Source organism: Kitasatospora sp. NPDC032757 (assembly GCF_055579305.1).
In genome coordinates, this window is the sequence record NZ_JBVINN010000005.1 from 57573 (window position 1) to 112806 (window position 55234).

Consider the following 55234-nt stretch of genomic DNA (forward strand, 5'->3'; position numbering starts at 1 on the left):
GTCGAGGAGCTGTCGGTGCTGGAGGTCGGCGACGCCGCCGCCCTGCCGGAGATGGGTGCCTCCAGCGGCGGCACCATGTGCTGCTCCTCCTCCTCCTCCACCTGCTGCTGCTGACCGAGCGGCACGCACACCGGCGCGCGGCCGCGACCGCGGAGCGGCGCGCCAGGCACTGTCCCGCGGGTGTTCCGGACCACCGGGCACCCGCGGGGCCCCGCACCACCCCGAGCAACCCCGAGCCGCCTCGGACCCCACCCCCACACCCCCAGTCGCCGAACCTTCGCGAGGAGCCATGACCGAGCACCACCGGGCCGGACGTACCGAATCGCCGGCCGATCCCACCGAGCTGGAGATCGAGGAGCTGTCCGTGCTGGAACTGGGCGACGCGATCGCCCTGCCCGAGATGGGCGCCTCCAACTGGGGCGGCTGGTTCTGCTGCTCCTCGTCCTCCTCCGCCACCTGCTGCTGCTGACACCGGACCATCCGCCGTGCCGAACCCGACGCCCGCCAAGGAGATCCGCATGACCACCGCCACCGACCCGCTGGTGATCCGGATCCACGGCCGCCCCGAGCAACCCCGTGCCTACGTCGCCGACGTCCTGGGCCCGCTCGCCACCGGACTGCGCCGCGACCACCGGCTGCGCGCCGTCCACCTGCGCCGCGGCTGGCGTGGCGGGCCCCACTACGAGGTCGTCGTGCGGCCCGAGAACGGCCGCCCGCTGGACGTCTCCGGATGGTCCGCCCGGGCCGACTCCGCCCTGGCCGGCACCGCGCTCGACGGCCCCACCGAGGCGGACTACCTCAGCCAGGCCCGCCGGATGGAGCAGTGGGAGCAGACCGGCCGCTCCGCGCCGCCACTCCGTTCCCCCGGCACCGTGCTGATCGCCTCCGACGAGGCCGGCGCCGACTGGCTGCCCGACCTGCGCGAGGCCCGCACCGCCGTCCAGGCCGCCCTGCTCGACCCGCTGCTCGCCGCCCTGCGCGAGCACCGCGACGAGGACGCGCTGCTCGCCCACCTCGCCGACGTGATGGCGACCCTGGCCGGCACCCACCCCGGCCGGCTGCCCTTCGGCACCATGTCCTTCCGCTCGCACGCCGAGGCCTTCCTCGCCTCGCCGCTCGCCGGGCAGGACCACCGCCCCGACTTCCGGCGCCGCTTCGAGCGGGACGCCGACCGCCTCACCGCCCTGGTGCGCCGCCACCTCGCCGACGGGCCCGGCCCGGACACCGCCGGCTGGCACGCCGCCTTCCGCTACGGCTGGGGCTACCTGGACTCGCTGGTCCGCTCCGGCCGCCTCGGCAACACCTACCTGGACGGCTTCGCGCCCGCCGCCCCCGACGGCAGCACCCGGCCGCCGACCCGCTTCCACGCGCTGACCGAGCAGTACGGGATCACCACCGACCCCGACGACTCCTTCGCCTCCTACCGCAGCCTCCTCAACTTCTTCTACGAGCTGCTGCCGCTGCTGGACGTCACCCCGCTGCACCGCTACTACCTCTGCTTCGCCCTCGCCGAGGCCACCGACCTGGCCCTGGGCGAGACCTGGGAGGAGCGCATCCGCCGCGCCGCACCCGCCCCGACCACCGCCACCACGACCACGGAGTGAAAACCATGGACTTCGGAATCTCGCTGCTCCCCGACGCCGGCCCGGACACCAAGTCGCCGACCGCCTACTTCGACGACGTCCTCGCGCTGGCCCGGATCGCCGACGAGGCCGGGATGAGCCACGTCAAGATGACGGAGCACTACCTGCACCCGTACGGCGGTTACTGTCCCAGCCCGCTCGGCTTCCTGGCCGCCGTCGCCGCGCAGACCACCAACATCCGGCTGATGACCGGCTGCGTCCTGCCGGCCTTCCACCACCCGGTCAAGCTGGCCTCGTACGCCGCGATGGTGGACGCGATCAGCCACGGCCGGCTCGACATCGGCTTCGCCCGCGCCTACCTGCCGTACGAGTTCGAGACCTTCGGCGTCGACATGGACAGCAGCCGGGAGCGCTTCGAGGCGACCATCAAGGCCGTGCTCCGCCTGTGGACCGAGGAGAACGTCACCGAGGACACCCCGTTCTTCTCCTACCGGGACGCCACCATCCTGCCCCGGCCCACCCAGACCCCGCACCCGCCCGTCTGGGCCGCCGCGGTGCGTTCGGCGGAGAGCTTCACCCGGATCGGCGAGCTCGGCCTCGGGCTGCTGATCACCCCGTCGCTGACACCGCTGGAGGCCGTCCGCGAGCAGGTCGCGCTCTACCGCGACGCGTTCGAGCGCACCCACGGCGAGAGCGGGCAGCAGCCCCGGGTGGCCGCCAGCCTGCCGGTGTTCACCGCCGAGACCGACGCGGAGGCGCAGCGCCTCGGCGACCCGCTGCTCGCCGAGTACCTGCGGGTCTGGGGCGGGGCCACCTCCTCCTGGAACAGCGCCACCTCCAAGGCGTACCCCGGCTACGACCAGGTCGGGAAGTACGTCGGGATGATCACGCCGGAGCGGCTGCGCACCGAGGGCGGCGCGGTCGTCGGTTCCGCGGCGACCGTCGCGGAGAAGCTCGCCGCGTTCCAGGACGTCGTGCAGGCCGACCACATCCTGCTCCAGGCCGACTTCGGTGCGATGCCCGGCGACGTCGCGGAGCGCAGCCTGCAGCTGTTCCTGGAGGACGTCCGGCCCAAGTTCCCGGCGGTCTGACCGGCCGCCACCCCGGCGGCGGCCCGAGCGGCCGCCACCCCGGCCTCATCGGCCGCCAACCGGCGGACAGCACCGCCGCACCACGCCGCCCGGTCGCCCGGAGCGGGAACACGAGGAGATGAGATGAGCCACGACGCACCCGCGATCGTGCTGAGGGGCCTTCAGGTCAGCTACGGCTCCCACCGGGCCGTCGACGGCGTCGACCTGGAGATCCCGCGCGGCGAGGTGTTCGCCCTGCTCGGCCCGAACGGCGCGGGAAAGACCACCACCGTCGAGGTCCTGGAGGGCCTGCGCCCCCGCTCCGGCGGCGAGGTGCTGGTGCTGGGGCAGGACCCGGCCCGCGCCGACCGCCGCTGGCGGTCCCGGATCGGCGTCGTCCTGCAGACCGCGCAGGACCAGCCGGACGCCCGGGTGCGGGAGATGCTCGCCCAGTTCGCGTCGTACTACCCGGACCCCCGCGACGTCGACGAGGTGCTGGCGGTCGTCGGCCTCACCGAGAAGAAGGACGCGGCCCTGCGCGACCTCTCCGGCGGCCAGCGCCGCCGGATGGACGTCGCCCTGGGCATCGTCGGCCGTCCCGAACTGCTCTTCCTGGACGAGCCGACCACCGGCTTCGACCCGGAGGCACGCCGTCAGTTCTGGCAGCTGATCCGCGACCTCGCCGCCGACGGCACCACGATCCTGCTGACCACCCACTACCTGGACGAGGCCGAGCAGCTCGCCGACCGCATCGGCGTGCTGGCCGACGGCCGGCTGGTGGAGGTCGACACCCCGGAACGGTTCGGCGGCCGCGCCGAGGCCGGCACCGTCGTCACCTGGAAGGGCCCGAACGGCCGCGAGCGCCGCGAGACCACCAACCCCGCGCAGCTGATCGAGGAGCTGTCGCGGGAGTTCGCCGGCGCCGTACCCGACCTGCAGGTGCACCGCCCGAGCCTCGAGGAGACCTACCTCGCCATGATCGGAGAAGCCCGATGACCATCGCCGCCCCCGCCGCCCCCGCCGCCCCCGCCGCCCCCGCCGCCCCCGCACCCGCCGCCCCTCGCGCGGCGGCGGCCGCGGCCGCCGGGCCCGCGCCGCTCCCGTCCCCGATCCGCCTGGGTCTGGCCCGCGGCCTGTTCGAGGTGCGGCTGCTGATCCGCAACCGCGAGGCCATGGTCTTCAGCATCCTGATGCCGATCATGCTGCTGGTCATCTTCGGCAGCCTCTTCGACCAGGTCGTGCCCGGGACCGGCATCAAGATGCGCGAGGTCACCGTGGCGGGCATGATCGGCTCGACCATCATGTCCTCCGCCCTCGGCACCATGGGCATCGGCATCGCGGTGGACCGCCACGAGGGCACCCTGCGCCGGCTCGCCGGTACGCCGTTCCCGCTGGTGTCGTACTTCATCGGCAAGGTCGTGCTGATCCTCGCCCAGGCCCTCGTCCAGGTCGGCGTCATCCTGGCCCTGGGCGTCGCCCTGTTCGGCTTCCAGCTGCCGAAGGACGCCGCGCACTGGTTCACCTTCCTGTGGGTCTTCCTGCTCGGCACCGTCTCCACCGCGCTGATCGGCATCACCATCGGCTCCCTGGCCCGGTCCGCCCGCAACGCCCCCGCGCTGGTCAACTTCCCCTACATCGGCCTGCAGTTCATATCCGGAGTGTTCTGGGTGATCACCGCTCTGCCCAAGCCGGTCCAGATCGTCGCCTCGCTCTTCCCGCTCAAGTGGATGACCCAGGGAATCCGTTCCGCCTTCCTGCCCGAGTCCTTCGCCGCCGCCGAACCGGCCGGGGCCTGGGAGCACGGGCGGATCGCGCTGGTCCTCACCGCCTGGCTGATCGGCGGCCTGGCCCTGTGCTGGGTCACCTTCCGCCGCAACGCCCGCCGCTTCTAGCGGCGGCGGCCTCCGGGCCGCGCCCGGCGTACCGGCCCCACCACTGGTCCCCCCAGAGAGGATGGCCATGAACCACCCCGACCACCCCGCCGATCCGCCCCGCGTGGACGGCGGCATCGCCGACACCGTCCAGCTCCGGGTCAACCCGCTGCCCGCCCACCGGCTCTCCACCGAGGACCTGCGCAGGTCGCTCGCCCACCTCGCGCTGATCAAGCAGCAGCGGGACTCCTGGCAGCCGCTGGCCTGCGACGAGCTCTACGCCCTCGCCGGCACCGTCGAGGACCCGGAGCGCCGGCGCGGGGTGGTCGCGCTGCGCCGGGCGATCTTCAACGGCCGCGACCCGGGCGCGGCGGCGGCGGCGGACGGACTCCCGGAGGCGACCAGCGCCTGGCTCGCACTCCACCGGGAGCACACCGCCGTCGCCGGCCGGATCCGCGAACGCTACAGCGAGGCCATCGAGCTGGAACGGCGCAACCTGGCCGGCCTGCTCGACAGCCCCACCTTCGGCAAGGCCGTGTCGCTGCTCGCCCCGACCGTGCACGACACGGCCGTCCGGTACGGCGCGGCCGGCGGCGCCACCGACCGCAAGCTGCGCAAGTCCGAGCGCGGACTGATCCAGTACGTCACCCGGGCGCTGCTGCGGACGAGCCCGCTCTCCCAGTTCACCGCCGTCGGCCTGGCCCACTGGGACGAGGACGGCCCGCAGCTCGACGAGGTCGACTTCGACGGCGACACGGCACGGGCCTTCGCCGAGATCGACCGCTCCGTGCTCAACCACGTGCTCGGCGGCCTGCCGGTCGTCGGCGGCCCGGCCGGCTGGGTCACCGTTTCACCGACCCTCCGGGCCGAGGCCGACCGGGTCTACTTCCCGCGCGTGGACGGCGACCGGGTGCGGATGCTCTCCGCCCCGCTCACCCGTCACCTGCGGCTGCTGCTCGCCATGGCCGGGATGGGCCCGTACCACGTCGACCACCTGGCCGAGGACCTCGCTGTCAGGACCGGCGGCAGCCGGCAGGCCGGCGCCGACTACGTCGCCAAGGTCGTCTCCGCCGGCATGCTCACCGCCGTGCCCGGCCCGGACGAGCAGGACCGCACCGGCCTGCGCGCCCTCGGCCGCCGCCTGTTGGACGACCACCCGGCGGCGGGCCTGCTGCTAGAAGAACTCGCCGACGTGGTCGAAGGCATCGAGACCGCACCCGCCGGCCAGCGCCCCGCCCTGGTCGGCCGGCTGCCGCACCTGGAGGAGCGGCTCCTGGAGGTCAGCGGACGTCCGGCCCGGCTGCACGTCAACGAGGACCTCGTCTTCCCGCCCACCGCCCCGAGCCCCGCCGGTCACACCGAGGCCCTCGGAGACCTCGCCCACGTCCTGGAGTTCCAGTCCGCCTACGACCGCTTCCACGAGGTCCGGGCCATGCTCACCGCCGCCTTCGTCGAGCGCTTCGGCGCCGGCGCCTCGGCGGGGCTGATCGAGCACGCCGAGGAGCTGGTGAACGAGGTCTACCGGCGTGAGGACCTGCTGCGCACCGCCGGACCCGACGGTCTCGGCCCCGACGACGGCAGCCTCGGGCAGCTCCACGCCCTGCGCCGCCGCGCCGTCGAGGCCCTGGCCCGGGAGGTGCACGCCGGCCGGCACCGCGACGAGGTGATCTGGGACGCCGGCTACCTCGCCGAGCTCACCGCCGGGCTGCCCGACCGCTTCCGGGCCGTTCCGCTCTCGTACGGGGTGCTCATCCAGCCCGCCGACGACCTGCTCGTCGTCAACGACGCCTACGCGGGCCACGCCTCGCTGAACTCCCGTTTCCTGCACGCCGCGAGCAGCACCGGCGGCCCCGCCGTCGACCGGCTCGCCGAGCGCCTGCTCGGCCTGTACGGTGCCGACGGCGCCCGGGTGCTCGAGGACCGCGGCCTGTACCGCACCAACATCAACCTCCACCCTCAGGTGCTTCCCGAGACCGTCACCCCGCGCGAGTGGGCCACCCTGACGCTCCGCCACGACCCGTCGGCGGACCGCCTGGAGCTGCTCGACCGCGACGGCCGGCCGGTCCGGGTGCTCCCGCTCGGCTCGCAGTACAGCGAGATGTACCCCTTCCCGCTGCGGCTCGCCTACTGGTTGGTCGGTTCCGGCCGTCTGGTGCTCGACCTGCAGGAGAAGGCCCGCGAACGGCTGGCCGAGCGCGACCGCGGCGGCGTCCTCGGCCTGCCCCGGCTGCGGGCCGGCCGGGTGCTGCTCCACCGCCGCCGCTGGTTCCTGGCCGAGGGGGAACTTCCGCAGCCCGAGGCGGCCGAGGAGGAGGTCTCCTACCTGCTCCGCCTCACCGACTGGCGGGCCGGGCACCGGGTCTGCGACGAGGTCTTCGTCAAGACCTCGCTCTTCCAGCAGGACCCGTCCGACTACGTCGGCAGCGCCTCGGAGTGGCGTTCCTTCATCGACCAGCGCCGGCGCGGAAAGCCGCAGTACGTCGACTTCTCCAGCGCCCTGATGGCCCGTGTCCTGCCCAAGCTCCTGGAACGCCGCGGCGGTGGATACCTGGAGGAGGCCCTGCCGAGGCTGGGGGAGAGCCCCAACACCTTCGAGTGGATCGTGGAGTTCGACCGCCCTTCCGGCGGCCGCTTCAGCGCCCTCCGCAGGGACGTGGCCCGCGCCGGCCTGGTCGGCGTCTGACCCGACCGGCGACAGGCGTCCGTCCGGTGGGCGGCGACCGACGACGGACGGGCGGCCGGTGCGGGCAGGAACCTGCCGCACCGGCCGCCCGTGCCGGTCACCACCTCAGGAGGCGGGGATGGTCCCCAGGCGGCCGGCCTGGAAGTCCTCCATCGCCTGCTGGAGCTCGCGGTGGCTGTTCATCACGAACGGGCCGTAGTGGGCGACGGGCTCCCGGATCGGCTGACCGCCGAGGAGGACGACCTCGAAGTTGGCGCTGCGGGTGTCCTGGGTGTCGTCCGCCCGGATGGTGAGTGAGTCGCCCTCGCCGAAGACGACCGCCTGCCCCATGTGGAACGGGCGCCGCTCCGCACCGGCGGTGCCGCTGCCGGCGAGGCCGTACGCCAGGCCGTTGAAGTCGGCCCGCCAGGGCAGGGTGACCTGGGCGCCGGGGTTCACGGACACGTGGATCATGGTGATCGGCGTGTGCGTGGCGCCGGGGCCCTGGTGGCCCGCGATGTCGCCGGCGATCAGCCGGACGAGCGCGCCGCCGTCCTGCGAGGCGAGCAGCTTCACGTTGCCGCCCCGGATGTCCTGGTACTTCGGCGCGATCATCTTGTCCGCGGCGGGCAGGTTCACCCACAGCTGCAGGCCGTGGAACAGACCGCCGGACATGACCAGCGACTCCGGCGGAGTCTCGATGTGCAGCAGGCCGGAGCCGGCCGTCATCCACTGGGTGTCGCCGTCGGTGATGACGCCACCGCCACCGTGCGAGTCCTGGTGCACGAAGGTGCCGTCGATGATGTAGGTGACCGTCTCGAAGCCCCGGTGCGGGTGCCACGGGGTTCCCTTCGGCTCCCCGGCCGCGTAGTCCACCTCGCCCATCTGGTCCATCATGATGAACGGGTCCAGGTACTTCTGGTTGATCTTGGCGAAGGCGCGGCGGACCGGGAAGCCCTCGCCCTCGAAGCCTTCCGGGGCGGTCGCGACGGCCAGCACCGGGCGCGGCCGGGCGCCTTCGGCCGGAGCCGCGACACGCGGCAGAACGAGCGGGTTTTCGACGGTCACGGCGGGCATGTCGGCCTCCTTCGGGGGGTTCCTCTGGCCTACGTCCACGAGGTTAGTTCAACTCTCAACAAGAAGCAAGTTGAATTTTGAACCACATGGTCCCAACCCGGCCCTGCGGCCCCCTCCAGGATGGATCGGACCCGAAGCGCCCGCCAGTCGTCGGCCGTGCCCGAAGCGGGCGGGCGGTCGCGGAGCGGCTGCTAGCCGTACATGCGGCGCATGGTGAAGTCGACCATCTGCTCGACCGCCTTCGCGTCGAACACCATCCGGTGCTCGCCCTCCATGTCCAGGGCGAAGCCGTACCCGGTCGGCAGCAGGTCGAGGACCTCGGCGCCGGTGACGGTGAAGTGCTTGGAGTCCTTGCCGGCGTACCGGCGCAGCTCCTTCAGCGAGCTGAACATCGGGATCACCGGCGTCGGCGTGTTGTGCAGCGCCAGGAATCCGGGGCGGTCGCCGCGCGGGCAGTGCACCTTGGACGTGATGAAGATGGCCTGGAAGTCCTCCACCGCCATCGACCCGGTGGTGAAGGCCCGGACGGCGTCCGCCAGCGAGGGCGGCGACGGCTCGGGGTAGAGCGACTGCTGCGACGCCTGCGGCTGCTCGCCGTACGGGCCGGGGCCGGGCATGCCGTTCATTCCCGGCTGCGGTCCCGCCTGCTGCTGGTAGGGATCGCCCGGGTATGCGTTCTGGTCATAGCCGTACACACGGACAGGCTATCGGGAGCGCGGCCGCTCGTGCGGGCGTCGATCCTGACAAGGAGTGGGCGTCCCGGCTTGTGGGACGTGACCACGTTCATAGCGGATTCGCCTCCAGGGGCTTGAAACAAGTTACCGCTGGGTAGCATCATGATGCCTACTGGTGGGTACGGGGCGCCCGAACGCGGCGGTCTCCCGGAAGCGACGAACCGGAGAAAACGGCCATGGGTCACTACAAGTCCAACCTGCGGGACGTGGAGTTCAACCTCTTCGAGGTGTTCGGCCGCGACCAGGTGTACGGCACCGGACCGTTCGCGGACATGGACGTCGAGACCGCGAAGAGCATCCTGAGCGAGATCGCTCGCCTCGCCGAGAACGACCTCGCCGAGTCCTTCGCCGACACCGACCGCAACCCGCCGGTCTTCGACCCGGAGACCAACACCGCCCCGATCCCGGCCTCGTTCAAGAAGAGCTACCAGGCCTTCATGGACGCCGAGTGGTGGCGCCTGGGCATCCCGGAGTCCATCGGCGGCCAGGTCACCCCGTCCTCGCTGATCTGGGGCTTCGCCGAGCAGATCCTCGGCTCGAACCCGGCCATCTGGATGTACTCCTCGGGCCCGGCCTTCGCCGGTGTCATCGCCGACGAGGGCACCCCGGAGCAGCTGGAGGTCGCCAAGCGGATGACCGACCGCCTCTGGGGCTCCACCATGGTGCTGACCGAGCCCGACGCCGGTTCGGACGTCGGCGCCGGCCGCACCAAGGCGATCAAGCAGGAGGACGGCTCCTGGCACATCGAGGGTGTGAAGCGCTTCATCACCTCGGGCGAGCACGACATGTCCGAGAACATCATCCACATGGTGCTGGCCCGCCCCGAGGGCGGTAAGCCGGGCACCAAGGGCCTCGGCCTCTACATCGTGCCGAAGTACGACTTCGACTGGGAGACCGGCGAGCTCGGCGAGCGCAACGGCGTCTACGCCACCAACGTCGAGCACAAGATGGGCCTCAAGGCCTCCAACACCTGCGAGATGACCTTCGGTGCCAAGCACCCGGCCAAGGGCTGGCTGCTGGGCGAGAAGGTCGACGGCATCCGCCAGATGTTCAAGATCATCGAGTTCGCCCGCATGATGGTCGGCACGAAGGCCATCGCCACCCTCTCCACCGGCTACCTCAACGCGCTGGAGTACGCCAAGGAGCGCGTGCAGGGCGCGGACATCTCGCAGTTCCTGGACAAGACCGCCCCGCGCGTCACCATCACGCACCACCCGGACGTGCGCCGCTCGCTGCTCACCCAGAAGGCGTACGCCGAGGGCATGCGCGCCCTCGTCCTGCTCACCGCCTCCACCCAGGACGACGTGCTGGCCGCCCGCCTGCGCGGCGAGACCGACGAGGCCGCCGAGCGCCTGAACGACCTGCTGCTGCCGATCGTCAAGGGCTACGGCTCCGAGAAGTCCTACGAGCAGCTCGCCCAGTCCCTGCAGACCTTCGGTGGCTCCGGCTACCTGCAGGAGTACCCGATCGAGCAGTACATCCGGGACGCCAAGATCGACACCCTCTACGAGGGCACCACCGCGATCCAGGGCCAGGACTTCTTCTTCCGCAAGATCGTCAAGGACGGCGGCCAGGCGCTCACCGCGCTGTCCGAGCAGATCCAGAAGTTCCTCGGCTCGGCCGCGGGCGGCGACGCCCTGGCCACCGAGCGCGAGCTGCTCGCCAAGGCCGCCGGCGACCTGGAGGCCATCGTCGGCAAGCTGCTGGCCGACCTCTCCTCGGTCGAGCAGGACGTCAAGAACATGTACAAGGTGGGCCTCAACACCACCCGCCTGCTGATGGTCTCCGGCGACGTCGTGGTCGGCTGGCTGCTGCTGCGCCAGGCCGCGGTGGCCCTGGCCAAGCTGGAGGCCGGCGCCTCCGAGAAGGACGTCCCCTTCTACCAGGGCAAGGTCGCGGCGGCCCGCTTCTTCGCCAAGAACATCCTGCCGACCGTCGCCTCGCAGCGCCTGATCGCCGAGGGCATCGACAACGAGATCATGGAGCTGGCGGAGGAGGCGTTCTAGCCTCCGCCCCACCCGTCGCCCGCCGTCACCCCTCGTGGGCCCGGCTGCGCGTGACACCTCTCTGACCGCCTGACCCAACCCTCACGCCGAAGGGCCCGGTTCCGACCGGGCCCTTCGGTGTTTGACCGTCAGGGGGCCGCCGCCCGCGGCCCGGTCCCCTCCCGACGTCCCGCCATGACCGTCCGCGACCGGGCGCAACCGCAGGGTCGCGGCACCCGCCGCGGCGTCAGTTCACGGTTCTGTCTGCGTTGTGCATCCGTTGGGAGGATCCGAGTGTCATGTCCGTGTACGGGCATATGCTCAAGGTGCGAAGCCGACCCCCCATCCGGCTTCGGCCCTCCCTCGACTCAGGAGCAGCATGTCGACCGCCGCCCGCCAGGCCTTCTTCGACCGGACGCACACCGATGATCTGATCGCCTTTCTCGGTACCTCACCGTCGCCGTACCACGCGGTCGCCAGCGCCGCGGAGCGGCTGGAGAAGGCGGGCTTCCGGCAGGTCTCCGAGACGGACTCCTGGGACGCGGTGGCCGGCGGCCGGTACCTGGTCCGGGGCGGCGCGCTGATCGCCTGGTACGTGCCGGAGGGCGCCGGGCCCCAGACGCCGTTCCGGGTGGTCGGCACCCACACCGACTCGCCGAACCTGCGCGTCAAGCCGCTGCCGGACACCGGCTCGGCGGGCTGGCGGCAGGTCGCCGTCGAGATCTACGGCGGCGTGCCGCTGAACACCTGGCTCGACCGGGACCTCGGCCTCTCCGGACGGCTCGCGCTGCGCGACGGCAGCTCGCGGCTGGTGCAGCTGGACGAGCCGCTGCTGCGCGTGCCGCAGCTGGCGATCCACCTGGACCGCCAGGTCAACGAGGGCATGAAGCTCGACAAGCAGCGCCACCTCACCCCGATCTGGGGGCTCGGCCCGGTCGACGAGGGCTCGCTGATCGCGTACGTCGCGCAGCGGGCCGGTGTCGAGGCCGCCGACGTGGCCGGCTGGGACCTCATGACGCACGACGTCCAGCCCGCCTCCTACCTGGGCCGGGACCGCGAGCTGCTGGCCGGCCCGCGGCTGGACAACCTGCTCTCGGTGCACGCCGCCGCCGCCGCGCTGGCCGCCGTGGCCACCGCGGCCGCCACGGACGGCGCCGAGCTGCCGTACATCCCGGTGCTGGCCGCCTTCGACCACGAGGAGACCGGCAGCGAGTCGGACACCGGCGCGCAGAGCCCGCTGCTCGGCAACGTGCTGGAGCGCACCGTCTACGCGCGCGGCGGCAGCCCCGAGGACCGCGCCCGGGCACTGGCCGGCACCATCTGCCTCTCCTCCGACATGGGCCACGCCGTCCACCCGAACTACAGCGAGCGGCACGAGCCCGGGCACCACCCGATGCCGAACGGCGGGCCGATCCTCAAGGTCAACGTCAACAACCGGTACGCCACCGACGGCGTCGGCCGGGCGGTGTTCGCGGCGGCCTGCGAGAAGGCCGGCGTGCCGTGGCAGACCTTCGTCTCCAACAACGCCATGCCCTGCGGGACGACGATCGGCCCGATCACCGCGGCCCGCCTCGGCATCCAGACGGTGGACTGCGGCATCGCCGCGCTCTCCATGCACTCGGCGCGCGAGCTGTGCGGGGCGGACGACCCGTACCTGCTGGCGAGCGCGATCAAGGCCTTCCTGGAGGGCTGACCAGCGGCATGGCGAAGGGCCCGGCGCACGCGCCGGGCCCTTCGCCGTACGGGGCCCGTCGCCGGGCCCTTCGCCGTATACCGGGCGTCGCCTACTCCATGCCCGCCAGCACCAGCGGCAGCCGGCGTGCGCCGTCCGCGGCCAGCTTCACCGGGACGCCCCAGTCCTGCTGGTGGACGTGGCAGGCCGGGAACTCGATCTCCGGGTCGTCGTCGCAGGACGCGGCGATCGCCGAGACGTGCAGCACGCCCTCGGTCACCTCGTCGGAGAGCACCAGCTCGCGGGAGAGCGCGGAGTCGGCGCCCGCGCCGGAGACCAGCAGCTCCGGCGGGGTGGAGCTGACCAGCAGCCGGGTGGACGGGCCGTAGCGCTCGTCCAGCTTCTGGCCGGTCGGCGCCGAGAAGACGACGTCCAGCCGGAACGCGCCCGGCGCGACCTCGGTGGCGGCCCGCTGCGTGCGGTGCGCGACCGACTCGACCCGGACGGCCTCCTCGGGCAGCCGCAGCCTGGTCAGCCGGTGGCGGGCCGACTCGACCACCACGATGTCGCCGTCGACCAGCACCGCACCCGAGGGCTCGCGCAGGTCGGTGGCCAGCGTGGTGACCTCGCCGGTCGCCGGGTCGAAGCGGCGCAGCGCGTGGTTGTAGGTGTCGCTGACGGCCACCGAGCCGTCGGGCAGCACGGTGACGCCGAGCGGGTGCTGGAGCAGCGCCTGGTCGGCCGCGCCGTCGCGGTGGCCGAAGTCGAACAGGCCCGTGCCGACGGCGGATTGCACCGTCTTGGTTTCACGTGAAACCCAGCGCAGCGCCGAGGTCTCCGAGTCGGCGACCCAGAGCTTCCCGCCGTCCGCCGAGACGGCCAGGCCGGACGGCTGGGCGAACCAGGCCTCGGCGGCCGGTCCGTCGACCAGGCCCTCGTTGGTGGTGCCCGCCGCGACGCCGACGGTGCCGGCCGCCGGGTCGTACGCCCACAGCTGGTGGACGCCGGCCATCGCGATCCACACCTTGCCGTCGAACCAGGCGACGTCCCACGGCGAGGAGAGGTCCACCTCACGGGCCGGGCCCTCGGTGGCGGAGCCCTGCCACCACTGCCGGCCGGTGCCGGCCAGCGTGGTGACGCTGCCGTCGGCCAGCCGGACGCCGCGCAGGGCGTGGTTGACGGTGTCGGCGACGATCACGTCGTAGGCGCCCCCCTCCGGCAGCAGCGCCAGGCCCTGCGGCTCGCTGAACCGGGGCTCGGTGCCGTCCACCAGGCCGCGCACGCCGTCGCCGATCCTGCGGACCAGGGTCTCGCCGTCCTCGGCCAGCTCGACCAGCGAGTGGTGCCCGGAGTCGGCGACCAGGAAGTGGCCGTTCGGCAGCCGGACGGCCTTCCCCGGGAACCTGAGGTCCCCCGCGGTGGGCTCCGGCGCCACGTACGGGCCGTCGCCGCGGCGCAGCGTGCCCTTGGCGGCGTGCTCCGCCTCCAGCTCCTCGACCAGCCGGGCGATGGCGTGCGCGTGTCCCTCGCCGGCGTGCTGGGCGACCACGTACCCCTCCGGGTCGATCACCACCAGCGTCGGCCACGCCCGCACCGCGTACTGCTTCCACGTCGCGAGCGCCGGGTCGTCCAGCACCGGGTGGTGCACCTCGTACCGCGCCACGGCGTCCACCACGGCCTGGTGGTCGGCCTCGTGCACGAACTTCGGAGAGTGCACGCCGACGATCACCACCGTGTCGCGGTGCTTCTCCTCCAGCTCGCGCAGCTCGTCCAGGACGTGCAGGCAGTTGATGCAGCAGAAGGTCCAGAAGTCCAGGATGGTGATCTTGCCGCGGAAGTCGGCGAGCGCCAGCTCCTTGCCGCCGGTGTTCAGCCAACCGCCTGCCCCGACCAGCTCGGGGGCGCGTACACGTGCACGAGATGCCATGAGGCAATCAAACCTCACCCGGCGGGAGGGTATTCCAGCCGCCAGCGGGTCTCGCCGTCCTGGTGTTCGTCGGTGGGGGTGAGGCCGAGGGCGCGGGCGACGGCTGCGGAGGCGTGGTGGCCGGGGTGGATGTGCGCGAGGACGGCGGTGGTGTCGGTGGTGTCGGGATCCATGGGGGCATTCAACGCCGGGGCGCGCAGTGCTTCGCGCCGGGTCACGGATCGGGTCGAATGGCGGGCGGGCGCACGTCCACACAGAGCCTGGCCCTTCGCGCGTCAGCGGCTCACTGCCGCGGACTTCACCGTGCCGCCGGGGAGCTTTGAGGCGTCGGCCATGATCAGCGTGCACATCACGTACCGGAACCCTTGATTCCATTCGCTTTCGTCGCTCGTCGTCCAGGCCTTGAGATCGTGGCCGCCGTTCCTGTAGGCCCCGTATTCCTGCGTGCAGAGTTTGGGCGCGTCCGTCTCGCTCACCGACTTGTAGGTCACGCCGGCGGGTGGCAGGACGAAGCCCAGCACCTGCTCTTGGTGCGGCACGTTGCAGTCCGCGAGGGTGATCGGAACGGTGTTGTCCTGCTCCTTCTGCGTGTCGATGCAGTCGCCGACCGACGTGTCGGCCAGGTAGAGCTCCAGGCCGATCTGGCGGAACGCGCCCACTGGCCCCACGATTCCGATGGACTTGCCGAAGACCAGGCAGGGCATGGCGCGCACGCCGCTGTCCCAGCCCTGTTTGCTCGGCGGAACGGCATACGACTGTGCGTCCGCCAGCGACTGGACGGTGCTCCGCAGCCGTGCATCGCAGATGGCATTGCCGTTTTGCATCGCATCGTCCAGGGAGTTCACGTCGGCCATATCGACCACCTGACCGTCCGGGGTCTCCTTGATGCAGTCCAGGACGCCGAGCTTGGGCAGCCCTTGGAACTTCGCGCCGTTCCACACGGCGGTGACGCAGTCGCCCCGCTTCAGTTCCTGCTGCAGACCCACGGCGTCCCCGTAGGGCGGTACCGGGCCGACAGAAGCCGGGGGCGAGGATGCGCCCGGGCTGGTAGCCGGGGCTGAGGACGTGCCCGAGCCGCCGAGCAGGGTTGCCCCTGCCCACAGAGCGCCGCCCAGGACCAGTGCCGCGGCCACGACGACGGCCACGGTACGGCCGGCCGGGATCTTACGACGGGGTTTGGGCTCCGGTGTGCCCGGTGTGCCCGATGTGCCCGGCTGGGGAGGCCGCTGCTGGACCGTCGGAGGTGGCGGCGGTGGTGGAGGCGGGCCCGTGGGGGTCACGATCGTCGGGGTGGGTTCGGGCGTCGGGGCGGGCTCGGGCGCAGCGGAGGCCCCGGCGAGCTTCTCGGCTGCCTCCTCACCCGTCATCCGCTCCGCCGGGTCCTTGGCCAACAGGCCCTTGATGACAGGCACCAGGGGCCCCGTGATGTAGGCCGGCAGCGCGGGTTCCCCGAACAGGAGCGCGGTCAGGGAGGCGGCGTCGCTGTCCGCGTCGAAGGGGCCTCTCCCCGCGACCGCGAAGTACAGCGTGGCGCCGAGGGAGAACAGGTCGGACTCCGGGCTCGGCTCCCCGCCGCGCGCCCGTTCCGGGGCCAGGTAGCCGGGAGTCCCCACGATCCCGGAAGCCGAGGTGAGCCGTGGCTCTCCCGAGGCCGGCTCCAGCGCGATGCCGTAGTCGGCCAGCAGCACCCCTCCGCTTTCCCCGGGGCGCGACGTCCGCGGTGCGGGGCTCGTCAGCAGGATGTTGGCCGGCTTGACGTCCCGGTGCAGGATGCCGAGCCGGTGGCCCTCCGTCAGGGCATCGAGGACGGCCAGACCGATGCGCGCGACCTCCGCGGGCGGCAGCGGCCCGTGCTCGCGCACGAGGGCCTCCAGGTCCGTCGCGCCGGGCACGTACTCCATGACGATCCACGGCAGACCGTTCTCCTCGACGATGTCGTGCACCGTGGCGACATGCGGGTGGTTCCGCAGCCTGGCGGCATGCCGCGCCTCACCGCGGGCCCTGGCGATACGGGCGCTCATCTCCTGCTCCGGCAGGCCCGGCGGGACGTCGATCTCCTTGAGCGCGACATCGCAGGCCAACACCTCGTCATGGGCGAGCCAGACCCGGCCCATGCCCCCGGCGCCGAGCCGCCGCACCAGGGTGTAGCGCCCTGCGACCACCCGTCCGGTATCGTCCTCGGCCCCTGTCATGGTCACCAACGTAGGGTGCTCGAAAAACCAGGGCAATCGGCGCATGTCAATCAGGTGACGGCCCTGAGTGCCCGATGAGGGCCCATGAGTTCGGACGCTGTCGGTCAGTGAAGCGTAGTCAGTGATTCGGGGTCGGCTGGTTTGGCTCCACGATGACGTGCGGCAGGAAGCGGGCGCCCTGGTGGGTGATCGGGCTGTCGTCCGTCTCGCGGATGCCGAGGCCCGCCGCCTCGCCGTCGACCACCCAGGTGCCGAGCACCGGGCGGTTGCCGTCGAAGTCGGGCAGCGGGTGGTACTGCTGGTAGCAGTGGCCCTCGGCGCCGTAGCGGTCCGGGTCGCCGGCCCAGTCGGCGAGCCGGGTCTCGCGGCCGTCCGGCTCGACGATCCGGACGCCGGCGCCCTCGCGGCCGAGCAACGGCTTGGCCGCGTAGCCGGGGCCGTCCGGGTCGGCGAGCTCGCGCGGGCCGTCCAGGTAGGCGGGCAGCAGGTTGGGGTGGCCGGGGTAGAGCTCCCAGAGCACCGCCAGCAGCGCCTTGTTGGAGAGCAGCATCTTCCAGGCCGGCTCGATCCAGAGGGTGGAGCCGGTGCCGCCGCCGTGGTCGATGACGTCCAGCAGCCGGCCGCCGAACTCGTCCTCGACCAGCCACTCCCACGGGTAGAGCTTGAACGCGGCCCGGACGAAGCGGTGCTCGAGGTCGACGAAGCGGCCGGAGAGGCCGTCCCAGCCGATGTCCTCCATCGCGATGCCGACCGTCTCCAGACCGGCCTGCTCGGCGCACTCCTGGAGATAGAGGGTGGTCATCCAGTCCTCGCCCTCGGTGTCTCCGCGCGAGTGCGCGAAGTGCACCGGGCCGGGCGGCAGCAGGTGCTTCTGCCGGGCCCAGGCGGCGACCAGCCGCTCGTGCAGCGAGTTCCACTGGTCGGCCTGCGGGAACCGCTCCTCCACCCAGAACCACTGCGGGCCGGCCGCCTCGATCAGCGAGGTCGGAGTGTCGGCGTTGTACTCGAACAGCTTGGCCGGGCCGGTGCCGTCGTACGCGAGGTCGAACCGCCCGTAGACGGCGGGCTGTTCGTCACGCCGCCGCCAGGACTCGGCGACGGTGGCGGCCAGCCGCGGATCGGTGATGCCGTAGTCGGCGAACCGGCCGGTGCGCACCACGTGGCCGGCGGCGGCCAGGCACATTGCGTGCAGCTCCTCGACCACCTCCTCCAGCGCCTCCACCTCGGGCAGCGAGAACTCGTAGTACGCGCTCTCGTCCCAGTAGGCGTGCGGGCCGCCCTGGTTGCACGGGTCGGAGCACATGGCGTAGATCAGGCCCTGGGACTCGACCGTGGCCAGCCAGTCGGGGCGCGGGGTGATGGTGCGTCGGCGCAACGCGGTCAGCCCCCGCCCGAGCCGCTGGAGCCGGAGGGGCACCCGAAGCCGCCGCGCTTGGTGGCGGCCTTGTCGAAGGTGCCGCCGGCCGCGGTGGTGCCGCCGGAGCCGCAGTAGTACCAGCGGCCGGCGGTGGCGCCGACGCTCGTGCAGGAGTGGGTGTCCAGCACCTTGAGCGTGGACGGGTCGACGCAGCGGCTCGGCGGGTTGCTGCCGCCGGAGGAGGAGCAGCCGGACAGGGCCAGCGCCAGGGTGCCGACCATGCCGAGGGTGACGAAGCCCGATCGGCGTCGGGCGTCCCGTCCCGGGGTACCGGATCCGGTGACTGCGGAGGAGGGCGTCGGCGGCGTCATGGCGCCCGATGGTACGCGTGGGGCCGAAGAGTACGGGAGGGGCCCCGGATCCCGGGGGGTGCCGCGGCCCGATGGGATATGTTTTGCCGATCCTTGACCGTGGGACCCGGCCGGACGGGCCGGCCCAGTGAGTGGACGCGGGGGACAGACCTGTGAACGACATCCTGCACGGCCTCGGTGCGGCCGCCGCCTTCGGCGGCGTCGGCGTGGTGCTGCTGCTCCTCGGCGTCTGCCTGGTGGACGTGCTGACGCCCGGAAGGCTCGGCCACCAGATCTGGGTCGAGCGCAACCGCAACGCCGCCGTGCTGCTCAGCTCGGCGCTGCTCGGCATCGGCGGCATCGTCTTCACGGCGATCCTCTACACGTACGAGGACTTCGGGAAGGGCCTGGTCTCCACGGCCTGCTTCGGCCTGCTCGGCCTGGTGCTGATGGCCGTCGCGTTCTGGGTGGTGGACGTGCTGACGCCGGGCAAGCTCGGCGCGATCCTGGTCGACCCCGAGCCGCACCCGGCGGTGTGGGTCTCGGCCAGCTGCAACCTCGCGGTGGCGGCGATCGTGGCGGCGTCGATCGCCTGAGCCCGTCCCGCCCTCCCGCTCAGGCGGGGCTGCTCGGTCGGGCGGGGCCGTCTGACCGGGCGGGGTGCGCCACTCCGCCGAGGACGTGCTCGCGGCCCCAGGCGCCCAGCGGTGCCAGCGCCGCGTTCAGCCGCGCGCCGACCGGCGTCAGCGCGTACTCCACCCGCGGCGGCACCTCGTCGTACGCCTCGCGGTGCACGATGCCGTCCGCCTCCAGCTCGCGGAGGTGGGCGGCGAGCACCTTCTCGGTGATGCCCGGCACCAGGCGGCGCAGCTCGCCGAACCGGCAGCCCGGGCGCTCGTCCAGCGCCCAGAGGATCAGCACCTTCCACTTGCCGCCGATCACGTCCATCGCGGCGTCGATCCCGCAGACGTACGCGCCCGGCCTCGGCACCGTCGCCATGCCCCACCCCTCACCCCGGCCCGACCTGCTCGCTCACCTCAGGGTAACCACCCACTTCGAAGTGCGTACTTGATCATGCCCGGGGCCTGCGACGAGCCTGATCGGCATGACACAGAACACCGTCGACCCCGCGTCGAAGACCCCCGTCACCCTGCTCGGACTCGGCGCGATGGGCACCGCGCTCGCCCGTGCCTGGCTCGCCGCCGGGCACCCGCTGACCGTCTGGAACCGCACCCCCGCCCGGGCCGAACCGCTCGCCGCCCGGGGCGCCGTCGTCGCGGCCACCGCCGCCGAGGCGGTCGCCGCCAACCGGCTGCTGGTCGTCTGCCTGCTGGACGACGCCTCCGTCGACGAGGCACTGGACGGCGTCGACCTGGCCGGCAAGGACCTGGTCAACCTGATCACCAGCACGCCCGGTCAGGCCCGCGCCCGGGCCGAGTGGGCCCGCGAGCGCGGCGCCCGCTACCTGGACGGCGGGATCATGGCCGTACCGCCGATGATCGGCACCCCGGCGGCCGGCCCGTACGTCTTCTACAGCGGCTCGCGCGAGCTGTTCGAGGAGCACCGGGACACCCTCGCCGTCCCGGCCGGAACCACCTACGTCGGAGCGGACGCCGGCTTCGCCGCACTGCACGACGTGGCGCTGCTGAGCGCGATGTACGGCATGTTCGCCGGGGTCGCGCACGCCTTCGCGCTGGTCCGCAAGGAGTCCGTCGCCCCGGCAGACCTGGCCCCGCTGCTCACCTCCTGGATCGGCGCGATGGCCGGATCGGCGGCCAGGACCGCCGAGCAGCTGGAGAGCGGCGACTACACCCAGGGCGTCGTCTCCAACCTCGCCATGCAGGTCGCCGGGACGTCCACCCTGCTGCGCACCGCCGAGGAGCAGGGCGTGAGCGCCGAACTGCTCACGCCCTACCTGGCCCTGATGGAGCGGCGGCTCGCGGAGGGCGGCGGCGCGGAGGACCTCACCGGGGTGATCGACCTGCTGCGGCGGTAGGCCGGTGCCCGCCCGCTACCCCGCCGGGCGGTCGGTGAGGGGGCGGCGGCGCAGCGCCGGGTCGGTGAGGGCGGGGGGCTGCCAGACGCCGTCGGGGTGGTAGAGGTTGGTGCCGGGCGGGATGATCGCGTCGACGCGGTCGAGGGCGGCGTCGTCCAGGACGAGGTCGGCACCCTTGAGGGCCGCCGCCAGCTGCTCCCCGGTGCGCGGGCCGATGATCACCGAGGTGACGGCCGGGTGCGCCAGCGGGAAGGCGAGGGCCAGCTCGGGCAGGGTGCGGCCGAGGTCGTCGGCGAGCGCGGTCAGCTGCTCGACGGCGTCGAGCTTGGCCGCGGTGACCGGCAGCGCCGGGTCGAAGCGGGCCGGGGTGAGGGCGGCCCGGCCGGTGGTGAGGTCGATCGGGCGGTCCTTGCGGTAGCGGCCGGTGAGGAAGCCGGAGGCGAGCGGGCTCCAGGTCAGCGCGCCCATGCCGAGCCGCTGGACCGTCGGGAGTACGTCCCGCTCGATGCCGCGGGCGAGCAGCGAGTACGGCGGCTGCTCGGTGCGGAAGCGCGGCAGGCCGCGGCGGTCGGCGACGTGGTACGCCTCGACGATCTGTTCGGCGGGGAAGGTCGAGCAGCCGAAGGTGCGGATCTTGCCGGCCCGGACGAGGTCGCCGAGCGCGGAGAGGGTCTCCTCGATGTCGGTGGTGTGGTCGGGCCGGTGGACCTGGTAGAGGTCGATCCAGTCGGTCCGCAGCCGCCGCAGGCTCTCCTCCACCTCGCGGACGATCCAGCGGCGGGAGTTGCCGCGCCGGTTGCGGCCCTCGCCCATCGGGAAGTGCACCTTGGTGGCGAGGACGACGTCGTCGCGGTTGCCGCGGCTCTGCAGGGCCTTTCCGACGATCTCCTCCGACTCGCCCGCCGAGTACATGTCGGCGGTGTCGACGAAGTTGACGCCCTGGTCGAGGGCGGTGTGGATGATCCGGGCGCAGTCGTCGTGGTCGGGGTTGCCGACCGCGCCGAACATCATGGTGCCGAGGCAGTAGGCGCTCACCTCGATGCCGGTGCCGCCGAGGACGCGGTAGCGCATGGTTCTGGTCCCCCTGGTGGTGAGTGGGTGGCCGTCCCTGTTCGGGAGCCGTGTTTCCGCTCCCGACGGTAGGGCCTGGAGTGCGCTCCAGCGCAAGGGGCGGCGGGGGCCGGCGCTCCGCCGGAATCCGGCCGGGCTTCTCGGACCGCGGCCGGGATTTCCGGGACTCCGGCCGGGGTTCCCGGGACTCCGGCCCTCCCTCCGGAGGGGGAGGGGGTCCCCTGGGAGGGGGAGGCCGGGGCGGGGCGGCCGGTGGGAGCTTGGGGGCATGACAGCTGCGAGCGGTTGGGCGACGGTGCGGGGGGCGGGCGAGCGGGGCGTGCCCGGGCGGGGTGCGGCTGGGCCGGGTGCGTCCGGGTGGGGCAGGGACGGCCGGGGGGTGGCCGTCTGGGGCGTCGCGTACACGGGCTTCGGGGTCGGCTGCGCGGCGACCGGGACGGCCCTGTTCGGGGTGACCTGGCTGGGGTGGGCGGTCGCGGCGGTGGGTGTTGCCGCCGCCCTGGCCGGGGCCGCGACGGCGTGGTGCGGACTGCGCCCGGCGCTGCGGGCGGTGCTCGGGACGCTCTGCGTCCTGTCCGGCGTGGCGGCGTTCAGTCTGCTGATGGACGTCATCACGCTGGTCTTCAACCAGAACGTGGACAGTTGGCCGGCTGCGGCCCAGCGTGCGCTGTCGGCGCTCGGCGCCGTCCTGCTGGCGGCCACCGCGCGCACCGGCCGTTCGCCCGCGCGGGCGGGCGGAGCGGACGCACTCCCGGCGCCGTCGGCAGCCTCGGGGCAGGTCCAACTGGCGGCCCTGGCCGGGACGGTGGCCTTCGTGCCGTACGTCGTGATGAAGGTGATCTGGGCCCTCGGCGGCACCTTCGCCGGCCTGAGCGGGGCCGCGATGCGGGCCGATGCCGAACGCAACGGCGCCTCCGGGCTCTGGCTCACCCTGGCGTCCTGGGGCGTGGACGCGACGGCGCTGCTGGCGGTGCTCGGCGTGTTCCTGCTCTGGGGTCTGGTCCGCCCGTGGGGCCAGGTGTTCCCGCGCTGGACGCTGCTGCTGCGCGGCCGCCGCGTGCCCCGCTGGCTGCCGCTCACCCCCGCGCTGCTCGGCGCCGCCACCCTCGCTCCGTACGGGATCTTCGGCATCGGGTACGCGGCGCTCGCCACCATGGGCGTGGTGGGCGTGTCGCGCGGGGAGTTCCCCACCGAGGCGGACGTGCTGCTGGTCTGCTGGATCGGTCTCGGCGCCTTCGCCGTCTACGGCGTGGCCCTCGCGGCCGCCGCGCGCTCGTACTGGCGCCGCACCGGGTGACGGGCGGGGTGGCGCACCGGGTGGCCGACGGGCGCCGCACCTGCTGCCGGGCGGGGTGGCGTGCCGGGTGACCGGCGGGGGTGACCGGCGTGCGGCGCACCGGGCGGACGGGGTGAGCGGCGGCGCCGTTTGCGGAACCGGCAACAAAGCTTGCCGGAGACGCGGGGCCCGTCGCAGCCTGGCGGTGGAGGTGATCGCCGTGGGCGACAGGCAGAATGACACGCCGCCGCGCACTGGACCCGCCGCCGCCCCCGAATCCGCCGCCGATCCCGAACCGGCCACCGATCCGAACGGAGCAGGTCATGCACCAACCGCACCAGCACGCCCCCGCCCCCACCCCGGCAGACCACGACCACCACGGTCACCACGCGCCCGCGACCGACACGGACTGGTCGGCGCTGGCCGCCTTCCTGGAGCGCGAGGGCGAACTCAACACCCCGGCGTTCGCCCAGGCCGCCCAGTGGCTGCGCGAGTTGGTGGACGGCGCCCTCGTCGGGCGGGTGCTGGATGTCGGCAGTGGCCCGGGCGTCGTCGCGGGCCTGCTCGCCGACGTGTTCCCGGTCGCCGAGGTGGTCGCCGTGGATCAGTCGGCCGCCCTGCTGGCCCGGGCCGAGGCCCGCTCGTCCGGCCGTGTCGCCACCCAACAGGCAGATCTTCCCGCCGAGTTCGGCCTGCTCGGCGCGGCCGACCTGATCTGGTCGTCCCAGGCGGTCCACCATCTCGGCGACCAGCAGGCGGCGTTGACCGCCCTGGCCGGCTCGCTGCGTCCGGGTGGCCTGCTCGCCGTCGCCGAACGCGGGCTGCCGCTGCGGTTCCTGCCGCGGGACTTCGGCCTCGGCCGCCCCGGGCTCCAGGCCCGGCTGGACGCCGCCCACGAGGACGGCTTCGCTGCGATGCGTGCCCAACTCCCGGGCGTCATCGAGGAGGTGGAGGACTGGCCGGCCATGCTGTCCCGGGCCGGTCTCACCCCCGCCGGCTCGCGCACCTTCCTCGTCGAGTGGCCGGCTCCGCTCGCCGCCCCGGCCCGCGAGCACCTGTACGGCCATCTCGACCGCCGCCGTGCCCAGTTGGAGGAGAGCCTGGACGCCGTGGACCTCGCCACGCTGGACGCCCTGCTCGACCGCGACGCCCCCACCGGCATCCTCGCCCGCCCCGACGCCTTCTACCTCGCCGCCATCACCGTCCACACCGCCCGGGCGGAGGGCTGAGAAAGCCCCGCTGCGGCGGTGATCCGCCGGCCGGGGCGGGAGCGGGCGCCGCCGGTCAGCCGGCCTGGTCCGGCTTCCGGTGCCGCCCGGTGCCCTTGCGCAGCAGCGGCGCCGGGGTCTCGGCCTGCGGGAACGCCTAGGCCGGCCCGGTGCGGACGATCTGCGGGTACGCCTGCGCGTAGTTGCCGGCCACGCCGATCGGCTGCCAGGCGAAGCCGTCCCACTCGATGACCGGCCGTGGCACGTCGCGGAGTACGTGGGCGCCGCGGCGCGGTCCCGCGGCCGGCGTGATCGCGTCCCGCGTGCCGGGGGCGCGGCGCCGGTTGGCCCGTCGCGCGTACCACTCGGCCAGGGGCTCGTCCTCGGCGCTCACCGCCACCTCCCTCACGTCGGCCGGAGCCGGTCCTGCCGGTCCGGCCGACGGAGGAGGGCGGGTCGAGTCCACGATCGGGTGAAGGTGACTGATCGTCAGAGGCCGGACGCCAGCTTCAGGGTGACGGCACCGGCGATGATCGAGGCGAAGGAGAGCAGCTTGGGCAGGGTGATCCGCTCCTTGTAGATCAGGGCGCCGAAGACGACGGTGCCGATCGAGCCGAGCCCGGTCCAGATGGTGTAGCCGACGCTGACGTCCAGCGTCCTGAGTGCGAGGCTGAGGGTGAAGATGCCCCCCGCGGCCGCGGCCAGGGTCAGTACGGACGGCCAGAGCTTGGTGAAGCCGTGGGTGGCGTTGGTGCCGAGGGCGAAGACGATCTCGAAGGCGACGGCGATCGCGAGGAAGATCCAGGCCATGACGGTGTGCTCCTTGGTCGGTCGGGGTCGGTGGCTGCGCGGGATCAGGCGGTGGCGGGCTGCTCGGAGCCGCTGAGCCTGTCGGCGAGCTTGAGGCCGAGCACGCCGCCGATGATCAGGACGAAGGCCGCCGCCTTCCCGAGGTTCATCGACTCGTGGAAGATCACCGAGCCGAGGACGACGGTGCCGATCGAGCCGATCCCGGTCCACACCGTGTAGCCGACACCGACGTCGAGGGTCTTCAGGGCGAGGCTGAGGAAGAAGATCCCGCCCGCGGCAGCCGCGGCGGTCAGCAGGGACGGGCCCAGCACGGTGAAGCCGTGGGTGGCGTTGGTCGCGAGGGCGAAGACGACCTCGAAGACCGAGGCGATGAGCAGGTAGATCCAGGCCATGGGAACCCCCCGGGTTCGTCGTGACGTTACTTGTTGCATGTATGTGCAAATTGATGTCGACTGGGCAAGAGCATGCATGTACAAGTAATCTGTGTCAACCGCCCCGCCTGTGCCAGGAGCAGCCATGGACTCGGAACCCAGCCCCACCAGCGGCGACTCGGACGCCGGGACGCCGGAGGACCAGGCGTCGGACTCCCGGATGTGGAGCCGGCTCACCGCCCTGCACGCGCACGTCGAGAGCCGCCTCACCACCGCCCTCCAGCGCCGGCACGGCCTCGGCCTCTCCGAGTACCGCGCCCTCGGCTTCCTCGCCGAGGCCCCCAAGGGCGAGCTGCGCATGCAGGACCTCGCCGGCAGCCTCGGCCTCAACCAGAGCTCGGTCACCCGCCTGGTCGCCCGGCTGCACGCCGCGGACTTCACCTACCGGGACCTCTGTCCGGACGACAAGCGCGGCGTCTACACCGTGATCACCGCCACCGGGCGCGCCCGCCACCAGGAGGCCCGGGCCACCTACGAGGAGACCCTCACCACCACCCTGGACGAGGAGACCGCCGCCACCCCCGACCTCGCCCCGCTCCTCACCACGGCCCGCCGCTCCCTCGGCTGAGCGCCTCCCTGCCGCGCGCACAGGAAGTCGACCTGGCCGACTTCCTGTGCGGCCCGGTGCCGGGCAGCCGGGCGGTACGGTCGCCGCATGGCAGTTTCGACCCCCGATGTCGTCGTGGTGACCACGACCCACGACGCCGAGTCCAAGGCCCGCGCCCTGGCCGCCGCCGTGGTGCGCGAACGCCTGGCCGCGTGCGCGCAGGTCTACCCGGTCCAGTCGGTCTACTGGTGGGACGGCGAGGTGCAGGAGAGCCCCGAGTGGCGCGTCGACCTCAAGACCCGCGCCGACCTCGCCGACCGCCTCACCGCCTTCATCACCGGGCACCACGACTACGACACCCCCGAGGTCGTCGCCGTCCCGGTGATCGCCGGCAGCAGCGACTACCTCGCCTGGGTGGCCGCCGAAACGGCCCCCTGACCCGTGCGAGTGGCCCCCGTCGCGCCGTCGCAACGGGGGCCACTTGGCCTACTGCTGTCCCTGCTCGGCTGCTCGCCTGCCCGCCCACTCGCCTGTGCGACGACCCGGGCTGCTCGCCTGCTCGCCCGCTCGCCTACTCGCCGCCGAACCGGGCGGACCAGGCCGCCAGGTCCTCGTCGGTGATCTTCGCGAACAGCACGGGCGGCACGGTGAACGCCGTACCCGCCGGCACGAAGTCCAGCGCGCGCGCCTCCTCCGCGCTCACCCACGCCTGCGTACACGCCGGCGCCTCGGCGGGCAGCACGAACGCCTCGCGCATCGCCCGGGCCGCCGCCGGGATGAACGGCTCGGACACCACCGCGTAGAGGTGGATCAGGTTCATCGCCGTCCGCAGGGTCAGCGCGGCCGCCTCCGGGTCCGTCTTCACCTGGAGCCACGGAGCCTTCTCGTCCAGGTACGCGTTGCCCGCGCTCCACAGCGTGCGCAGGCTCTGCGCCGCCTTGCGGAAGTTCAGCGCGTCCAGCTGGGTCTCGTACTCGGCCAGCAGCTCGGCGATCTGCGCGCCCAGCCGCTCCTCCGCCTCGCCCGCCGCGTGCCCGGCCGGGACGTCGTCGCCGAACCGCTTGCGGCTGAAGGAGAGCACCCGGTTGACGAAGTTGCCGAGGGTGTCGGCGAGGTCCTTGTTGACCACCGAGGCGAAGAGGTCCCAGGTGAAGCTGGAGTCGTCCGACTCGGGGGCGTGCGCCATCAGGAAGTAGCGCCAGTAGTCGGCCGGCAGCAGCTCCAGCGCGACATCGGTGAAGATGCCCCGCTTCTGGCTGGTCGAGAACTTGCCGCCGTAGTACGTCAGCCAGTTGAAGGCCTTGACGTAGTCGACCTTCTTCCACGGCTGCCGCGAGCCGAGGATGGTCGCGGGGAACATCACCGTGTGGAACGGGACGTTGTCCTTGGCCATGAACTCGGTGTACCGGACGGTCTCGTCGGCCTCGTACCACCAGGACTTCCAGTCCCGGAGCTCGCCGTCCGCCGCCGCGTCCGCCCACTCCTTGGTGGCGCCGATGTACTCGATCGGGGCGTCGAACCAGACGTAGAAGACCTTGCCCTCCGCCGCCAGCTCCGGCCACACGTCGGCCGGCACCGGCACGCCCCACTCCAGGTCACGCGTGATCGCGCGGTCCTGCAGGCCCTCGGTCAGCCACTTGCGGGCGATCGAGGAGGCCAGCACCGGCCACTGGTCGCCGTGCGCGGCCACCCACTCCTCGACCTGGTCGGTCAGCTTCGACTGGAGCAGGAACAGGTGCTTGGTCTCGCGCACCTCCAGGTCGGAGCTGCCGCTGATCGCCGAACGCGGCTCCAGCAGGTCCGTCGGGTCCAGCACCCGGGTGCAGTTCTCGCACTGGTCGCCGCGCGCCTTGTCGTAGCCGCAGTGCGGGCAGGTGCCGACGATGTACCGGTCCGGCAGGAACCGCCCGTCCGTCACCGAGTACACCTGGCGGATCGCCCGCTCCTCGATGAACCCGTTCGCGTGCAGCTCGCGCGCGATCTCCTGGGTGATCTCCCGGTTCTGCGGCGACGAGCTGCGCCCGAAGTGGTCGAACGAGAGGCGGAACCCGTCGTAGACCGCCTTCTGCTGGTCGTGCGCCTGTGCGCAGAAGTCGGCGACCGGCAGCCCCGCCTCCTGTGCGGCCAGCTCGGCCGGCGTCCCGTGCTCGTCCGTCGCGCAGATGTAGAGCACCTCGTGCCCGCGCTGCCGCAGATACCGCGAGTAGACGTCCGCCGGGAGCATCGACCCGACCATGTTGCCCAGGTGCTTGATCCCGTTGATGTACGGAAGGGCGCTGGTGATCAGGTGCCGAGCCATCCTCGGATGCTCCAATTTCTCCCGCACGCACCCCTACCCGGAGTGCCGTGACAGGCGCAGGGTCTGGGGGCCGCAACGGAAGCCCGACGCGTTCGCCGGCTCCCGGGCTGCCACACAGAGCGAAGTTCCACTGTGGGCGCCCCAATCCTAGCGAGTCCACCCTTTCGCCCGCCGCTCATTTCACCAGGTGAACGGCCCCCGTCCGACCGCCGGTGATCACCGAGTGTTCCCGAGGCCGCCCGTGCGACCCCGCTCGGCCTGCCCGGCACGTCGTCGCGGACGAGGATGCCTGATCCCCCTCGGGGCTCACCCGCAGACGTGCACCTGGACGACGGCGTGCCGGCCGCTGGTGCGCCAGGGCGTCCCCGTGTCGTCGAGCCGGGCCACGGTGTCGGCGTCGACGCCGACGATCACGTCCGACCCGAGCGTCCGCAGGGCGGCGACGGGGAGGGGAGGTGGCCGGCCGCCTCGGCGAACGGAGCGGTGGGCGGCCAGAGTCGGTCGCCGACCAGACGGCGGTAGTCGAGGGCGCCTTTCAGGATCGTCATCGTCGCACCACCGAGCTCCGCCCGGAGGCCGGCGGCCAGGTCGCGGTACGGCAGCGGCGCGCCGACCGCGACTATGCTCATCCGGGCTCGTCCGAGCACGGATGAGCGGTGGGCTCCATGGGGGGAGACGAACGGATGGCAGAGCAACCGGGCTGGTACACGGTCCAACCGGACGTGCTGGACGGAGTGGCGGGGGCGCTCGGCAGCGTGGCGACGGACCTCTCGTCGGCTAACCAGTCCTACACCTCGCAAGTGAGCTACGTGTCCACGGCCTTCGGGGAGTTCGGGGTGGACCAGGCGTGGGCCACGTTCGACAGTAACTGGTCACAGGAACTGCACGTCACTCAGAAAGCCGTGGACGAGCTGGTGCAGAAGGTGTCCGCCACCAGCGCCAACTACCGTGCCGCAGACGCCAGGGTCGCCGCATCGATGACCCCCGGGCGAGTCTGATGAGCAAGCTCACAGACCTCCAGCAGGCCCAACAGGCCATCAACGCGGTCTCTCCGTCCGCCGGCCCCGCCGAGTTGATCCGCGCCATCGACAAGGCACTGGACGTGCCCGGGCCGGTCGGCGACCCCGGCACGATCCGAGAGCGGGCCAAGGCGTACAGGGACACCGCCAAGGCCTACGCGAAGGGGTCCACCGATCTCGGCAGGGTCGCCACCGCCTCGTTGCCGAGCGCCTGGACCGGCTCGGTCGCCGAGCACGCCACCCAGGCCGTACAAGCGCTGGCGAACGAGCTGACCGTCTCACAACAGACCTTGGAAGCGGCCGCCGCCTGGCTGGACTTCTGGGCGACCGACCTGGGTTCCGCCCGGACCAACGACACCATCGGTGTGGACATGCTGAAGGAGGCGCTGAAGTCGGTCACCTTCAGCCCCTTCGCCGTTAGCGGCCTCGCGGACGCCCGATACGGTGTCGACTGCCGGGTCAAGGCCGCCCAGAGCGCGGAGACCAGCGGTACCCGCACCGCGAGCATGCTCAATCAGTTCGCCGCTCGGGCCCGCGCGGAGCGCGCGGGGCAAGGGGGGATCGATCCACTCGCCGCTCTTGTCCTGGCCAACGAGAAGGGACCCGGCGGCACGGCCGACGGCGACTACATCCTCACGGACAACCAACTCACGCGTGCGAACCAGTTCCTGAGCGGTCTGAACGACTCCGACCAGGCCGCGTTCCGGGGCCTGCTGTCCGGCGCCAAGTCGCCCGAGGAGGCCGCCTACCTCTGGAAGGCGCTGGCCGCGGGCCACTCGGTGGCCGAGGTCCAGCAGTTCTCCGCCCTGATCCACCCCCACGGCGACGACCCCGCCTGGCTCGCCCAGCACCTGGTTCCGGCCCTCAGCACCGACAGCGCCCGCGAGGAGTCCACTACCCAGACCCAAAGCCTCGTCTACCAGGGCACGTCGATCCCCGGCCCGGGCAGCAGGCTCGGCGGCAACGGCGAGATCTACGGCCAGGGCAGCGTCGGCGACTGCGTCGCCGCCTCCACGGTGGTCGCCAGCCTCAAGCTGGACCCGGTGACGATGCTCCGGATCACGACCGGCAACACGCCCGACACCCCGGGAGCCGACTCGACGGAGAACGTCCAAGACCGGCTCCAGCAGCTCTACATCCAGCAGTACCAGCAGGGCCAACAGGCCAACGGCGACAAGCAGATCTACCCGCAATCGGGCGCGGGGGTCGGCCCGAAGGGCAACACCTTCCTCGCCAACCAGAACCTCGGCAAGGCCACCGGCGAGACGTACGAATACGTCAGCCTGAACACCGACGACGACCGGCGTGCGGCGGTCGCCCGGATCGAGAAGGCCCTGGACGAGGGCAACCCGGTGCCGTTCTGCGCCCACGGCAAGGGCGGCGCGAACGCCCACCAGATGGTGATCATGGCTCGGGACGGCAACAGGCTCCAGGTCTACAACCCGTGGGGACAGTCGGAGTGGATCACGGAGGACCAGTTCATCCACAGCCACCTGAACGACGGCCACCTCACCGATGACACGGACATCAACACCCCCTACGGTGCGGAGCTGCCGAAATGACCACCGCCCGTCCGGACGCCGAGCTGATGACCGGCTACGACGTCGAGGCCGCCATCACGCGCGGGCTGCTGCTCAACGGCACCCCCCGCCGTGTGCTCTTCACCGAGGCCGTGATCGCCGCCTCCTACCAGGCCGAGGCCCTGTTCATCGGCCCCTACCCGCTGGGCTACCTGGCCCAGTACGTCCGCGCCGGCGGCTTCACCGCCGCGCTCGACCTGCCCGAACCTGTGATCGGCCGCGAGCCGGGCGAGTTGGTCCGAGGCTGGCTGCGCGCGGCCGCCGCCACTGGAGCCGGTGTCCAGCGCGAAGCCCTGTTCGCCAGCTGGCTGGCCTCCGTCGCGCTGCTCATCACCTTGCGTCGCCAGTTCCGGGAGGCCGCGAGCTGATGCGCCGTACCTTCGCAACCATGACGGCACTCCTGGCTGCCCTTCCCCTGCTCGCCGCCTGCACCAGCGGACCCTCGTCGTCCGCCGACAAGCCGACGGAGACGAGCGCCGCGCCCACGGATCCGGCGACCAGCCGGCCCCAGACGGAGATTGCCCTCCCCGCCGACGACGAGGCCGGGAACGCGGCCACCTCCTACCCACCCAGCACGGTGACCCTGACGGTCGGACAACGATTCGGTGTCAAGGGAAGCGTGAGCGCCCGGCAATGGACCTGGTCCCTGTCCGAGGCGGGAAACGACACCGTGCTGCGGCGCGGCCCGGATGTCACCGTCGCCCGCTGCGCCGACCCCGTGCCCGGCTGCGCCTGGACGGTCGACCAGACCTTCGTCGCCCTCGCCCCCGGCATCACCACGCTGACCTGGGAGTTCCACGACCGGGTCACCTGCGAGCGCGCGGTGCCGGCCTCGCGCCCGGCCTCGGACTGCGGCCGCGTCTCCAAGAGCATCCAGGTGACCGTTCGCTGACCCGGCGCGGCACCGAACGAAGCGGGGCCGAGGCAGGGAATCCAGTGATCGAACGGATAGTCCACGTTCGTGCGGGAGTTCGCATGTCCGGTGGCCCCTTGCGCGGAGCAAGGGGCCACCGGGTGGGGTCTCAGGCGACGAAGTGGTCGAACTCGCCGGCCTTCACTCCGAGGAGGAAGGCCTCCCACTTGCGGGGGGTGGTGCGGACGATGATGTCGCCGGTGTCGGGGTCGCGGATCTCGACCATGCCGTCGGCGGTGCGGACTTCGAGGGACTCCTCGGGTCCGCCGCCGGGCGAGGACTTCTGCCAGTCGTTCATGCTTACGAGCCCTTCGGGTCGGTGTACTTGGCTCGGCGGGCCCTCGCAGGTTGCGAGGGCCCGCCGGAACGATGCCGCTAGGCGCCGAAGTGGTCGAACTCGCCGCGCTTGACGCCTTCGAGCCAGAGGGCGAACTTGATCGGGGTAGTGGCGATGATGGCGTCGGGGGCGTCGGACTCGCGGATCTCGATCAGGCCGCCGGCTGTGCGGACTTCGATGCACTGGTTGCTGTTCCCGCTCATCGATGACTTCTGCCAGTTACTCATGCCTCGCTAGCCTTTCAGATCCTTCATGATGAGACGGATGAAGTCACGGGATTCTTCTGGGCTGAGCGCAGTGGTCTCGGACTCCGCAACGATGGCGCGGTACGAGTCAAGCTCGGCCTCTGCGTGGATGAATTGCGGACTCTGCGAAAGGTCGATCTGCACGGTGTCAAGCTCGGGGACATGACCCTGAGCGAAGAACAGATCCTCGCCGGAGCCGGGGTAGGTGTCGATACTGAAGGGGATCGCTCGGACAGTGATCCAGGGCCGGCCGGCATCGTCGAGCAGGCTTCTGAGCTGGTCCCGGAGAACTGCAGGCCCTCCGAACTGCATCCGTAGGGCGGCCTCGTGGATGAAGGCGACGAAGGGCTTGTGGCCGTCGCTGAGGATCTGCTGACGTTGGATGCGAAAGGCCGTCCGCACGTCGGCGTCGTGACGGGGAAGGGGCGGGCGGAGCCTGGCGAAGACGGCGGAGGCGTATTGGCTGGTTTGAAGCAGACCGGGAATCGACACGGTGTTCAGCACGAGCACGGATTCCGCGTGATGTTCCAACTCGGCGATGTCGAGCATGCCGCTCGGGATTCGGCCTCGGAAGCTGTGCCACCAATGCTTGCCGCGATCGTGCGTCATGAGGGTGAGTGCCTCGACGAGCGCCGTATTGGTGCACTTGCAGCTCGCTGCCCATGACTTGAGGCGGTCGGTGCTGATGCCGGACTTCCCGTTCTCCATCTGGGAAATCTTGGGCACGTCAGTCCCCAGCGCTGCTGCGATCGCCTTGGGGGTCATGCCCGCATGCTCACGCATCTTGCGTAGCTCGATGCCGAGTCGCTGCTGGCGCACGGTTGGCGACAGGCGGGGTGGCATGCATCTCTCCTCGGTCGGTGCTTCCGGTGCAGTCTGCCGCCCCGCTGGCAATGGGTCTACCCGCGGGGATGCTCGGCCGAGGAGGGTAGCTCGATGGGGTGAATCGACACCAGTTCAGTAGCAAGTCTTGCCCTATTGGCCCTAGCGTCGGCGGCGAAGGATCTGACGGATCCCCATAAAGCCCGAAGTGCACCCCGGATGGGTAGGTGCAGGCTGCCGACGCCTGCGCTCGTCTCATCGTCGGCGGGGGCAGGCCACGGGTGGATGGCCCTTCATCAACACCCTCACCTCAACTGGACTGGAGACAGTCGATGTTGCTTCCCCTCATGCGCCCGCTCGAATCCGACCCCGTCCGCGAGTTCCGGCCCGACCTCTTCCCGCCGGCCGTCCCGGAGATGGTCGGGGCGCTCCGCCGGCTCCTCCGGGACACCCTCCGCACCATCGGCCTGGACCCCGACGCCCCCTGCCTCATCCTCTCCGAGCTGGTCACCAACGCCCTGGTGCACGGCGACGGCCCCCCGACCGTCATTCTCGAACTCCGTTGCGGGAGGCTCTACATCACCGTTTCCGACGCCTCCGTCGATCCGATCATCCGGCGTACGTCGGATGGCGCCCGAACGAGCGGGCGGGGGCTTGACCTCGTGGACGCGCTTGCCGATGAGTGGGGTGTGGAACTCATCGGGTCGTACGGCAAGGCAGTCTGGGCAGTTGCGGCGGTCGGTGGCTGATGGATGTCGTGGCGTTGGCGGGTCTCTTCGTCTCCGTGGTCTATGTCGGAGTCCTCGCACAGATCACCGCGAGCCATCAGCCGCGCGAAAGGCGCACTGTCACAAGGGACTTGGCCTCGGACGGCTCGTCCGTCAGTGCTGAGCAGCAGGTGTGCGGCTATCCGGCGGTCAGCCGCTCGGTCAGGCGCTCGCGTGCGGCCGGCCACTCGTCGGCGAGCATCGAGAAGTAGGCGGTGTCCCGCCACACCCCGTTGGCCCGCAGCTTCTCCCGCCGGTGGGTGCCCTCGTACTGCGCGCCCAGCCGCTGGATGGCGTTGCGCGAGCGGTCGTTGAGCGCGTCCGTCTTCCACATCACCCGGCCCATGCCCAGCTCCTCGAAGGCGTGGACGAGCAGCAGCAGCTTGGACTCGGTGTTGATCGCCGTCCGCCACACCGACTGCGCGTACCAGGTGCCGCCGATCTCGACCAGCTCGTCGACGGCGTTGAAGTCGTAGTAGCCGGTGATGCCGACGGCGCGACCGCTCGAGAGGTCGATCACCGCGAACTTCACGGCGTTCCCCGCCGCCACCTCGTCGAGCCGGACGTCGAGGATCGCGCCGAGCTCCTCCTCGGTGGCCGGCGGGAGGAACGGGATCCAGCGCCAGACGTCCGGGTCCGGCCCCACGGTGGCCCAGAGGTCGGGGAGGTGGTCCCGGCTCAGCGGCTCCAGGCGGACGTGGCGGCCGGTCAGGGTCACAGGTGCAGGCAGCTTCGCAGTCATGATCCCGAAAGTAGCGCCACTCTGCACTAGATGCAATGGTTTATTGCACTAGTGCAGAACTTTCCGAGCGTGAAGAAGGCCCTGCGGGACGCCGAGTCCCGCAGGGCCTTTCTCAGGCAGCTCAGATGAACGAGTTGATCTCGATCGTCTCGGTCCGGCCCGGGCCGACGCCGATCGCCGAGATCGGCGCGCCGGACATCTCCTCCAGGGCCTTCACGTACGCCTGCGCGTTCTTCGGCAGGTCGGCGAAGGTCTTCGCCTTGCTGATGTCCTCGGTCCAGCCCGGCAGCGTCTCGTAGATCGGCTTGGCGTGGTGGAAGTCGGACTGGTTGTACGGGAGCTCCTCGACGCGCTTGCCGTCGATCTCGTACGCGACGCAGACCGGGATCTGCTCCCAGCCGGTCAGCACGTCCAGCTTGGTGAGGAAGAAGTCGGTGAGGCCGTTGACCCGGGTCGCGTAGCGCGCGATCACCGCGTCGAACCAGCCGCAGCGGCGGTCGCGGCCGGTGGTGACACCGCGCTCGCCGCCGATCCGGCGCAGGGCCTCGCCGTCGGCGTCCAGCAGCTCGGTCGGGAACGGGCCCGAGCCGACGCGGGTGGTGTACGCCTTCAGGATGCCGATGACCCGGTCGATCTTGGTCGGGCCGATGCCGGCGCCGGTGCAGGCGCCGCCCGCGGTCGGGTTCGACGAGGTCACGAAGGGGTACGTGCCGTGGTCGACGTCGAGCAGGGTGCCCTGGCCGCCCTCCAGCAGGACGACCTTGCCGGCCTTCAGCGCCTCGTCCAGGACGAGCGTGGTGTCGGCCAGGAACGGCTTGATCTTGTCCGCGTAGCCGAGGTACTCCTCCAGCACCAGCTCGGCCGGGATGGCGCGGCGGTTGTAGAGCTTGACCAGCAGCTGGTTCTTGTCGTGCAGCGCGGCTTCGATCTTCTGCTGCAGGATCGACTCGTCGAAGAGGTCCTGCACGCGGATGCCGACGCGGTTGATCTTGTCCGCGTAGGTCGGGCCGATGCCGCGGCCGGTGGTGCCGATCCGGCGCTTGCCGAGGAAGCGCTCGGTGACCTTGTCCAGGGTGCGGTGGTACGGCGTGATCAGGTGGGCGTTGCCCGAGATCAGCAGCTTGGAGGTGTCGATGCCGCGCTCGTTCAGGCCGCCCAGCTCGGAGAGCAGCACGCCCGGGTCGATGACGACGCCGTTGCCGATCACCGGCGTCACATTCGGGCTGAGGATGCCGGAAGGGAGCAGATGCAGGGCATACTTCTGGTCGCCGATGACCACCGTGTGACCGGCGTTGTTGCCGCCCTGGTAGCGGACGACGTAGTCGACGGAGCCACCGAGGAGGTCGGTCGCCTTCCCCTTGCCCTCGTCCCCCCACTGAGCGCCAACGAGCACGAGTGCCGGCACAGGCGTACACCCCTTCCGGTTGGGGCATCCTGCGTAGGCCGCAGTCTGCCCCGAGATAGACGAAGCCCCTGGCGCAATAGCGCAAGGGGCTCTTGCACCGAGAGATTACCTGAGGAAGGACCGGTCGTGTCGTCCCTGTCCACGCCTGCAACCGGCGGCCCCGAGCCGCTCCTGCTGCTCCTCGACCCGGCGGCCCGGCAGACCGACGGCGAGTCGGTGCGGATCGCGAAGGACGTCCTCTGCGGAGGTGCGGACGTCAAGGTGGCGTATCCGGAGAGCCCGTCCGAGCTCGACCGGGTGCTTTCGCACCGGGGTCGGCGGCGACCGGTGGTGATCGGTTCCGATCTTGCACTGCAACGGGTGCTCCAGGCCCTGTACCGCCAGCGTGAGCTGGGAGCGGACCCGGTGGGCATGGTTCCGGTGGGCCGGGCGAACGAGCTGGTGGCGGCCCGTGCGCTGGGCGTTCCGGGGGAGCCGGTGCCGGCGGCGCGGGCGGTGCTCTCGGGCGTGCCGCGCAAGCTCGACCTGCTGGTGGACGACGGCGGCGGGGTGGCGCTCGGCGGGGTGCGGATCTCCGGGAGCGGCGCCCGCCGGGTGGTGGGCCGAACGGGTGGCTGGCGTTCGCTATGGGCGAAACTGGCTGCGGCCGAGCAGGGGACCTCGCTCACCTCCGAAGCCGGAGCGACCGGAGCGACCGGAGTGGCCGGAGGTGCCGGGGGCACCGGCAGGGCCGAGCACAGCTCCCGGCTCCGCATCGAGGCCGACGGAAAGCTCCTCGCCGACGTCCACCGCCCGGTCCGGGTGGTCCAGGTGACCCTGCCGGCCGGAGACGCGGTCGGCGCCGGCGTGATGGAGATCGTCGTCCGCGCGCCGGGCGCACTGGTGCGCGCCCGGGCGGCGAGCGTCTCGGTGGTCGGGCGCGGGTTCGGCTACGAGGCCGACGGCCACCCGGTGGGCCCGGTCCGCGCCCGCACCTGGACGGTCCACCCGGGCGCCTGGGGGCTGCTGCTGCCCGCGGTCTGAGCCTGGACGGAGGCCGGGTGAGCAGGCTCACGTTCCCGGCTGTTCACCTGCGCGCCGTCCGCACACGGAACGCGCCGGAGACGCACCGGCAGCGCACCAACGGGCGCGAACCGCAAGGCCAAGCGCCCCTCGGCCGAATTCCGCCCTCCCGAAATCCGCACCGGGTAAGGGGTTTTGTCTACGCGCGTTGCCAAAGGATCGCCCAACAATCCCGGCCGCCCGGGTTCCGGAAGCCCGTGCCAACTGCCCTAGACTCGAAGGCGTGCCACGTGGTGACGGAAGACTCAACCACGATCTTCTTCCCGGTGAGAAAGGCCCCCAGGACGCTTGCGGCGTCTTCGGTGTCTGGGCTCCCGGCGAGGAGGTCGCCAAGCTCACGTTCTTCGGCCTTTACGCCCTGCAGCACCGCGGTCAGGAATCCGCGGGCATCGCAGTGAGCAACGGCTCCCAGATTCTCGTCTTCAAGGACATGGGACTTGTCTCCCAGGTCTTCGACGAGGCCTCCCTGGGGTCGTTGCACGGGCATATCGCCGTCGGACACGCCCGCTACTCGACCACCGGTTCCTCGGTCTGGGAGAACGCCCAGCCGACCTTCCGGGCGACCGTTCACGGTTCGCTGGCCCTCGGGCACAACGGAAACCTGGTGAACACCGCCGAACTGGCGGCCATGGTCGCCGAACTCCCCGGCGAGGAGCACGTCTCCCGCTCGGGCCGGACGGCCGCGACCAACGACACCGACCTGGTGACCGCCCTGCTCGCAGGCCACCCGGACCTCTCCATCGAGGAGACGGCCAAGCTGGTCCTGCCCAAGGTCAAGGGCGCGTTCTCACTCGTCTTCATGGACGAGCACACGCTCTACGCCGCCCGTGACCCGCAGGGCATCCGCCCGCTGGTGCTCGGCCGGCTGGAGCGCGGCTGGGTCGTCGCCTCCGAGACGGCGGCGCTCGACATCTGCGGCGCCTCCTTCATCCGAGAGGTCGAGCCCGGCGAGCTCATCGCCATCGACGAGAACGGCATGCGGACCTCCCGCTTCGCCGAGGCCAAGCCCAAGGGCTGCGTCTTCGAGTACGTCTACCTGGCCCGCCCCGACACCTCCATCGCCGGCCGCAACGTGCACCTCTCCCGCGTGGAGATGGGCCGCAGGCTGGCCGCCGAGGCGCCCGTCGAGGCCGACCTGGTGATAGCCACTCCGGAGTCCGGCACGCCGGCCGCCATCGGCTACGCCGAGGCCAGCGGGATCCCGTACGGCTCCGGCCTGGTGAAGAACGCCTACGTGGGCCGCACCTTCATCCAGCCCAGCCAGACCATTCGCCAGCTGGGCATCCGGCTCAAGCTCAACCCGCTGCGCGAGGTCATCCAGGGCAAGCGCCTGGTGGTCGTGGACGACTCGATCGTCCGCGGCAACACCCAGCGCGCGCTGGTGAAGATGCTGCGCGAGGCCGGCGCGGCCGAGGTTCACATCCGGATCTCCTCGCCGCCGGTGAAGTGGCCCTGCTTCTTCGGCATCGACTTCGCCACCCGCGCGGAGCTGATCGCCAACGGCATGACCATCGAGGAGATCGGCCGCACCCTCGGTGCGGACTCCCTCTCCTACATCTCGATCGACGGCATGATCGAGGCCACCAAGCAGCCGAAGGACCGGCTCTGCCGGGCCTGCTTCGACGGGGAGTACCCGATGGAGCTGCCCGACCCGGCGCTGCTCGGCAAGCTCCTCCTGGAGGCCGAGATCAAGGGCAGCCAGCAGCCCCCGGCGGTCCGCGGCAAGCCGACCAGCGGCAGCGACCTGGACGGCGTCCAGTCCCTGCTCGGCGGAGCGGGCGCGGCCGACGCCCTGCGCCGCCCGTAACGACCCGACGGTGGGGTCCCGGAACCCGGGGCCCCACCGCTGTTCCATCCCCCTGACCCACGAGGGCACCAAGACCCGCGGGGGCACAGACCCGAAAGGGCCGCACCGCAGTGACCACGAACCAGAACGGCGCCACCTACGCCGCCGCCGGCGTCGACATCGAGGCGGGCGACCGCGCCGTCGAGCTCATGAAGCAGTGGGTGAAGAAGGCGAGCCGCCCCGAGGTGGTCGGCGGCCTCGGCGGCTTCGCCGGGCTCTTCGACGCGTCCGCCTTCAAGCGCTACGAGCGGCCGCTGCTGGCCTCGGCCACCGACGGTGTGGGCACCAAGGTCGCCATCGCCGCCGCCATGGACAAGCACGACACCATCGGCCACGACCTGGTCGGCATGGTCGTGGACGACCTGGTCGTGTGCGGCGCCGAGCCGCTGTTCATGACCGACTACATCTGCGTCGGCAAGGTCGTGCCGGAGCGGGTCGCCGCGATCGTCAAGGGCATCGCCGAGGGCTGCGCGCTGGCCGGCTGCGCCCTCGTCGGCGGCGAGACCGCCGAGCACCCGGGCCTGCTCGGCCCGGACGAGTACGACGTCGCGGGCGCCGGTACCGGTGTGGTCGAGGCCGACGCGCTGCTGGGCGCGGAGCGCGTCCGGGCCGGCGACGTGGTGATCGCGATGGCCGCCTCCGGCCTGCACTCCAACGGCTACTCGCTGGTCCGCCACGTGCTGCTGAACGAGGCCGGCTGGAAGCTGGACCGCAAGGTCGAGGAGTTCGGCCGCACCCTCGGCGAGGAGCTGCTGGAGCCGACCCGGATCTACTCGCTGGACTGCCTGGCCCTCACCCGGGCCACCGAGGTCCACGCCTTCTCGCACGTCACCGGCGGCGGCCTGGCGGCCAACCTGGCCCGGGTCATCCCGGACGGCCTGCACGCCCGCCTGGACCGCGGCACCTGGACCCCGCTGCCGGTCTTCCAGACCGTCGCCGAGGTCGGCAAGGTGGCCACCCTGGAGATCGAGAAGACGCTCAACATGGGCGTCGGCATGGTCGCGGTCGTCCCGCCGCACTCGGTGGACGTCGTGCTGTCGATCCTGGAGGACCGCGGCGTCGAGGCCTGGCTGCTCGGCGACATCGTCGACCGTGCCGACGAGCACGACGGCGGTGCGGCGCTCTACAACGCGTACGAGGGCTTCACGGCGGGCTGAGCGGACCGCTGAGAGCACGGCAAGAGGGCCCCTCCGTCGGAGGGGCCCTCTTGCGCTGCCGGTACGTCGCCCTCGGGCGGACCACCCGCCGGGAACGCCGAAAACCGGCCCCGGCGCCCATGGCGCCCGGGCCGGTCAGGCCAGACTGGGACTACGCGCGGCGGCGGGCCTGGGAGGGCCCGGTGCCCGAATCGGTGTCGTCGTCCTCGTCGTCGTCGGCGTAGCGAGCCGCGTACTCCGCGTAGGGGTCGTCGTCCTCTTCTTCCTCGATCGGCTCAGGCTCGATCGAGGCGGTGGAGGGCGATACGCCCAGCTCGCTGGACAGACGGTTGGCGTCGAACCCGCCGCTGTTGTACTTCAGCTCGCGGGCGACCTTCGTCTGCTTGGCCTTGGCCCGGCCGCGCCCCATGGGTCGACCCCCTCAACGATGGGGCTCACGGCCCCGAGTCTGACACGTGTTCATGATCAAGAGCGGTCTGCCCGAATGGGGAGAACCGTCCCTTGGAGCATTAACGGTACCTGTTTCTGCCGCTGGACGGTACGTCGTCGGTGTGACGTGGCGCGCACCGGCTGCACCCGCGACCGGGTCGTCCCAGGTCAGGGGAGGTTTTGCGGCGTTTTGCACGCTGTCCGTAGGTGTCTCAGGTCCGTCGTTCCGGGATCGATTATCCCCCCTAGGGGGGCTTTGGATCACCCGATCGGGCGCAGAAGTGAGAATCCGGTTCCACATTGTGATGCGCGGGGGACGACGCCCCTCCTGCCCGACGGCGGGCCGGAAGGGGGACCGCCCCCCGCGCATCACCGGACGGCTCTGCCGGATCAGGCGCGGCGGGCGCCGGGCAGCAGCACCGAGCGGAGCGCACTGATCTCGCGCATCCGCTTCTCGGCCAGGCGGTCGGCGGCGACGGCCGGCGGGACGCCGTCGGCGGCGGCCCGGGTGAAGATCTCCAGGGTGGTGTCGAAGATCCTGGTCGCCTTGTTCTTGGCCCGCTCGAAGTTGAAGCCCTCGATCTCGTCGGCGACCTGGATCACGCCGCCCGAGTTCACCAGGTAGTCCGGGGCGTAGAGGATGCCGCGGTCGGCGAGGTCCTTCTCGACGCCCGGGTGGGCCAGCTGGTTGTTGGCCGCACCGCAGACCACGGAGGTGCCGAGCTCGCCGAGCGCGGCCACCGAGCTGTCGGTGAGGGCGCCGCCGAGGGCGCAGGGGGCGTAGACGTCCAGCTTGGCCTGGAGCAGGGCGGCGGTGTCGGCGACCACCTCCACCTCCGGGTGAGCGGCGCGCACGCGGTTGACGGCGGCCTCGGAGACGTCGGTGACGACGACGGTGGCGCCGTCCGCGACCAGGTGGCCGACCAGGTAGTGGCCGACCTTGCCGACGCCCGCGACGCCGACCCGCTTGCCGCGCAGGGTCGGCTGGCCCCAGCGGGCCTGGGCGGAGGCGCGCATGCCCTGGAACACGCCGAAGGCGGTCAGGATCGACGAGTCGCCGGCGCCGCCGTTCTCGGGCGAGCGGCCGGTGACGAACTCGGTCTCGCGGGCGATGACGTCCATGTCCTGCACGTAGGTGCCGACGTCGCAGGCCGTGATGTAGCGGCCGCGCAGGGACTCGACGAAGCGGCCGTAGGCGCGGAGCATCGCCTCGTTCTTGTCCTTGTTCGGGTCGCCGATGATGACGGCCTTGCCGCCGCCGAGGTCGAGCCCGGCGAGCGCGTTCTTGTAGGACATGCCGCGGGAGAGGTTCAGCGCGTCCTCCAGCGCCGCCTCCTCGGAGGCGTACGGGAAGAAGCGGGTGCCGCCGAGGGCCGGGCCCAGTGCGGTGGAGTGGATGGCGATGATCGCCTTGAGTCCGGAGCTGCGGTCGTGGCAGAGGACGACCTGCTCGTGGCCGTCGCCGGGGGCGCCGTCCTGCTCGGTACGGAAGATCCTGCTGAGCACACCGGGTGCGGGGTGCGTGGCGGATGCGGTCTGTACGTCGGTCACTGTGGTGACTCCAGTATCCGAGGCCCGCTGCTGTGGTGCGGGCGCCTAAGGCGAAGCGTAGTCGCGAGGGGGCCGGGGATCTGCCCCTTCTGTCCGAGCCCGGGGCGGTTGTCCGTGTGGTGAGACGGCGGTGCGCGGCGTGCGTCCGCGAACAGCTCCCGGCCGGAGGCCTCCCGGGGGAGGGCCCGTGCGTGCGACGATGCAGAACGTGACCGTCGTACGCACCTCCGTACTTCCGCCCTACGCCGCCCACCTGCGGGTCTACGAGCCGCTGGCCGCCTACCCGGAGCCGGACCGGGCACGCTGGCAGGCCTACGCGGCGGAGCACGGCCCGGACGCGGCGGAGGCCGGGCAGCCGGTGGCCGCGGCGGTGCTGGAGGAGCAGCGGGCCGCGCTGGCGGAGCTGGTCGGCCGGACGCCGCGGCCGCTGCCGGAGCGGGAGAGCGACCGGGCCTTCGTACGCTCGCTGGACGGGGTGCTGTACGTCTGCCCGTGGGCGACGCGGCTGCGCAGCTGGCAGGCGCTGGAGGAGCTGCGGACGGGGGCGCCGGTGGCGCTGGTCGACACCGCGCTGCCGCCGGCGACCCGGGCGGCCGCGGAGGCGGACCGGGAGCGCTGGCGGGCCGAGCACCCGGACGCCCGGCCGTGGATCCTGACCAACCGCTGGGAGGTGCCGGTGCGGTGGTTCCTGCCGTTCGGGGAGGAGGACCGCTGCTTCGTGCCGGCGGGCGCGGCGGAGGAGGGGAGCGGGGAGGAGGGGGAGAAGGCGGCGCTGTTCTACCTGACGCCGATGGCGCAGGCGCGCCGGCGGGTGGCCCGGGCGTACCGGGCGCTGCGCGAGGCGGTGCCGGACGGGGAGCTGGTGCGCGGGGCGGAGCAGGTCGGGCGGTGGCTGGAGGAGTTCCACCCGCGCTCGCTGGTGGAGCTGGACTACGGGGGTCTGGTGCATCTGCTGGGGCCGGAGCGGTTGCTGGCGGACCGTTCGGCGGGGGAGCTGGAGGACGGGCTGCGGGCGCTGCGGGCGGGGGACGCGGCGGAGGCGCTGCGGGCGTACGAGGAGCTGACGGGGCGCTGGCGGCGGGTGCTGGCGCTGCGGTACGCGAACTGACCGAGCCCGGGGGCCGGAGCCCGGGCCGGTGCCGGTGCCGGTGCCGGTGGTGCCTGCTGTGCTGCGGGTTGCGGTGCCGGTTGCGGGGCTTGCTGCGGTGCCGGTTGCGGTGCCTGCTGAGGGGGCGTCATCGCTGGCCGGGCCGGGTGTCGGTGGTACTTGTAAGACTGGAAGGGTCCTACGGCCCACCCCGCATGACCAAGGTCCTGGTTCGGGTCAATACCTGTCGAACGTGACACTACTCACCGTTGACGCGAACTAACCCCTATGTGCAAAAATGGGACAACCAGCCCAACTTCACGTGAGCGTGCCCACTTTTGGGTGGTTCTGGAACCGATGCGTGCCTTGCGGGGATACGGAGGGTCTGGTCCCCTCGTAACCGGATGTCACTATAAGGTGACTGCCCGTTATGGGGTGGTCCATCGCCATCCGTCGGCCTTGAGCCCGTGAGGGGTCAATTTTGGCGGTTTGGTCGATAGGGCTGGACGGATGGTGTAGTTGTAGACACCAGGACAAGCCGTTCGTCCTATAACCGACTCGGCCCGTCTATGCCATTTCGGGCATCGCGGGCCAAGGTGCAGAATTTGAAGGATAGAACCGCCCTGGTTCGGTTCTCCCGAGGAGGCCGCTCATGACCGCTCGTACCCCTGATGCTGAACCCCTGCTGACGCCGGCAGAGGTCGCCACCATGTTCCGCGTGGACCCCAAGACGGTTACCCGTTGGGCCAAGGCGGGCAAGCTCACGTCCATTCGCACCCTCGGCGGTCACCGCCGTTACCGCGAGGCGGAGGTGCGCGCTCTGCTGGCCGGTATTCCCGCTCAGCGCACCGAGGCCTGATAGGCCGAAGGCTCTTTCAAAGGGGCCGCTTACCGGACTCCGCCGGGTCCGGTAAGCGGCCCCTTTGTCGTGCCCGGAGTCCGCGTCCCGTGTGTGCGCCGGGAGTGCGTGCCGGGGTGGCGCCGCCCGTTCCCGTCCGGCCGTCCGGAATGTTGAACTCCGGATAACGATTCGATGCTTCTGGGGTGGGGGGGATTTACAGTTAATAGCAGTACAATTTTACATATTAAATTAGTGACCCCTTGGAGAGGGGTCCGCTCGGCCGGTCTCGGGAAAAGATAAGTGACGACGGTCACACGGCCTGTCACTTGTGGTCTAGACCTAGTCCGGGGTAGTGCACGGCCCCCGGCCAAAACGCGAAAGGCCCGGAACCAAACGGTTCCGGGCCTCTCGGCTACGGCGATCCCGACGGGACTTGAACCCGCGACCTCCACCTTGACAGGGTGGCGAGCTAACCAACTGCTCCACGGGACCAGAGTTTTCTGATCCGTTCGCTTTGCTTGCTGCGCTGCGAACAAGACAGATCGTAGCCCATGGTGGGCCCCCAGGTCGAACTGGCTCCTGAGGGCCCCCGCCCAGCTCAGGGACCGGCTCGGGGACCGGCACGGCCGCCGGTCCCCGAGGGTGGCTCAGAGCGTGGCCCTGGCGGCCTCCATCGCCTTGGTGATCCGCTTCTCCGAGACCGGCGTCGGCGTACCGAGCGACTGCGCGAAGAAACTGACCCGCAGCTCCTCGATCATCCAGCGGATCGCCTTCACCTCCGGGGACGGCTCCTGCCCGGCCGGCACGGCCGCCAGGAGCTCCCCGTACTCCTGCTGCACCTGCTGGACCTTCAGCAGCTGCTGGGCGTCCCGCTGCGGGTGGTTGGGCAGCGCCTCCAGCCGGCGGTCCACCGCCAGCAGGTAGCGCTTGAGGTCCGTCAGCCGCTGCCAGCCGGTCTCGGTGACGAAGCCGGAGTGCACCAGCGAGGCCAGGTGCAGCCGGATGTCGTTCACCGCCGTCAGCAGCACCGGGCTGCTCACCGACTTCAGCCGGGTCGACGCCTTGTGGAAGGCGATCAGCGCGGTCGCCGTCTTCAGCGTGGTGTCCGCCGAGAGGTCGTAGAGGTCGGCCCGCACCTTGTCGTGCAGCTTGCCGAAGGCCGCCTCGTCCCAGGCCGGGCCGCCGGCCAGGGTCATCAGCCGGTCGGTGGCGCAGGCCACCACGTCCTCGAACATCGCCGGGATCGAGCCGTGCGGGTTGTACGACAGGGCGAGCTTGGCCTGGTTGCCCAGCCGGCCCTGGATCGACTTGGCGGGCGAGGTGGTGGTCAGCATCAGCAGCCGCCGGGTGCCCTCCCACATCGCCCTGCTCTGGGCCTCGGGGGTGTCGAACAGCTTGATGCCGACCGCGTCCCGCTCGTCCACCAGCGCCGGGTAGGCGCGCAGCGAGTGACCGCGCGAGCGCTGCTCGAAGGTGCGCTGGAGGACGGGGAGCGAGGCGGGCCAGGCGGTCAGCCCGGACTGCTCGATGCCCTGGCCGGAGGCGGCCGAGGAGAGCGTCTCCTTCAGCTTGGGCTTCAGCCGCAGCCGCAGCTCCTCCAGGTCCTTGGACTCGGCGAGGTTCTTGCGGCCGTCCACCACCCGGAAGGTCACCTTGAGGTGGTCCGGCACCCGCTCGTCGTCCCAGGCCTCCGGCGGGACGGTAACCGCCGTCAGCCGCTTGAGGATGTGCTCCAGGGTCGGCAGCAGCGGCTCCTGGCGGTCCTTCACCTGGCGCAGCGCCGCCTTGGCGAAGTCCGGTGCCGGCACGAAGTTGCGCCGCACCGCCTTGGGGAGGGACTTGATCCAGGCGGTGACCAGTTCCTCGCGCAGGCCCGGGATCTGCCAGTCGAAGCCCTCCGCGGTGACCTGGTTGAGCACCGGCAGCGGGATGTGGACGGTCACGCCGTCCGCGTCACTGCCCGGCTCGAACTGGTAGGTCAGCTTGAAGCGGTGCTTGCCCTGCTGCCAGTGGTCCGGGTAGTCCGCCTCGGTGACGCCGTCGGCGGCGTCGTTGATCAGCATCGACTTCTCGAAGTTGAGCAGGTCCGGCTGGTCGTGCCGGGCCTTCTTCCACCAGGAGTCGAAGTGCCGGGTGGAGACGATGTCGTCCGGCAGCCGGCCGTCGTAGAACTCGAACAGGGTCTGGTCGTCCACCAGGATGTCCCGGCGGCGGGCCCGGTTCTCCAGCTCCTCGACCTCGCTGAGCAGCTTGCGGTTCTCGCCGAAGAACTTGTGATGGGTCTCCCAGTCGCCCTCGACCAGCGCGTTGCGGATGAACAGCTCGCGGCAGAGCTCCGGGTCGATCCGGCCGTAGTTGACCTTGCGCTGGGCGACGACCGGCATCCCGTAGAGGGTCACCTTCTCGTACGCCAGCACCGCGCCGGCCTTCTTCTCCCAGTGCGGCTCGCTGTAGCTGCGCTTGATCAGGTGGCCGGCCAGCGGCTCCACCCACTCGGGCTCGATCTTGGCGTTGATCCGGGCCCAGAGCCGGGACGTCTCGACCAGCTCGGCCGACATCACCCAGCGCGGTGGCTTCTTGAACAGGCCGGACCCGGGGAAGACCGCGAACCGCGCGCCGCGCGCGCCGCCGTACTCGCGCTTCTCCACGTCGAACAGGCCGATGTGGGAGAGCAGGCCGGCCAGCAGCGACTGGTGGATCCGGTCGGCGTCGGGCTCGGCGTCCGGATGGGGCTCCTCGATCGTGACGCCGAGCTGCTTGGCGACCGTCCGCAGCTGGGAGTAGATGTCCTGCCACTCCCGTATCCGCAGGTAGTTGAGGAACTCGGCCTTGCACATCCGGCGGAAGGCCGAGGAGGAGAGCTCCTTCTGCTGCTCCCGCACGTAGCGCCACATGGCCAGGTAGGAGAGGAAGTCGGAGGTCTCGGACTGGAAGCGGCGGTGCCGGTCGTCGGCGGCCTGGCGCTTCTCGGTGGGGCGCTCGCGCGGGTCCTGGATGGAGAGCGCGGCGGCGATCACCATGACGTCGCGGACGCAGCCGTTCTTGTCGGCCTCCAGCACCATGCGGGCCATCCGCGGGTCCACCGGGAGCTGGGCCAGCTGCCGGCCGAGCGGGGTGAGGCGCTTGCGGACGTCCTTCTCGTCCGGGTCGAGGGCGCCGAGCTCGTGCAGGAGGCTGACGCCGTCCTTGATGTTGCGGGAGTCCGGCGGGTCCAGGAACGGGAAGGCGGCGATGTCGCCGAGGCCGGCGGCCGTCATCTGGAGGATGACCGAGGCCAGGTTGGTGCGCAGGATCTCGGCGTCGGTGAACTCGGGGCGGGAGAGGAAGTCCTCCTCCGAGTACAGCCGGATGCAGATGCCGTCCGAGGTGCGGCCGCAGCGGCCCTTGCGCTGGTTGGCGCTGGCCTGGCTGATGGCCTCGATCGGGAGCCGCTGGACCTTGGTGCGGTGGCTGTAGCGGGAGATGCGGGCGGTGCCCGGGTCGATCACGTACTTGATGCCCGGGACGGTGAGGCTGGTCTCGGCGACGTTGGTCGCCAGCACGATCCGGCGGGAGCTGGAGCGCTGGAAGACCTTGTGCTGCTCGGCCGAGCTCAGCCGGGCGTAGAGCGGGAGGACCTCGGTGAACTTCAGTTTCAGTTTGTTGAGCGCGTCGGCGGTGTCACGGATCTCGCGCTCGCCGGAGAGGAAGACCAGGATGTCGCCCGGGCCCTCGGCCTGGAGCTCCTCGGCGGCCTCGCAGATCGCCTGGATCTGGTCGCGGTCGCGGTCGGCGTCGGTGGAGTCGTCCTCGATGTCGGCGTCGTCGACGATCGGGCGGTAGCGGACCTCGACCGGATAGGTACGGCCGGAGACCTCGATGATCGGGGCGTCGTCGAAGTGGCGGGCGAACCGCTCGGGGTCGATGGTCGCCGAGGTGATGACGACCTTGAGGTCCGGGCGGCGGGGCAGCAGCTGCTTGACGTAGCCGAGGATGAAGTCGATGTTGAGGCTGCGCTCGTGCGCCTCGTCGATGATCAGGGTGTCGTACTGGCGCAGCTCGCGGTCGGTCTGGATCTCCGCGAGCAGGATGCCGTCCGTCATCAGCTTGACCAGGGTGTCCGGGCCGACCTGGTCGGTGAACCGGACCTTCCAGCCGACCGCCTCGCCGAGCGGGGTGTTCATCTCCTCGGCGACGCGCTCGGCCACCGTGCGGGCGGCGATCCGGCGGGGCTGGGTGTGGCCGACCAGACCGCGGACACCGCGGCCCAGCTCCAGGCAGATCTTCGGGATCTGGGTGGTCTTGCCGGAGCCGGTCTCGCCCGCCACGATCACCACCTGGTGGTCGCGGATCGCGGCGAGGATGTCGTCCTTCTTCTGGCTGACCGGCAGCTCGGCGGGGTACGTGATCTTCGGAACGGCGGCCCGGCGCTGCTCGACCAGCAGCTCGGCGCGGTCGATGTCGCCGGCGATCTCGGCGGCGATCTTCTGGCGCGCGTCGGGCTTGCGGACCCGGCGGGCGCCCTCCAGCCGGCGTCCGATCCGCACCTCGTCGCGCAGGGTCAGCTCGGGGAGACGGGCGGCCAGCTCGCCGATGCTGGGCCCCTGGGCGGGGGCGTCGGCGGACTGGACTGCGGGAGAACTCACGGCGGGCATCCCTCTAGGTTCGCAAGGAGATGCGGCGGCGCGCACCTCGGTTTTCGAGCCCCTCCAGTGTCACAGCCGCCGCGGGGGATGTGCGAACCCCGTCCGGGGGGGCGCGCGGGGGCCGGTGGGGCGGGCGCGCGGGGGCCGGTGGGGTGGGGGACGGGCGCGCGGGGCCGGTGGGGCACGGTGGCCGTCGGGGGCTCGCCCGTCAGCCGCCCCTCGGGTCGCCGTGCCGGCCTCCCGTGCCACTCCCGGTGGCCCTCCGCCTACGCGTCCAGGGCTTCCTGGTCGGGGCCGGGCAGCCAGTCGCGGGCCGGGTCGTACTCCAGCCAGCGGCTGCGCCGCGCCTCCTCGCCGAACGCCCTCAGCAGCGGCTCCAGTTGGGGGTGCTGCTGCCCGCCGCCGCCGGTGCCGTCGCCGTCGCGCCAGACCAGTGACCAGGCGTACAGCGGGGTGGGGCCGGCGAGCGGGACGGTCCGTACACCGGGGCGGCCGGGCGCGGAGGGCAGGTCCGGGAGCGGGCAGTCGGCGGGGAGGAGGGAGAAGCAGGTCGGGTCGGTGCGGACCCGCTCCACGAAGTTCTCCAGGCCGAGATTGGTGGAACCGGTCCGCCCGGCGATGCCGAACTGGTCGGCGAACCGGGTCAGGAAGTCCAGCCGGTCCACCGCGGCCGGGTAGCGCAGCACGCTGTCCCGCAGGTCGGCCGGGCACAGCACGTCACGGCCGGCCAGCGGGTGATCGGTGCTCAGCAGCGCGTCCACCGGCTCCAGCCGCACCAGACGGTGCGCCAGCCCCGCGTCCCGGCCGTCCGGCAGCGGGTGCACCCGGCCGAACCCCGCGTCCGACTCGCCCCGCAGCAGGGCCGCCGCCACCGACGGCAGGTCCCGCGCCGGCACCGGCTCCACCTCCAGCCCCGACACCTCCTCGACGGCCTGCGCGACCGTCCGCATCGGCGCGTACAGGTGCCCCCAGACGTCGATGCGCAACGGGCGCCGCGTGCAGGCCACCGCTGCCACCGCGTGGTCCCCGTGGACGAGCAGCCGTCGGGCCGGCTCCAGGAACCGCCGGCCCGCCCCGGTCAGGGCGACACCGCGGGCATCCCGGTCCAGCAGCCGGGCGCCGAGAACCGCCTCCAGCCGGGCCACCCGCTTCGACAACGCCTGCTGGCTGATCGCCAACCGCGCGGCGGCACGCCCGAAATGCAGCTCCTCGGCCGCCACGGCGAAGGCCCGGACCTGGGCGAGATCGAGATCCATGGCTGCCCAGCGTACGGGGCCGGGTTGCGCGCACCACCGGCCTCCCCGGCCATTGCGGACTCTGCGGCCCGGCGGCCGGTGTCACCCGCACGTGCCGGGCCCGGGGCGACAACGGCCGGTTGTCGTCGCACCCCGGCGGTTGTTGGACCGGGTCCGGGCGCCCGCGGTCTGCTGGGGGCACCGCCTCGGCCGGACCGGCCGGCGAGGCGGCCGAGGGAGGGCGGGGCCATGAAGGCGCTGACAGCGACCGGGCGGGCGGATGAGGTGGTCGGGTTCGCGGAGGTGGAGCAGCCGCGGCCCGGGCCGGGCGAAGCGCTGGTGAAGGTGGAGGCGTTCTCGGTGAACCGCGGTGAGACCTTCCAGCTGGAGGCACCCCGGCCGGGCTGGCGCCCGGGCAAGGACATCGCCGGCCTGGTCGTGCAGGCCGCCGCCGACGGCTCCGGCCCGGCCGCCTGCCGCCGGGTGGTCGGTCACCCGCCCGCCGGCGGCTGGGCCGAGTACGTCTGCGTGCCCACCGGCTCGCTCGCCGAGCTCCCGGACGCGCTGGACAGCGTCCGCGCGGCCGCCCTCCCGCTGGCCGGGCTGACCGCGCTGCGCCTGTTGCGCACCGTCGGCGCGCTGGCCGGCCGCCGGGTGCTGCTGACCGGCGCCTCCGGGGGCGTCGGCCACTACGTCACCGAGCTGGCCACCGCCGCCGGGGCCGAGCTGACCGTGGTCACGGCCTCGCCCGAGCGCGGCCGCCGGCTGGCCGAGCTGGGCGCGGCGGAGGTCGTCCACGAGGTCGGCGCGGCGCGCGGCCCGTACGACGTGGTGCTGGAGTCGACGGGCGGCCCGAACCTGCCCCTGGCTCTCGCCCGGCTGGCCCGGCGCGGCACGCTGATCTGGTTCGGCCAGGCCTCCCGGACGCCCGCGACGCTCGACTTCTTCGGCTTCTTCGCCGGCCCGGAATCCGCCACCCTGCGGCACTTCCACTACGCCGACTCCGACGTGCCAGACGGGGACGACCTCGCCACCCTGGTCCGCCTGGTCGGGGAGGGGCGGCTGACCCCGGAGATCGGCCGGGTCGCGCCCTGGACGGAGACCGCAGCCGTCCTGACCGACCTGCGGGAGCGCCGGATCCGCGGCAAGGCCGTCCTCACCCTGTCCTGACCGCCCTGACTGCCCTGACTGCCCTGGCCGCCCTGACCGCCCTGACTTTTCTGACCGCCGACCGAAGCGAGGTTCACCCCATGACCGACCTGACCGACGCCCCGGGCCTCTCCTTCCTCGACCACCCGGACCTGTTGCCGGCGTTCGTCGAGGAGAACCGCCCGCGCGCCACCGGCGCCGGCCTCGACCCGCACGAGTACACCCGCGTCACCTCCGCGCTGCCGTCCCTCCCCGCGTGGCCCGAGGCCTGCCGGGCCGCCGGCCGGCGGCACTTCGACGCCGCGGGCCGCGCCGCCGCGCAGGGCCGCCACCACACGGCCGGCGAGGCCTACCGGACGGCCGCCCGCTGGTTCCACTTCGCCGGGCTGCTCCCGCACCCCGACCGGGCGGCCGCCGCCCGCGCCGCCACGGAGGCGGACGAGGCGATGCGCCGCGCGCTGGCCCACCTCGACCCGGCGGCCGAGCGGATCGAGGGCGCGTCGTTCGCCGGCTGGCTCCGCCGCCCGGCCGGGGGCGGGCGCGCGCCGGTCGTGGTCGTCGTGCCGGGGATGGACTCCGCGAAGGAGGAGTTCCACGCCGTCGCCGAGGCGCTGCTCGCCCGGGGCACGGCCGTGTTCGCCATGGACGGCCCGGGCCAGGGCGTCCTCGCTGCGACCAGCGCCCCCGACCCGGACTACCACCGTGTGGTCGGCCGGGTGATCGACGCCCTGGCGGCCCGGGACGGCATCGACGCCGACCGCGTCGGGGTGATCGGCCTCAGCCTCGGCGGCTACTACGCCGCGACCACCGCCGCCCACGAGCCCCGGGTCCGCGCCACCGCCGTGGTCAGCGGCCCCTACCGGCTGGACTGGGCCGCCCTGGTCCCGTTCGTCACCGCGACACTGGCCCAGCGCTGCGGCAGCCCGGAGGCCGCCCGCGCCTTCGCCCGCCGGATCGACCTGACCGGCCTGGCCCCGGCCGTCACCGGCCCGCTCCTGGTCGTCGAGGGCGGCGAGGACCGGATCCCCGGCGTCACCAACGCCGAACCCCTGGCCCACCACGCCCCCGGGGCCGACCTCCTCCTCGTCCCGCACGGCAACCACCTTCTCGGCAACGCCCTCGCCGACTGGCTCCCGGCCACCGCCGACTGGCTCACGGCCCACCTGGCCGCCGGTCAGTAGGGCAGCAGCGCGCTCGTGACGAGTTCGAAGTCGAACGGCCGGGGGATGAGCAGCGTCTCGCCGAAGTCGACGTCCTCGCGGCGGTGGTACTTCGTGCCGTCCGGCCGGCTGAACAGGGTGACGGTCTTCTGCCGGGCGTCGACCAGCAGGTAGAGCGGAATCCCCATGAGCGGGTAGTCCCGTACCTTCCCCACCCAGTCGTTCTCCGGGTTGGAGGGGGAGACCAGCTCGACGGCGATGGCGGCGAGCTCCGCAGGGACCTGGTTGTCGGTCGTCCCCAGCGCCTCGTCCGGGAGGTAGGTCAGGTCGGGATTGCGGCTCTTGCCGGTGTTCGGCGAGACCAGGTCGGTGTTCTCGCTCGGCAGCAGCTCGGACGGGGCGTGCGCGTCGAACTGCCGGCGCACCACCAGCAGGTTTCGCTGGTGGATGCCCGAGGGGCTGACCATCATGACGATGGTGTCGCCCGAGATCTCGACCTTGAACCCGTCAGGCAGGCTTCTGCGGGCTTCCTCCAGCAGTGCAAAATGCTCCGGGTTCATCTCCGTTGCCTTCCCGGGCGAGCCGACCAGGCTCTCAGCGTAGTCGGCGGCAGTTCCACGGGAAGGTGCGAAATGCAGAAGGCCCCGGAGAGTGAACGCGGTTTCTAGGGGCCTTCTTCGCACGGTGGCCAGGGCCGGGGTCGAACCGGCGATCTTCCGCTTTTCAGGCGGAGCTCTGCGCGGTTGACGCCAGTCACTTCGCGAGGACCACCGCCCGCTGGGGGGCACCTCCCGGCCGAAGGCTGGGGGAGAGTGCGTCTCCGGATGCCCTCGTCCACTTCGGTTTGCGTCGGCGTCAAGCGGCGGCGGAAGGGGCCCTGGCTTCAAACCTCTGGTCCCGTCCCCGCCGGCGATTCTCTACGCTTGGTGCGGTGAAAGCAGCACGAAGCCTCGCGATTTGGCTGGCCGACCGTACTCCTTCGCAGCTGACCGAACTGCTGGAGCAGCGCGAACTTCCCTATGCGGCCAGGGTGGCGAGCCTGACCGACCTGGCCGGCCACCTGCTGACGGACGCCTCGACGGCCCTGGGGCTGAGCGAGATCAGCCTCGGGGACCTTCAACTGCTGATCGCTGTGGCGACCTTGGCCGAACGGTTGCATGGTCCGCTACTGGCCGTCCCGCCTGCCCATCACCTGTTCATGGGCTACGGCGGCCGTTCACCGCGGCTCGACGCGCCTGCGGTCGACCCCGCTGACCGGTCCGTGACCCGTGACCAGCTCTTCCGGTTCCTGCAACTTGACGGGGCGGGCCGGTCCGCGGCCGAGGCCGCGCTGTCCCGGCTGGCCGAGCGGGCCCTGGTACTGCCCTCGTCAGGAAGCAGGGTCACCGTTCCGATCCTGATCCACCGCCAGGCAGGAGAAGGCGGCGGTTACGGCCGGCCCGCCGAACAACTGCTTACCGAGGCCTTCAACGCTCCGGAGATTCACCGTGTCGCGCAGGGGCTGGGGTTCGCGAAGGCGCGGACTCGGGACGAGGCGCAGCGGCAGATCGTGGCCGTGCTCGGGGACGCGAAGCGCGTGCGCGCCATGGCCGCCGAGGCGCCGCCCGCGGCCTTGGACCTGCTGGACAAACTGGTTCCGGGCCCGCCACTGCTGCGCACGCACTGCTTCGTCTCCCGGTACGGCGGCTTCTACCCGGGCTCCGGAGGCAAGTTCACCTTCCGGGAAGGCGGCTCGGGAGATCCCGGCACGGACTGGCTGGCCGCCCGCGGCCTGGTCATTCCGGTGGATGAGGACCTCGTGGAACTGCCGCACGAGGTGACCGACGCGTTGCGCGATCACGACCGCGCGCCGAGCTACCAGTCTGCCCCGCCCCCGGTCGAGGGCACGGTGGAGATCCCAGGTGGTGCGGTCGAGGGCCAGGCGCAGGCGGCGTTGGCCGAGGCGGCCTCCCGGGTCGAGCTGATGCTCCGTCAGGTGTCCGTGCAGCCGCTCGCTGTGCGCAAGGCGGGCGGAATCGCAGTCCGGGACACCCGCCGGCTGGCGAAGGCGGTCGGCATGCCGGAGGAACAAGCCCGGCTGTGGCTCGACCTGGCGAACAACGCGGACCTGATCGCCCCTTGCGCCGAGGAGCCGGAGGCCCCGGCGAGAGGGCGGGGCCGCGCGCGCCGGCCGGAATCCCAGCCACCTGCCCGGATGCTGCCCACCGAGCGGTACGACGCGTGGCAGGCGGCTCCACCCGCTCAGCGGCTGCTGCCGCTCGTCGCCACCTGGGCGGTGGTGCCCGAGGTGTTCAGCTATTGGCCGGACGAGAATGACACCCCAGTCGCGCTGATCACGCCGGAGGACGGCGAGGCAGTCGATCTGCGCCGTGCCGTGCTGGAGGCTCTGGCCACCCTTCCGGCCGGGCACGGAGTCGCCACCGGCAAGTCCGCCGGCGCGCGGGCGACCGCTCTCGCCGGTCTCATCGCCACGGCGGTCTGGTTCCGTCCGACCGCCCTCGCCCAAGGTTCGTGGGAGGCTGAGCGGGTCGAGGCGACCCTGGCGGAGGCGGAGCTGCTCGGGGTCGTCGCCCACGGAGCGCTGACGCCGCTCGGGCACACCGTGCTCGGGCTCCTGAGGGCGGGTGCACACCGCCACTTTCCCGCCGTTCCGGGCGCCGGGCCGGCGCTGCGCGACCGTCCTACTCTGGACGACGCGGTCCGGCAGTTGTCCACGGCCCTGGACGCGCTGCTGCCCGCGCCGCAGACCACCGCCCGGTTCCAGGCGGACCTTACGGCCGTGGTCGCCGGAGCTGCCGCATCGGAGCTGACCGACCTGCTGGCCGCCTGCGCGGACCGGGAGTCGGAGGGCCATGCCGTGGTGTGGCGGATCACCCCTGCGGCGGTCCGCCGGGCGCTGGACTCCGGATGGGACGCCACCGACCTGCTGGCTCGGCTGGCCGACGTCTCCGAGGGCGGGCGGCCGCTTCCACAGCCCCTGGAGTACCTGATCAAGGACACCGCGCGGACCCACGGCCGGATGCGAGTGGTGCGTTCCGCCTGCTGCATCCGCTCCGACGACGAGGCACTGGTGTCGGAGCTCGCCGCGGCCCGTGCGCTGTCCAGGCTCGGGTTGCGACGGATCGCGCCGACCGTGCTGATCAG

General features: G+C 71.9%; 52 protein-coding genes and 2 tRNA genes (1 of these 54 running past the window's edge). 28 read left to right on the forward strand and 26 right to left on the reverse strand.

The window, feature by feature from the left end:
• Positions 1–9 precede the first annotated feature (9 nt).
• The 7 genes from ACZ5WK_RS09960 to ACZ5WK_RS09990 all read left to right on the forward strand — a co-directional run bounded on the left by ACZ5WK_RS09960 (position 10) and on the right by ACZ5WK_RS09990 (position 7207).
• Entirely contained in the window at positions 10–114 is a 105-nt protein-coding gene (locus ACZ5WK_RS09960; protein WP_465546962.1) for a thiazolylpeptide-type bacteriocin, read from the forward strand.
• 175 nt (positions 115–289) lie between these two features.
• Entirely contained in the window at positions 290–469 is a 180-nt protein-coding gene (locus tag ACZ5WK_RS09965) for a thiazolylpeptide-type bacteriocin (RefSeq protein ID WP_148643629.1), read from the forward strand.
• A gap of 49 nt (positions 470–518) precedes the next feature.
• Complete coding sequence (locus ACZ5WK_RS09970; RefSeq protein ID WP_465546704.1) at positions 519–1604, forward strand: hypothetical protein; 1086 nt, start codon at positions 519–521, stop codon at positions 1602–1604.
• A 5-nt stretch (positions 1605–1609) separates the two neighbouring features.
• Entirely contained in the window at positions 1610–2674 is a 1065-nt protein-coding gene (locus ACZ5WK_RS09975) for an LLM class flavin-dependent oxidoreductase (protein ID WP_465546706.1), read from the forward strand.
• A 123-nt stretch (positions 2675–2797) separates the two neighbouring features.
• Positions 2798–3649 carry an ABC transporter ATP-binding protein gene (locus ACZ5WK_RS09980; RefSeq protein ID WP_465546708.1) on the forward strand — a complete coding sequence of 284 codons (852 nt, stop codon included), beginning with the start codon at positions 2798–2800 and terminating at the stop codon, positions 3647–3649.
• Positions 3646–4545, forward strand: coding sequence for an ABC transporter permease (locus ACZ5WK_RS09985; protein ID WP_465546710.1), 900 nt, complete (start codon positions 3646–3648; stop codon positions 4543–4545). Before ACZ5WK_RS09980 ends, ACZ5WK_RS09985 begins: the two co-directional genes overlap by 4 nt.
• A gap of 67 nt (positions 4546–4612) precedes the next feature.
• A complete protein-coding gene (locus ACZ5WK_RS09990; protein WP_465546712.1) occupies positions 4613–7207 on the forward strand; it encodes a lantibiotic dehydratase in 2595 nt (864 codons plus the stop codon).
• Positions 7208–7312: 105 nt separating this feature from the next.
• On the opposite strand, the gene ACZ5WK_RS09995 is transcribed toward ACZ5WK_RS09990, so the two are convergent.
• On the reverse strand, positions 7313–8263 hold the full coding sequence (locus tag ACZ5WK_RS09995) for a pirin family protein (protein WP_465546714.1): 951 nt from the start codon (positions 8261–8263) through the stop codon (positions 7313–7315).
• Positions 8264–8454: 191 nt separating this feature from the next.
• The gene (locus ACZ5WK_RS10000; RefSeq protein WP_374106062.1) at positions 8455–8958 is read right to left on the reverse strand and encodes an SseB family protein; all 504 of its coding nucleotides are present in this window, start codon (positions 8956–8958) and stop codon (positions 8455–8457) included.
• A gap of 215 nt (positions 8959–9173) precedes the next feature.
• Between ACZ5WK_RS10000 and ACZ5WK_RS10005 the strand changes: the two genes are divergently transcribed.
• Positions 9174–11003 carry an acyl-CoA dehydrogenase gene (locus ACZ5WK_RS10005; RefSeq protein WP_465546716.1) on the forward strand — a complete coding sequence of 610 codons (1830 nt, stop codon included), beginning with the start codon at positions 9174–9176 and terminating at the stop codon, positions 11001–11003.
• A gap of 358 nt (positions 11004–11361) precedes the next feature.
• Positions 11362–12675 carry a M18 family aminopeptidase gene (locus tag ACZ5WK_RS10010; RefSeq protein WP_396324733.1) on the forward strand — a complete coding sequence of 438 codons (1314 nt, stop codon included), beginning with the start codon at positions 11362–11364 and terminating at the stop codon, positions 12673–12675.
• Between the two features lie 91 nt (positions 12676–12766).
• On the opposite strand, the gene ACZ5WK_RS10015 is transcribed toward ACZ5WK_RS10010, so the two are convergent.
• From ACZ5WK_RS10015 to ACZ5WK_RS10035, 5 genes are all read right to left on the reverse strand, one after another.
• Positions 12767–14581 carry an NHL domain-containing thioredoxin family protein gene (locus ACZ5WK_RS10015; protein ID WP_465546718.1) on the reverse strand — a complete coding sequence of 605 codons (1815 nt, stop codon included), beginning with the start codon at positions 14579–14581 and terminating at the stop codon, positions 12767–12769.
• Positions 14582–14595: 14 nt separating this feature from the next.
• Positions 14596–14754: a hypothetical protein gene (locus ACZ5WK_RS10020; protein ID WP_465546720.1), complete on the reverse strand. Its 159-nt coding sequence runs from the start codon at positions 14752–14754 to the stop codon at positions 14596–14598.
• Between the two features lie 102 nt (positions 14755–14856).
• Positions 14857–16773: a serine/threonine-protein kinase gene (locus tag ACZ5WK_RS10025; protein ID WP_465546722.1), complete on the reverse strand. Its 1917-nt coding sequence runs from the start codon at positions 16771–16773 to the stop codon at positions 14857–14859.
• A gap of 118 nt (positions 16774–16891) precedes the next feature.
• Positions 16892–18148, reverse strand: coding sequence for a glutathionylspermidine synthase family protein (locus tag ACZ5WK_RS10030; RefSeq protein WP_465546724.1), 1257 nt, complete (start codon positions 18146–18148; stop codon positions 16892–16894).
• Between the two features lie 5 nt (positions 18149–18153).
• The gene (locus ACZ5WK_RS10035; protein WP_465546726.1) at positions 18154–18501 is read right to left on the reverse strand and encodes a hypothetical protein; all 348 of its coding nucleotides are present in this window, start codon (positions 18499–18501) and stop codon (positions 18154–18156) included.
• A gap of 152 nt (positions 18502–18653) precedes the next feature.
• On the opposite strand from ACZ5WK_RS10035, the gene ACZ5WK_RS10040 reads away from it, so the two are divergent.
• The gene (locus tag ACZ5WK_RS10040; protein WP_405360819.1) at positions 18654–19076 is read left to right on the forward strand and encodes a DUF350 domain-containing protein; all 423 of its coding nucleotides are present in this window, start codon (positions 18654–18656) and stop codon (positions 19074–19076) included.
• Positions 19077–19095: 19 nt separating this feature from the next.
• Here ACZ5WK_RS10040 and ACZ5WK_RS10045 read toward each other — a convergent pair whose 3' ends face one another.
• Positions 19096–19479 (reverse strand): winged helix-turn-helix transcriptional regulator, encoded by a 384-nt coding sequence (locus ACZ5WK_RS10045; RefSeq protein ID WP_465546729.1) that lies wholly within the window; start codon positions 19477–19479, stop codon positions 19096–19098.
• 106 nt (positions 19480–19585) lie between these two features.
• Here ACZ5WK_RS10045 and ACZ5WK_RS10050 point away from each other — a divergent pair, with 106 nt between their 5' ends.
• The gene (locus tag ACZ5WK_RS10050) at positions 19586–20476 is read left to right on the forward strand and encodes an NAD(P)-dependent oxidoreductase (protein WP_465546731.1); all 891 of its coding nucleotides are present in this window, start codon (positions 19586–19588) and stop codon (positions 20474–20476) included.
• A 15-nt stretch (positions 20477–20491) separates the two neighbouring features.
• On the opposite strand, the gene ACZ5WK_RS10055 is transcribed toward ACZ5WK_RS10050, so the two are convergent.
• Entirely contained in the window at positions 20492–21547 is a 1056-nt protein-coding gene (locus tag ACZ5WK_RS10055; protein ID WP_465546733.1) for an aldo/keto reductase, read from the reverse strand.
• Positions 21548–21926: 379 nt separating this feature from the next.
• Between ACZ5WK_RS10055 and ACZ5WK_RS10060 the strand changes: the two genes are divergently transcribed.
• Together ACZ5WK_RS10060 and ACZ5WK_RS10065 are read left to right on the forward strand one after the other, a co-directional pair.
• The gene (locus tag ACZ5WK_RS10060; protein ID WP_465546735.1) at positions 21927–22844 is read left to right on the forward strand and encodes a hypothetical protein; all 918 of its coding nucleotides are present in this window, start codon (positions 21927–21929) and stop codon (positions 22842–22844) included.
• Positions 22845–23146: 302 nt separating this feature from the next.
• Complete coding sequence (locus ACZ5WK_RS10065; RefSeq protein ID WP_465546737.1) at positions 23147–24052, forward strand: class I SAM-dependent methyltransferase; 906 nt, start codon at positions 23147–23149, stop codon at positions 24050–24052.
• Between the two features lie 136 nt (positions 24053–24188).
• Here ACZ5WK_RS10065 and ACZ5WK_RS10070 read toward each other — a convergent pair whose 3' ends face one another.
• The 3 genes from ACZ5WK_RS10070 to ACZ5WK_RS10080 all read right to left on the reverse strand — a co-directional run bounded on the left by ACZ5WK_RS10070 (position 24189) and on the right by ACZ5WK_RS10080 (position 25233).
• Positions 24189–24425, reverse strand: a complete 237-nt coding sequence (locus ACZ5WK_RS10070) for a DUF6087 family protein (protein ID WP_465546739.1) — start codon at positions 24423–24425, stop codon at positions 24189–24191.
• 95 nt (positions 24426–24520) lie between these two features.
• On the reverse strand, positions 24521–24841 hold the full coding sequence (locus ACZ5WK_RS10075) for a DMT family transporter (protein WP_465546741.1): 321 nt from the start codon (positions 24839–24841) through the stop codon (positions 24521–24523).
• 44 nt (positions 24842–24885) lie between these two features.
• Positions 24886–25233 (reverse strand): DMT family transporter, encoded by a 348-nt coding sequence (locus tag ACZ5WK_RS10080; protein ID WP_465546743.1) that lies wholly within the window; start codon positions 25231–25233, stop codon positions 24886–24888.
• A gap of 124 nt (positions 25234–25357) precedes the next feature.
• Between ACZ5WK_RS10080 and ACZ5WK_RS10085 the strand changes: the two genes are divergently transcribed.
• Both ACZ5WK_RS10085 and cutA read left to right on the forward strand, forming a co-directional pair.
• On the forward strand, positions 25358–25840 hold the full coding sequence (locus ACZ5WK_RS10085) for a MarR family winged helix-turn-helix transcriptional regulator (protein ID WP_465546745.1): 483 nt from the start codon (positions 25358–25360) through the stop codon (positions 25838–25840).
• Positions 25841–25927: 87 nt separating this feature from the next.
• Positions 25928–26257 (forward strand): divalent-cation tolerance protein CutA, encoded by a 330-nt coding sequence (gene cutA / locus ACZ5WK_RS10090; RefSeq protein ID WP_465546747.1) that lies wholly within the window; start codon positions 25928–25930, stop codon positions 26255–26257.
• 133 nt (positions 26258–26390) lie between these two features.
• Here the strand turns inward: cutA and metG are convergent, their stop codons facing one another.
• Together metG and ACZ5WK_RS10100 are read right to left on the reverse strand one after the other, a co-directional pair.
• Positions 26391–28118, reverse strand: coding sequence for a methionine--tRNA ligase (gene metG / locus ACZ5WK_RS10095; RefSeq protein ID WP_465546749.1), 1728 nt, complete (start codon positions 28116–28118; stop codon positions 26391–26393).
• Between the two features lie 410 nt (positions 28119–28528).
• Positions 28529–28747 (reverse strand): ARMT1-like domain-containing protein, encoded by a 219-nt coding sequence (locus ACZ5WK_RS10100; protein ID WP_465546751.1) that lies wholly within the window; start codon positions 28745–28747, stop codon positions 28529–28531.
• 54 nt (positions 28748–28801) lie between these two features.
• On the opposite strand from ACZ5WK_RS10100, the gene ACZ5WK_RS10105 reads away from it, so the two are divergent.
• From ACZ5WK_RS10105 to ACZ5WK_RS10120, 4 genes are read left to right on the forward strand one after another with little or no spacing between them, the layout of a single operon-like run.
• On the forward strand, positions 28802–29116 hold the full coding sequence (locus ACZ5WK_RS10105) for a type VII secretion target (RefSeq protein ID WP_465546753.1): 315 nt from the start codon (positions 28802–28804) through the stop codon (positions 29114–29116).
• Positions 29116–30699 carry a hypothetical protein gene (locus tag ACZ5WK_RS10110; protein WP_465546755.1) on the forward strand — a complete coding sequence of 528 codons (1584 nt, stop codon included), beginning with the start codon at positions 29116–29118 and terminating at the stop codon, positions 30697–30699. Before ACZ5WK_RS10105 ends, ACZ5WK_RS10110 begins: the two co-directional genes overlap by 1 nt.
• Positions 30696–31085, forward strand: coding sequence for a hypothetical protein (locus ACZ5WK_RS10115; RefSeq protein ID WP_465546757.1), 390 nt, complete (start codon positions 30696–30698; stop codon positions 31083–31085). Before ACZ5WK_RS10110 ends, ACZ5WK_RS10115 begins: the two co-directional genes overlap by 4 nt.
• 20 nt (positions 31086–31105) lie before the next feature.
• Complete coding sequence (locus ACZ5WK_RS10120) at positions 31106–31609, forward strand: hypothetical protein (RefSeq protein WP_465546759.1); 504 nt, start codon at positions 31106–31108, stop codon at positions 31607–31609.
• A gap of 130 nt (positions 31610–31739) precedes the next feature.
• On the opposite strand, the gene ACZ5WK_RS10125 is transcribed toward ACZ5WK_RS10120, so the two are convergent.
• The 3 genes from ACZ5WK_RS10125 to ACZ5WK_RS10135 all read right to left on the reverse strand — a co-directional run bounded on the left by ACZ5WK_RS10125 (position 31740) and on the right by ACZ5WK_RS10135 (position 33055).
• Positions 31740–31928 (reverse strand): DUF397 domain-containing protein, encoded by a 189-nt coding sequence (locus tag ACZ5WK_RS10125; protein ID WP_465546761.1) that lies wholly within the window; start codon positions 31926–31928, stop codon positions 31740–31742.
• A 77-nt stretch (positions 31929–32005) separates the two neighbouring features.
• Positions 32006–32194 (reverse strand): DUF397 domain-containing protein, encoded by a 189-nt coding sequence (locus tag ACZ5WK_RS10130; protein ID WP_465546763.1) that lies wholly within the window; start codon positions 32192–32194, stop codon positions 32006–32008.
• 6 nt (positions 32195–32200) lie between these two features.
• Positions 32201–33055 (reverse strand): helix-turn-helix domain-containing protein, encoded by an 855-nt coding sequence (locus ACZ5WK_RS10135; RefSeq protein ID WP_465546765.1) that lies wholly within the window; start codon positions 33053–33055, stop codon positions 32201–32203.
• Between the two features lie 326 nt (positions 33056–33381).
• On the opposite strand from ACZ5WK_RS10135, the gene ACZ5WK_RS10140 reads away from it, so the two are divergent.
• Entirely contained in the window at positions 33382–33783 is a 402-nt protein-coding gene (locus ACZ5WK_RS10140; RefSeq protein WP_465546767.1) for an ATP-binding protein, read from the forward strand.
• A gap of 157 nt (positions 33784–33940) precedes the next feature.
• Here ACZ5WK_RS10140 and ACZ5WK_RS10145 read toward each other — a convergent pair whose 3' ends face one another.
• Both ACZ5WK_RS10145 and ACZ5WK_RS10150 read right to left on the reverse strand, forming a co-directional pair.
• The gene (locus ACZ5WK_RS10145; RefSeq protein ID WP_465546769.1) at positions 33941–34543 is read right to left on the reverse strand and encodes a GNAT family N-acetyltransferase; all 603 of its coding nucleotides are present in this window, start codon (positions 34541–34543) and stop codon (positions 33941–33943) included.
• Positions 34544–34664: 121 nt separating this feature from the next.
• On the reverse strand, positions 34665–35948 hold the full coding sequence (locus ACZ5WK_RS10150) for an adenylosuccinate synthase (protein ID WP_396324685.1): 1284 nt from the start codon (positions 35946–35948) through the stop codon (positions 34665–34667).
• Between the two features lie 126 nt (positions 35949–36074).
• Between ACZ5WK_RS10150 and ACZ5WK_RS10155 the strand changes: the two genes are divergently transcribed.
• The 3 genes from ACZ5WK_RS10155 (at position 36075) to purM (ending at position 40013) form a co-directional block, all read left to right on the forward strand.
• Positions 36075–36971, forward strand: a complete 897-nt coding sequence (locus ACZ5WK_RS10155) for a diacylglycerol kinase family protein (protein ID WP_396324683.1) — start codon at positions 36075–36077, stop codon at positions 36969–36971.
• A gap of 262 nt (positions 36972–37233) precedes the next feature.
• A complete protein-coding gene (purF, locus tag ACZ5WK_RS10160; protein ID WP_396324682.1) occupies positions 37234–38817 on the forward strand; it encodes an amidophosphoribosyltransferase in 1584 nt (527 codons plus the stop codon).
• A 110-nt stretch (positions 38818–38927) separates the two neighbouring features.
• Positions 38928–40013, forward strand: a complete 1086-nt coding sequence (gene purM, locus ACZ5WK_RS10165; protein WP_396324681.1) for a phosphoribosylformylglycinamidine cyclo-ligase — start codon at positions 38928–38930, stop codon at positions 40011–40013.
• Between the two features lie 151 nt (positions 40014–40164).
• Here purM and ACZ5WK_RS10170 read toward each other — a convergent pair whose 3' ends face one another.
• Positions 40165–40422, reverse strand: coding sequence for a DUF3073 domain-containing protein (locus ACZ5WK_RS10170; RefSeq protein WP_465546773.1), 258 nt, complete (start codon positions 40420–40422; stop codon positions 40165–40167).
• Between the two features lie 410 nt (positions 40423–40832).
• The gene (locus tag ACZ5WK_RS10175; protein ID WP_465546775.1) at positions 40833–41993 is read right to left on the reverse strand and encodes a Glu/Leu/Phe/Val dehydrogenase dimerization domain-containing protein; all 1161 of its coding nucleotides are present in this window, start codon (positions 41991–41993) and stop codon (positions 40833–40835) included.
• A gap of 187 nt (positions 41994–42180) precedes the next feature.
• Here ACZ5WK_RS10175 and ACZ5WK_RS10180 point away from each other — a divergent pair, with 187 nt between their 5' ends.
• Both ACZ5WK_RS10180 and bldC read left to right on the forward strand, forming a co-directional pair.
• Positions 42181–43101, forward strand: coding sequence for a DUF8083 family protein (locus tag ACZ5WK_RS10180; RefSeq protein WP_465546777.1), 921 nt, complete (start codon positions 42181–42183; stop codon positions 43099–43101).
• Between the two features lie 631 nt (positions 43102–43732).
• Positions 43733–43939, forward strand: coding sequence for a developmental transcriptional regulator BldC (bldC, locus tag ACZ5WK_RS10185; protein ID WP_014137253.1), 207 nt, complete (start codon positions 43733–43735; stop codon positions 43937–43939).
• Between the two features lie 400 nt (positions 43940–44339).
• Here bldC and ACZ5WK_RS10190 read toward each other — a convergent pair.
• From ACZ5WK_RS10190 to ACZ5WK_RS10200, 3 genes are all read right to left on the reverse strand, one after another.
• Positions 44340–44413: transfer RNA gene (locus ACZ5WK_RS10190), tRNA-Asp, on the reverse strand.
• 155 nt (positions 44414–44568) lie between these two features.
• Complete coding sequence (hrpA, locus tag ACZ5WK_RS10195) at positions 44569–48555, reverse strand: ATP-dependent RNA helicase HrpA (RefSeq protein ID WP_465546779.1); 3987 nt, start codon at positions 48553–48555, stop codon at positions 44569–44571.
• Positions 48556–48812: 257 nt separating this feature from the next.
• Positions 48813–49802, reverse strand: coding sequence for a LysR family transcriptional regulator (locus ACZ5WK_RS10200; protein WP_465546781.1), 990 nt, complete (start codon positions 49800–49802; stop codon positions 48813–48815).
• A gap of 228 nt (positions 49803–50030) precedes the next feature.
• Here ACZ5WK_RS10200 and ACZ5WK_RS10205 point away from each other — a divergent pair, with 228 nt between their 5' ends.
• Both ACZ5WK_RS10205 and ACZ5WK_RS10210 read left to right on the forward strand, forming a co-directional pair.
• Positions 50031–50951 (forward strand): zinc-binding dehydrogenase, encoded by a 921-nt coding sequence (locus ACZ5WK_RS10205; RefSeq protein WP_465546783.1) that lies wholly within the window; start codon positions 50031–50033, stop codon positions 50949–50951.
• A gap of 80 nt (positions 50952–51031) precedes the next feature.
• Complete coding sequence (locus ACZ5WK_RS10210; protein ID WP_465546785.1) at positions 51032–52111, forward strand: alpha/beta hydrolase family protein; 1080 nt, start codon at positions 51032–51034, stop codon at positions 52109–52111.
• Here the strand turns inward: ACZ5WK_RS10210 and ACZ5WK_RS10215 are convergent.
• Together ACZ5WK_RS10215 and ACZ5WK_RS10220 are read right to left on the reverse strand one after the other, a co-directional pair.
• Positions 52105–52650, reverse strand: coding sequence for a Uma2 family endonuclease (locus ACZ5WK_RS10215; protein WP_465546787.1), 546 nt, complete (start codon positions 52648–52650; stop codon positions 52105–52107). The two genes, ACZ5WK_RS10210 and ACZ5WK_RS10215, sit on opposite strands and share 7 nt — an antisense overlap.
• 125 nt (positions 52651–52775) lie before the next feature.
• Positions 52776–52865, reverse strand: a tRNA-Phe gene (locus ACZ5WK_RS10220).
• Positions 52866–53021: 156 nt separating this feature from the next.
• Here ACZ5WK_RS10220 and ACZ5WK_RS10225 point away from each other — a divergent pair.
• Positions 53022–55234: the 5' portion of a helicase-associated domain-containing protein gene (locus tag ACZ5WK_RS10225; RefSeq protein WP_465546789.1), read on the forward strand. It continues 211 nt past the right edge of the window; only the first 2213 of its 2424 coding nucleotides appear in the window; it begins with the start codon at positions 53022–53024; the stop codon falls past the right edge of the window.

Excerpts from the sequence above, each read along its gene's own strand:
- ACZ5WK_RS09965 (WP_148643629.1), top strand. The coding sequence starts at position 290 with ATGACCGAGCACCACCGGGCCGGACGTACCGAATCGCCGGCCGATCCC.
- ACZ5WK_RS09970 (WP_465546704.1), top strand. The coding sequence starts at position 519 with ATGACCACCGCCACCGACCCGCTGGTGATCCGGATCCACGGCCGCCCC.
- ACZ5WK_RS09975 (WP_465546706.1), top strand. The coding sequence starts at position 1,610 with ATGGACTTCGGAATCTCGCTGCTCCCCGACGCCGGCCCGGACACCAAG.
- ACZ5WK_RS09980 (WP_465546708.1), top strand. The coding sequence starts at position 2,798 with ATGAGCCACGACGCACCCGCGATCGTGCTGAGGGGCCTTCAGGTCAGC.
- ACZ5WK_RS09985 (WP_465546710.1), top strand. The coding sequence starts at position 3,646 with ATGACCATCGCCGCCCCCGCCGCCCCCGCCGCCCCCGCCGCCCCCGCC.
- ACZ5WK_RS09990 (WP_465546712.1), top strand. The coding sequence starts at position 4,613 with ATGAACCACCCCGACCACCCCGCCGATCCGCCCCGCGTGGACGGCGGC.
- ACZ5WK_RS09995 (WP_465546714.1), bottom strand. The coding sequence starts at position 8,263 with ATGCCCGCCGTGACCGTCGAAAACCCGCTCGTTCTGCCGCGTGTCGCG.
- ACZ5WK_RS10005 (WP_465546716.1), top strand. The coding sequence starts at position 9,174 with ATGGGTCACTACAAGTCCAACCTGCGGGACGTGGAGTTCAACCTCTTC.
- ACZ5WK_RS10010 (WP_396324733.1), top strand. The coding sequence starts at position 11,362 with ATGTCGACCGCCGCCCGCCAGGCCTTCTTCGACCGGACGCACACCGAT.
- ACZ5WK_RS10015 (WP_465546718.1), bottom strand. The coding sequence starts at position 14,581 with ATGGCATCTCGTGCACGTGTACGCGCCCCCGAGCTGGTCGGGGCAGGC.
- ACZ5WK_RS10020 (WP_465546720.1), bottom strand. The coding sequence starts at position 14,754 with ATGGATCCCGACACCACCGACACCACCGCCGTCCTCGCGCACATCCAC.
- ACZ5WK_RS10025 (WP_465546722.1), bottom strand. The coding sequence starts at position 16,773 with ATGACAGGGGCCGAGGACGATACCGGACGGGTGGTCGCAGGGCGCTAC.
- ACZ5WK_RS10035 (WP_465546726.1), bottom strand. The coding sequence starts at position 18,501 with ATGACGCCGCCGACGCCCTCCTCCGCAGTCACCGGATCCGGTACCCCG.
- ACZ5WK_RS10045 (WP_465546729.1), bottom strand. The coding sequence starts at position 19,479 with ATGGCGACGGTGCCGAGGCCGGGCGCGTACGTCTGCGGGATCGACGCC.
- ACZ5WK_RS10050 (WP_465546731.1), top strand. The coding sequence starts at position 19,586 with ATGACACAGAACACCGTCGACCCCGCGTCGAAGACCCCCGTCACCCTG.
- ACZ5WK_RS10055 (WP_465546733.1), bottom strand. The coding sequence starts at position 21,547 with ATGCGCTACCGCGTCCTCGGCGGCACCGGCATCGAGGTGAGCGCCTAC.
- ACZ5WK_RS10065 (WP_465546737.1), top strand. The coding sequence starts at position 23,147 with ATGCACCAACCGCACCAGCACGCCCCCGCCCCCACCCCGGCAGACCAC.
- ACZ5WK_RS10075 (WP_465546741.1), bottom strand. The coding sequence starts at position 24,841 with ATGGCCTGGATCTTCCTCGCGATCGCCGTCGCCTTCGAGATCGTCTTC.
- ACZ5WK_RS10080 (WP_465546743.1), bottom strand. The coding sequence starts at position 25,233 with ATGGCCTGGATCTACCTGCTCATCGCCTCGGTCTTCGAGGTCGTCTTC.
- ACZ5WK_RS10085 (WP_465546745.1), top strand. The coding sequence starts at position 25,358 with ATGGACTCGGAACCCAGCCCCACCAGCGGCGACTCGGACGCCGGGACG.
- cutA (WP_465546747.1), top strand. The coding sequence starts at position 25,928 with ATGGCAGTTTCGACCCCCGATGTCGTCGTGGTGACCACGACCCACGAC.
- metG (WP_465546749.1), bottom strand. The coding sequence starts at position 28,118 with ATGGCTCGGCACCTGATCACCAGCGCCCTTCCGTACATCAACGGGATC.
- ACZ5WK_RS10100 (WP_465546751.1), bottom strand. The coding sequence starts at position 28,747 with ATGAGCATAGTCGCGGTCGGCGCGCCGCTGCCGTACCGCGACCTGGCC.
- ACZ5WK_RS10105 (WP_465546753.1), top strand. The coding sequence starts at position 28,802 with ATGGCAGAGCAACCGGGCTGGTACACGGTCCAACCGGACGTGCTGGAC.
- ACZ5WK_RS10110 (WP_465546755.1), top strand. The coding sequence starts at position 29,116 with ATGAGCAAGCTCACAGACCTCCAGCAGGCCCAACAGGCCATCAACGCG.
- ACZ5WK_RS10115 (WP_465546757.1), top strand. The coding sequence starts at position 30,696 with ATGACCACCGCCCGTCCGGACGCCGAGCTGATGACCGGCTACGACGTC.
- ACZ5WK_RS10120 (WP_465546759.1), top strand. The coding sequence starts at position 31,106 with ATGACGGCACTCCTGGCTGCCCTTCCCCTGCTCGCCGCCTGCACCAGC.
- ACZ5WK_RS10125 (WP_465546761.1), bottom strand. The coding sequence starts at position 31,928 with ATGAACGACTGGCAGAAGTCCTCGCCCGGCGGCGGACCCGAGGAGTCC.
- ACZ5WK_RS10130 (WP_465546763.1), bottom strand. The coding sequence starts at position 32,194 with ATGAGTAACTGGCAGAAGTCATCGATGAGCGGGAACAGCAACCAGTGC.
- ACZ5WK_RS10135 (WP_465546765.1), bottom strand. The coding sequence starts at position 33,055 with ATGCCACCCCGCCTGTCGCCAACCGTGCGCCAGCAGCGACTCGGCATC.
- ACZ5WK_RS10140 (WP_465546767.1), top strand. The coding sequence starts at position 33,382 with ATGCGCCCGCTCGAATCCGACCCCGTCCGCGAGTTCCGGCCCGACCTC.
- ACZ5WK_RS10145 (WP_465546769.1), bottom strand. The coding sequence starts at position 34,543 with ATGACTGCGAAGCTGCCTGCACCTGTGACCCTGACCGGCCGCCACGTC.
- ACZ5WK_RS10170 (WP_465546773.1), bottom strand. The coding sequence starts at position 40,422 with ATGGGGCGCGGCCGGGCCAAGGCCAAGCAGACGAAGGTCGCCCGCGAG.
- bldC (WP_014137253.1), top strand. The coding sequence starts at position 43,733 with ATGACCGCTCGTACCCCTGATGCTGAACCCCTGCTGACGCCGGCAGAG.
- hrpA (WP_465546779.1), bottom strand. The coding sequence starts at position 48,555 with ATGCCCGCCGTGAGTTCTCCCGCAGTCCAGTCCGCCGACGCCCCCGCC.
- ACZ5WK_RS10200 (WP_465546781.1), bottom strand. The coding sequence starts at position 49,802 with ATGGATCTCGATCTCGCCCAGGTCCGGGCCTTCGCCGTGGCGGCCGAG.
- ACZ5WK_RS10205 (WP_465546783.1), top strand. The coding sequence starts at position 50,031 with ATGAAGGCGCTGACAGCGACCGGGCGGGCGGATGAGGTGGTCGGGTTC.
- ACZ5WK_RS10210 (WP_465546785.1), top strand. The coding sequence starts at position 51,032 with ATGACCGACCTGACCGACGCCCCGGGCCTCTCCTTCCTCGACCACCCG.
- ACZ5WK_RS10215 (WP_465546787.1), bottom strand. The coding sequence starts at position 52,650 with ATGAACCCGGAGCATTTTGCACTGCTGGAGGAAGCCCGCAGAAGCCTG.